The organism is Stenotrophomonas sp. IS26, assembly GCF_054188265.1.
In genome coordinates this window covers 1-51,021 of sequence record NZ_JBSZJV010000024.1, presented here as the reverse complement: position 1 = coordinate 51,021, position 51,021 = coordinate 1, and the positions used below count along the sequence as shown (strand labels likewise).

39 protein-coding genes are annotated in these 51,021 nt (G+C 67.6%); 26 read left to right on the top strand and 13 right to left on the bottom strand.

Translation table 11 applies throughout. From position 1 onward, the window contains the following. Positions 1 to 748, top strand: a 748-nt coding sequence (locus tag ACW6W5_RS16120) for a sulfatase-like hydrolase/transferase (RefSeq protein ID WP_458233661.1), incomplete at its 5' end; no start/stop codon positions are given. 73 nt (positions 749 to 821) lie between these two features. Here the strand turns inward: ACW6W5_RS16120 and ACW6W5_RS16115 are convergent. Next, positions 822 to 1,979, bottom strand: a complete 1,158-nt coding sequence (locus ACW6W5_RS16115; RefSeq protein WP_152151369.1) for an alkene reductase — start codon at positions 1,977 to 1,979, stop codon at positions 822 to 824. Positions 1,980 to 2,126: 147 nt separating this feature from the next. Here ACW6W5_RS16115 and ACW6W5_RS16110 point away from each other — a divergent pair, with 147 nt between their 5' ends. From ACW6W5_RS16110 to ACW6W5_RS16085, 6 genes are all read left to right on the top strand, one after another. After that, positions 2,127 to 3,056, top strand: a complete 930-nt coding sequence (locus ACW6W5_RS16110) for a LysR family transcriptional regulator (RefSeq protein WP_152151371.1) — start codon at positions 2,127 to 2,129, stop codon at positions 3,054 to 3,056. A gap of 70 nt (positions 3,057 to 3,126) precedes the next feature. Next, the gene (locus ACW6W5_RS16105; protein WP_152151373.1) at positions 3,127 to 3,543 is read left to right on the top strand and encodes a DUF2231 domain-containing protein; all 417 of its coding nucleotides are present in this window, start codon (positions 3,127 to 3,129) and stop codon (positions 3,541 to 3,543) included. Next, a complete protein-coding gene (locus tag ACW6W5_RS16100) occupies positions 3,540 to 4,856 on the top strand; it encodes a PQQ-dependent sugar dehydrogenase (RefSeq protein ID WP_152151375.1) in 1,317 nt (438 codons plus the stop codon). The genes ACW6W5_RS16105 and ACW6W5_RS16100 overlap by 4 nt, the downstream gene beginning before the upstream one ends. 117 nt (positions 4,857 to 4,973) lie before the next feature. Then, positions 4,974 to 7,514 carry a heavy metal translocating P-type ATPase gene (locus ACW6W5_RS16095; RefSeq protein WP_152151377.1) on the top strand — a complete coding sequence of 847 codons (2,541 nt, stop codon included), beginning with the start codon at positions 4,974 to 4,976 and terminating at the stop codon, positions 7,512 to 7,514. Continuing rightward, positions 7,511 to 8,011: a Cu(I)-responsive transcriptional regulator gene (cueR, locus tag ACW6W5_RS16090; protein ID WP_152151379.1), complete on the top strand. Its 501-nt coding sequence runs from the start codon at positions 7,511 to 7,513 to the stop codon at positions 8,009 to 8,011. Before ACW6W5_RS16095 ends, cueR begins: the two co-directional genes overlap by 4 nt. 114 nt (positions 8,012 to 8,125) lie before the next feature. After that, on the top strand, positions 8,126 to 8,320 hold the full coding sequence (locus ACW6W5_RS16085) for a heavy-metal-associated domain-containing protein (RefSeq protein WP_152151381.1): 195 nt from the start codon (positions 8,126 to 8,128) through the stop codon (positions 8,318 to 8,320). 114 nt (positions 8,321 to 8,434) lie between these two features. On the opposite strand, the gene ACW6W5_RS16080 is transcribed toward ACW6W5_RS16085, so the two are convergent. Both ACW6W5_RS16080 and ACW6W5_RS16075 read right to left on the bottom strand, forming a co-directional pair. Then, positions 8,435 to 9,127: a type 1 glutamine amidotransferase domain-containing protein gene (locus ACW6W5_RS16080; RefSeq protein ID WP_152151383.1), complete on the bottom strand. Its 693-nt coding sequence runs from the start codon at positions 9,125 to 9,127 to the stop codon at positions 8,435 to 8,437. 95 nt (positions 9,128 to 9,222) lie between these two features. After that, positions 9,223 to 9,822 (bottom strand): TetR/AcrR family transcriptional regulator, encoded by a 600-nt coding sequence (locus tag ACW6W5_RS16075; RefSeq protein WP_152151385.1) that lies wholly within the window; start codon positions 9,820 to 9,822, stop codon positions 9,223 to 9,225. Between the two features lie 173 nt (positions 9,823 to 9,995). Between ACW6W5_RS16075 and ACW6W5_RS16070 the strand changes: the two genes are divergently transcribed. Then, complete coding sequence (locus tag ACW6W5_RS16070; protein ID WP_121036968.1) at positions 9,996 to 10,265, top strand: hypothetical protein; 270 nt, start codon at positions 9,996 to 9,998, stop codon at positions 10,263 to 10,265. A 19-nt stretch (positions 10,266 to 10,284) separates the two neighbouring features. Here the strand turns inward: ACW6W5_RS16070 and ACW6W5_RS16065 are convergent, their stop codons facing one another. Next, complete coding sequence (locus ACW6W5_RS16065; protein WP_152151386.1) at positions 10,285 to 11,649, bottom strand: aminotransferase-like domain-containing protein; 1,365 nt, start codon at positions 11,647 to 11,649, stop codon at positions 10,285 to 10,287. Between the two features lie 190 nt (positions 11,650 to 11,839). Between ACW6W5_RS16065 and cyoA the strand changes: the two genes are divergently transcribed. Genes cyoA through ACW6W5_RS16030 form a run of 7 tightly spaced genes read left to right on the top strand, consistent with a single transcriptional unit; the run spans position 11,840 to position 18,292 of the window. Next, the gene (gene cyoA, locus ACW6W5_RS16060; RefSeq protein ID WP_121036966.1) at positions 11,840 to 12,814 is read left to right on the top strand and encodes a ubiquinol oxidase subunit II; all 975 of its coding nucleotides are present in this window, start codon (positions 11,840 to 11,842) and stop codon (positions 12,812 to 12,814) included. A 2-nt stretch (positions 12,815 to 12,816) separates the two neighbouring features. After that, on the top strand, positions 12,817 to 14,796 hold the full coding sequence (cyoB, locus tag ACW6W5_RS16055) for a cytochrome o ubiquinol oxidase subunit I (RefSeq protein ID WP_152151388.1): 1,980 nt from the start codon (positions 12,817 to 12,819) through the stop codon (positions 14,794 to 14,796). Further along, positions 14,793 to 15,431: a cytochrome o ubiquinol oxidase subunit III gene (gene cyoC / locus ACW6W5_RS16050; protein WP_152151390.1), complete on the top strand. Its 639-nt coding sequence runs from the start codon at positions 14,793 to 14,795 to the stop codon at positions 15,429 to 15,431. The genes cyoB and cyoC overlap by 4 nt, the downstream gene beginning before the upstream one ends. After that, entirely contained in the window at positions 15,428 to 15,751 is a 324-nt protein-coding gene (gene cyoD, locus ACW6W5_RS16045; protein ID WP_121036963.1) for a cytochrome o ubiquinol oxidase subunit IV, read from the top strand. The genes cyoC and cyoD overlap by 4 nt, the downstream gene beginning before the upstream one ends. Beyond that, positions 15,748 to 16,230: a copper chaperone PCu(A)C gene (locus ACW6W5_RS16040; protein WP_152151392.1), complete on the top strand. Its 483-nt coding sequence runs from the start codon at positions 15,748 to 15,750 to the stop codon at positions 16,228 to 16,230. The genes cyoD and ACW6W5_RS16040 overlap by 4 nt, the downstream gene beginning before the upstream one ends. Beyond that, on the top strand, positions 16,227 to 16,808 hold the full coding sequence (locus tag ACW6W5_RS16035; RefSeq protein ID WP_152151394.1) for an SCO family protein: 582 nt from the start codon (positions 16,227 to 16,229) through the stop codon (positions 16,806 to 16,808). Before ACW6W5_RS16040 ends, ACW6W5_RS16035 begins: the two co-directional genes overlap by 4 nt. Continuing rightward, complete coding sequence (locus ACW6W5_RS16030) at positions 16,805 to 18,292, top strand: MFS transporter (RefSeq protein ID WP_152151396.1); 1,488 nt, start codon at positions 16,805 to 16,807, stop codon at positions 18,290 to 18,292. The genes ACW6W5_RS16035 and ACW6W5_RS16030 overlap by 4 nt, the downstream gene beginning before the upstream one ends. A gap of 46 nt (positions 18,293 to 18,338) precedes the next feature. Here ACW6W5_RS16030 and ACW6W5_RS16025 read toward each other — a convergent pair whose 3' ends face one another. Together ACW6W5_RS16025 and ACW6W5_RS16020 are read right to left on the bottom strand one after the other, a co-directional pair. Next, complete coding sequence (locus ACW6W5_RS16025; protein ID WP_152151398.1) at positions 18,339 to 19,172, bottom strand: class I SAM-dependent methyltransferase; 834 nt, start codon at positions 19,170 to 19,172, stop codon at positions 18,339 to 18,341. Positions 19,173 to 19,257: 85 nt separating this feature from the next. Beyond that, positions 19,258 to 20,604, bottom strand: a complete 1,347-nt coding sequence (locus ACW6W5_RS16020) for an Nramp family divalent metal transporter (protein WP_152151400.1) — start codon at positions 20,602 to 20,604, stop codon at positions 19,258 to 19,260. Between the two features lie 110 nt (positions 20,605 to 20,714). Here ACW6W5_RS16020 and ACW6W5_RS16015 point away from each other — a divergent pair, with 110 nt between their 5' ends. Further along, positions 20,715 to 21,485, top strand: coding sequence for a hypothetical protein (locus tag ACW6W5_RS16015; protein WP_152151402.1), 771 nt, complete (start codon positions 20,715 to 20,717; stop codon positions 21,483 to 21,485). A gap of 52 nt (positions 21,486 to 21,537) precedes the next feature. Beyond that, on the top strand, positions 21,538 to 22,515 hold the full coding sequence (locus ACW6W5_RS16010) for a zinc-binding dehydrogenase (protein WP_152151404.1): 978 nt from the start codon (positions 21,538 to 21,540) through the stop codon (positions 22,513 to 22,515). A 15-nt stretch (positions 22,516 to 22,530) separates the two neighbouring features. Here the strand turns inward: ACW6W5_RS16010 and ACW6W5_RS16005 are convergent, their stop codons facing one another. Next, on the bottom strand, positions 22,531 to 23,424 hold the full coding sequence (locus tag ACW6W5_RS16005) for a LysR family transcriptional regulator (RefSeq protein ID WP_152151451.1): 894 nt from the start codon (positions 23,422 to 23,424) through the stop codon (positions 22,531 to 22,533). 202 nt (positions 23,425 to 23,626) lie between these two features. On the opposite strand from ACW6W5_RS16005, the gene ACW6W5_RS16000 reads away from it, so the two are divergent. The 3 genes from ACW6W5_RS16000 (at position 23,627) to ACW6W5_RS15990 (ending at position 25,839) form a co-directional block, all read left to right on the top strand. After that, positions 23,627 to 24,091: a (R)-mandelonitrile lyase gene (locus ACW6W5_RS16000; RefSeq protein ID WP_121036954.1), complete on the top strand. Its 465-nt coding sequence runs from the start codon at positions 23,627 to 23,629 to the stop codon at positions 24,089 to 24,091. Between the two features lie 78 nt (positions 24,092 to 24,169). Next, positions 24,170 to 24,826 (top strand): SDR family oxidoreductase, encoded by a 657-nt coding sequence (locus tag ACW6W5_RS15995; protein ID WP_152151406.1) that lies wholly within the window; start codon positions 24,170 to 24,172, stop codon positions 24,824 to 24,826. 86 nt (positions 24,827 to 24,912) lie between these two features. Then, positions 24,913 to 25,839 (top strand): M14 family metallopeptidase, encoded by a 927-nt coding sequence (locus ACW6W5_RS15990; RefSeq protein ID WP_152151408.1) that lies wholly within the window; start codon positions 24,913 to 24,915, stop codon positions 25,837 to 25,839. Here ACW6W5_RS15990 and ACW6W5_RS15985 read toward each other — a convergent pair. After that, positions 25,812 to 26,678, bottom strand: a complete 867-nt coding sequence (locus tag ACW6W5_RS15985) for a LysR family transcriptional regulator (protein ID WP_121036951.1) — start codon at positions 26,676 to 26,678, stop codon at positions 25,812 to 25,814. The two genes, ACW6W5_RS15990 and ACW6W5_RS15985, sit on opposite strands and share 28 nt — an antisense overlap. A 109-nt stretch (positions 26,679 to 26,787) precedes the next feature. Between ACW6W5_RS15985 and ACW6W5_RS15980 the strand changes: the two genes are divergently transcribed. Continuing rightward, entirely contained in the window at positions 26,788 to 27,159 is a 372-nt protein-coding gene (locus ACW6W5_RS15980) for a DMT family transporter (RefSeq protein WP_121041074.1), read from the top strand. Further along, positions 27,156 to 27,476, top strand: coding sequence for a DMT family transporter (locus ACW6W5_RS15975; protein WP_152151411.1), 321 nt, complete (start codon positions 27,156 to 27,158; stop codon positions 27,474 to 27,476). Before ACW6W5_RS15980 ends, ACW6W5_RS15975 begins: the two co-directional genes overlap by 4 nt. Positions 27,477 to 27,482: 6 nt before the next feature. On the opposite strand, the gene ACW6W5_RS15970 is transcribed toward ACW6W5_RS15975, so the two are convergent. After that, positions 27,483 to 28,307: an isocitrate lyase/PEP mutase family protein gene (locus ACW6W5_RS15970; protein WP_428999813.1), complete on the bottom strand. Its 825-nt coding sequence runs from the start codon at positions 28,305 to 28,307 to the stop codon at positions 27,483 to 27,485. Between the two features lie 99 nt (positions 28,308 to 28,406). After that, a complete protein-coding gene (locus ACW6W5_RS15965; RefSeq protein ID WP_152151415.1) occupies positions 28,407 to 30,584 on the bottom strand; it encodes a TonB-dependent receptor family protein in 2,178 nt (725 codons plus the stop codon). 174 nt (positions 30,585 to 30,758) lie between these two features. On the opposite strand from ACW6W5_RS15965, the gene ACW6W5_RS15960 reads away from it, so the two are divergent. Continuing rightward, complete coding sequence (locus tag ACW6W5_RS15960) at positions 30,759 to 30,959, top strand: hypothetical protein (protein ID WP_152151417.1); 201 nt, start codon at positions 30,759 to 30,761, stop codon at positions 30,957 to 30,959. Positions 30,960 to 30,981: 22 nt separating this feature from the next. Here ACW6W5_RS15960 and ACW6W5_RS15955 read toward each other — a convergent pair whose 3' ends face one another. The 3 genes from ACW6W5_RS15955 to ACW6W5_RS15945 form a co-directional block, all read right to left on the bottom strand. Beyond that, entirely contained in the window at positions 30,982 to 32,130 is a 1,149-nt protein-coding gene (locus tag ACW6W5_RS15955; protein WP_152151419.1) for an MFS transporter, read from the bottom strand. A gap of 11 nt (positions 32,131 to 32,141) precedes the next feature. Further along, positions 32,142 to 32,921, bottom strand: a complete 780-nt coding sequence (locus tag ACW6W5_RS15950; RefSeq protein WP_121036945.1) for a DeoR/GlpR family DNA-binding transcription regulator — start codon at positions 32,919 to 32,921, stop codon at positions 32,142 to 32,144. Between the two features lie 177 nt (positions 32,922 to 33,098). Further along, positions 33,099 to 34,007, bottom strand: coding sequence for a LysR family transcriptional regulator (locus tag ACW6W5_RS15945; RefSeq protein ID WP_152151421.1), 909 nt, complete (start codon positions 34,005 to 34,007; stop codon positions 33,099 to 33,101). 103 nt (positions 34,008 to 34,110) lie between these two features. Between ACW6W5_RS15945 and ACW6W5_RS15940 the strand changes: the two genes are divergently transcribed. From ACW6W5_RS15940 to ACW6W5_RS15930, 3 genes are all read left to right on the top strand, one after another. Then, positions 34,111 to 34,872 (top strand): SDR family NAD(P)-dependent oxidoreductase, encoded by a 762-nt coding sequence (locus tag ACW6W5_RS15940; RefSeq protein ID WP_152151422.1) that lies wholly within the window; start codon positions 34,111 to 34,113, stop codon positions 34,870 to 34,872. Between the two features lie 284 nt (positions 34,873 to 35,156). Continuing rightward, entirely contained in the window at positions 35,157 to 35,912 is a 756-nt protein-coding gene (locus ACW6W5_RS15935; protein WP_152151424.1) for a SapC family protein, read from the top strand. A 99-nt stretch (positions 35,913 to 36,011) separates the two neighbouring features. Continuing rightward, positions 36,012 to 51,021 (top strand): leukotoxin LktA family filamentous adhesin (locus ACW6W5_RS15930; protein WP_152151426.1); only part of this gene is annotated, 15,010 nt, incomplete at its 3' end.

Here is a 51,021-nt window from a genome sequence, read left to right as displayed (position 1 = left end):
CGTGGGCTCGCTGCTCGATTACCTCGACGAACTGGGCATCGCCGAAGACACCCTCGTGGTGTACTCCACCGACAACGGGCCGCACCGCAATTCGTGGCCGGATGGCGGCATGACGCCGTTCCGCAGTGAGAAGGACACCAACTGGGAAGGCGCGTTCCGGATTCCACTGGTGGTGCGTTACCCGGGCAGGATCAAGCCGGGTTCGGTGTCCAACGAGATCGTCCAGCACCATGACTGGCTGCCGACCTTCCTGGAACTGGCGGGCAACAAGGGCGTGGTCAACGACCTCAAGAAAGGGGTCAAGGCGATCGGGCGCACCTACAAGAACCACATCGACGGCGTCAGCCTGCTGCCGTATCTCACCGGCAAGGAGGAAAAGTCGCCGCGCAAGCTGTTCGTCTACATCTCCGATGATGGCGACATGCTCGGCATCCGCTACGACAACTGGAAGGTGACCTTCATCGAGCAGCGCTGCAAGGGCACCATGCAGCTGTGGGGCGAACCGTTCACGGTCATGCGCATTCCCAAGATCTACAACCTGCGCACCGATCCGTACGAGTTCGCGGATGTGACCTCCAATACCTATTGGGACTGGTACATCAACCACGTCTACATCGTGTACGGGGCGATCGCGCTGCTCACGAAATTCAACGAGACGTTCGTGGACTTCCCCAAGATCCAGAAGCCGAACACGTTCACGGCCGACCAGGCCGTCGAGAAGCTGCAGGAAGCAGTGACGGGCAAGTAGCGGCTGCGGCCATCGCGTGGAAGGATCGACGAACGGGGGGACGAAATGTCCCCCCGTTCGCGTGCCCGTTCCGTCAGGCGGCCTCGGAGGCTGCCTGTTCGTGGGCCGGGGCGTACGCCGGGTAATCGACGTAGCCGGCCGCGCCGCCGCCATAGAACGTTTCGCGATCGGCAGGGGCCAACGGCCAGCCATGCTGCAGGCGTGCCACCAGGTCCGGGTTGCTGATGAAGGCAGTGCCGAAGGCCGCCAGGTCGATCAGGCCCGCATCGATCAGCTGCTCGGCGCGCTCGCGGGTCATGCCACCGGCGAGGATGAGCGCGGTGCCGGGCAGATGCGGCTTCAGCGTGCGCAACAGGCCACTGAAGCCCGAGTCACCGGCACCATCGACCGACTTCTGGCCGACCTTGAAGCCGGACTGGTCCATCAGGTGCACATACGCCAGGCCGCGCTGCCCGATGGCCTGGATCAGCGCGGTGTAGGTCGCATCGATTTCCGGGTAGTGCGGCATGTCGAACAACTGGCCATACGGCGAGAGCCGGATGGCCGTACGCGATGCGCCGATCCGCGCGACCACGGCGTCGATCACTTCCAGCGTGAAGCGCAGGCGGTTGTCCAGCGACTGCGGGCCGTATTGGTCGGTGCGGTCATTCACCTGTGGATTGATGAACTGCTCATGCAGATAGCCGTTGGCGCCGTGGATTTCCACGCCGTCAAAGCCCGCTTCGATGGCATTGGCGGCCGCCTGCGCGAACTCCGCCACGATGCGCGGAATCTCGTCGGTCTCCAGCTGGCGCGGCGCCGGGGCGGCGACCAGCGCCGGTTGGCCCTGCTCGTTGTAGCCGAATGCCTGCGCGCCGACCGGCAGTTTCGAGCTGGCACTGACCGGGCGCGCATCGTTGGCCTGGATGGTGGGGTGCGAGACGCGACCGACATGCCAGAGCTGGGCGAACATCCGGCTGCCCAGCGCATGGACCGAATCGGTGGTCAGGCGCCAGCCGGCGATCTGCTCGGCCGTGAAGATGCCGGGATTGAACAGATAGCCTTGGCCCTCGCGGGAAATGGGGGTGCCCTCGCTGACGATCAGGCCGGCGGTGGCACGCTGGGCGTAGTACAGCGCCGTTCGTTCATCGGCGGCATCCTGCGGGGCGCGTGCACGGGTCAGCGGGGCCATGACCACGCGGTTGCGCAGCGGGATGCCCGCGAGGTCGAACGTATTGAAAAGGGAGCTCATGGGGGTTCCTGAGGGTGCGAGGGGGAGGGGCGTGGCGGGTCCGCCATGCGTTCCCCCCATCGTATGGGCGTGCGATATCGGCCACAATGCGATGATTCGGCAAATGACTATTGCTGAAACAGCAATCAGGTTCCCAAGGCGCCCACCATGCAGCTCAAAGCCCTCCGCTATTTCCTCACCGTCGCCGCCACCGGCAGCTTCCTGGCCACGGCGCGCCAGTACCGGGTGCCAGCCTCATCGGTGTCGCGCTTCATCGCGGCGCTTGAACAGGACGTGGGGCACCAGCTGTTCTACCGGAGCACCCGGGCGGTGCGGTTGACCGAGGCGGGCGAGCAGTTCCACCAGCAGGTGCGCGACGCCGTGGATCTGCTCGATGACGCGGTCGGGCAGCTGGAAGGCCGCGACGCCGCGCTGCGCGGCCTGATCCGCATCAACGCCCCCGAGTCGCTGGGGCGGCTGCACATCGCGCACATCGTCAACACGTTGCAGGCGCGGTATCCCGAGCTGATCGTCGAGCTGACCCTGACCGACACGCTGATCGATCCCGTCCAGGAAGGCGTGGATATCATCATCCGGGTCGGGCTGCTGATGGATTCGGGGCTGATCGGCAAGGTCATCGCGCCCCACCGCAACATCCTCGCCGCCAGCCCGGCCTACCTTGCCGCGCATGGCACGCCGGTGGTGCCGGAGGATCTGCTGCAGCATCAATGCCTGGTCTACAAAGGGCAGCTCGGCATCCAGAAGTGGTATTTCCGTTCCTCGCCGGAGGTACCGTTCAAAGCGGTGAACGTGACCGGCCCCTTGCGCAGCAACAATGCCGAAGCGCTGCTGGCGGCAGCCATTGCAGGGCGTGGCGTGGTGCTGTTCCCCACCTGGCTGTTCAACGCGGAAATGCTGCGTGGCGGCAGCATGGTCACGCTGCTCGGCGACTGGGAGTTTTCCCCGCAATCCGAACGGGTGTATCTGCAGCTGCTCTCGCCGGAAAACAGACTGCGCTCACGCAAGGTCCGCGAAGTGTCGGCCTTCCTCACCGAGGCGATCGGATCGCCGCCCTACTGGGATCGTGCTGATCCGTGAGCCATGGGCACCCCCATCACACCGGGGGTGGCAGGATCGGGAGAGATTCGCCCCTCACCAGGAGACCACCATGGCTTCGACCGTTGTCCTGACCCGATCGTGGGTCATCCATCCCTTCCACGCCGCTGTATTGGGCGGCGTGCTGCCGCTGTTCCTCGGCGCACTGCTGGCGGACTACGCATACTGGAGTTCGTACGAGATCCAGTGGGCCAACTTTGCGTCCTGGCTGCTGATCGGTGCGATGGTGATGACCACGCTGGCCCTGCTGTGCGGGATCGTTGGTCTGGTCCGTGGCAGTCGCAACCTCGCTTACGTGGTGATTCTGGCGGTGATATGGGGCGTGGGCTTCATCAACTGCCTGCACCATGCGCGCGACGCTTGGGCAGTGATGCCGGCGGGGCTGGTGCTCTCGGTGATCCTGACGGTGCTGGCGCTGGTCGCCACCTGGGTGGGCCTGTCCAGCCTGCGCGTGGGAGGTGTGCGATGAGCCGCCAGACGACGTTCCGCCTTCTTTCGGTGTCCGCGCTTGCGGTCGCACTCGCTGCCTGCAGCGGCAAGGCGCCCGAGCTGGAGCAGTATGGCGGCAACCCGGAGATGCCCAAGCCGCATCGCGGGTTGATGCCGGACATGACCATCGCCAAGCCGGCGCAGTGGGGCGACACGCTTCCCACCGTGCCCAAGGGCTACCGCATCTCGGCGATCGCCACTGATCTGGGCATTCCGCGGCAGACCCTGGTGCTGCCCAACGGCGACATTCTCGTGGCCGAAGGCCGCGGCGGCAGTGCGCCGAATCTCAAGCCGAAGGATGTCATCGCCGGCAAGATCAAGGCCAAGGGCAATACCGCGGTCAAGAGCGGCAACCGCCTGACCCTGCTGCGTGACGCCGATGGCGACGGCGTCTACGAACTGAAGACGGTGTTCGCCGACAAGCTCAACGCGCCGTACGGCCTGGCGATGATCGGCAATGCGATCTTCGTGGCCAACCAGGACGCGGTGGTGCGCTTTGACTACCAGGAAGGCCAGACCAAGGCGAGCGGGGCACCGGTGAAGCTGACCGACCTGCCTGCGGCGATCAACCATCACTGGACCAAGGCGATGACCGCCAGCGCCGATGGCCGCTATCTCTATGTGGGCATCGGCTCCAACAGCAATATCACCGAACGTGGCATGGCGGTGGAGATCGACCGCGCGCGGATCTGGCAGATCGATGCGGTCACCGGCGCGCACAAGGATTACGCCACCGGCATCCGCAATCCCACCGCGCTGGCGATCCAGCCGAGCACCGGCACGCTGTGGGCGGTGGTCAACGAGCGCGATGAGATCGGCCCCAACCTGGTGCCCGATTACCTCACCTCGGTGAAGGAGGGCGGCTTCTATGGCTGGCCCTACAGCTACTGGGGCAAGAATGTGGATCGCCGGGTGATGCCGCAGAATCCGGAAAAGGTCGCCTCGGCCATCGCACCGGATTACGCGCTGGGCTCGCATGTGGCCGCACTGGGCGTGGCCTTCTCGTCCGAGGTGATGGGTACGCAGTTTGCCGATGGCGTGTTTGTGGGCGAGCACGGCAGCTGGAATCGCAATCCCCCGGTCGGCTACAAAGTCGTGTTCGTGCCCTTCAGCAATGGCCGCCCGGCCGGCGAGCCGATCGATTTCGTGAGCGGTTTCTTCGGCGAGGACGGCAAGACGCGCGGCCGCCCGGTAGGTGTCACGGTCGACCCGCGTGGTGCACTGATCGTTGCCGATGACCTCTCCAACACGATCTGGCGGGTCACCCACGACGGGACGCCCGCCCAGCCATAATCCTTAACGGGGACGGAGGGGATTAATAATTACCTCCGTCCCCGTTAAGAGGGGGCTTGACCTTCCCATGATGGGAATCTTTAGGGTGGCAGGTAACCTCACCCCAAGGACTGCCCCATGTCTTCTGTTGCTTCCCGGTCCGGCGCGCCGCTCAGCCGCCTGAGCCTGCCCATCGAGGGCATGACCTGCGCCTCCTGCGTGGGCCGGGTGGAGCGCGCGCTGACCGCCGTCCCCGGCGTGCAGACGGCGTCGGTCAACCTGGCCACCGAGCGGGCCGATCTCAGCTTCATCGGGGCGCCCGATCCTCAGGCGGCGGTCCGTGCCATCGAACGCGCCGGCTACACCGTGCGCGAAGCCACCACCGAACTGAGCATCGAAGGGATGACCTGCGCGTCCTGCGTTGGTCGCGTGGAGCGCGGCCTTGCGCAGCTGCCGGGCGTGATCGCGGCCAGCGTCAACCTGGCGACCGAACGGGCGCAGGTGCGTCATCTGGCCGGTACGGTCTCCGTCGCCGATCTGCTGGCTGCCGTGGAAAACGCCGGCTACACCGCGCGCGTTGCAGGCGTGAGCACGGCTGCGGCCGGTGATCAGGAGGAGGAACGCCGCGAAGGTGACGCCCGCGCGCTGCGCCGCTCCCTGTTGCTGGCGGCGCTGCTGACCCTGCCGGTGTTCATCCTGGAAATGGGCTCGCACCTTGTCCCGGCCATGCACCACTGGGTGATGCATACCGTTGGCCTGCAGACCAGCTGGTACCTGCAGTTCGCGCTGGCCACGCTGGTGCTGTTCGGGCCGGGCCTGCGCTTCTTCCGCAAAGGCGTGCCGGCACTGCTGCGCGGCGCCCCGGACATGAACTCGCTGGTCTCGCTCGGCACCGCGGCGGCCTATGGCTACTCGGTGGTCGCCACCTTCGCCCCGGGCGTGCTGCCGCCGGGCACCGCCAACGTTTACTTTGAAGCGGCGGTCGTCATCGTGACCCTGATCCTGCTCGGGCGAACGCTCGAGGCGCGGGCGAAGGGCCGTACCTCGCAGGCGATCAAGCGCCTGGTCGGGCTGCAGGCGCGGACTGCACGCGTGCAACGTGGCGGTGAGAACGTCGAGGTGCCGCTGGACGAGGTCACGCTCGGCGATGTCGTACTGGTCCGCCCGGGCGAGAAGGTGCCGGTGGACGGCGCGGTGGTGGAGGGGGCGTCCTATGTGGATGAGAGCATGATCACCGGCGAGCCGGTACCGGTGGCCAAGGCCGTGGGCGCCGAGGTGGTCGGGGGCACCCTCAACACCACCGGTGCCTTCAGCTTCCGTGTCACCAAGGTGGGCGGGGATACCGTGCTGGCCCAGATCATCCGTCTGGTCGAGCAGGCACAGGGCTCCAAGCTGCCGATCCAGGCGCTGGTCGACCGGGTCACCATGTGGTTCGTGCCGGCGGTGATGGCTGCAGCCGCGCTGACCTTCCTGGTGTGGCTGGTGTTCGGTCCGGCACCGGCGCTGACCTTTGCGCTGGTCAATGCGGTGGCGGTGCTGATCATTGCCTGCCCTTGTGCGATGGGCCTGGCCACGCCGACCTCGATCATGGTCGGCACCGGCCGCGCGGCGGAGCTGGGCGTGCTGTTCCGCAAGGGCGAGGCGCTGCAGGCACTGCGCGATGTGAGTGTGATCGCGCTGGACAAGACCGGTACGCTGACCAAGGGCCGTCCCGAACTGACCGACCTGGAGCCGGCCGATGGTTTCCAGGCCGATGAGGTGCTGGCGCTGGTCGCTGCGGTGGAAACCCGCTCGGAGCATCCCATCGCCGAGGCCATCGTGGCTGCCGCCAAAACGCGTGGGCTGGCACTGGCGCCCCTCGAGCGCTTCGAGGCGGTGCCCGGCTTCGGTGTGTCCGCGCAGGTCGGTGGCCGCACCGTGGCCGTCGGCGCGGACCGCTACATGACCCGGCTGGGTCTGGATGTGACCGCCTTCCGGCCGACCGCGCAGCGGCTCGGCGAGCAGGGCAGGAGCCCGCTGTATGCCGCCATCGATGGGCGCCTGGCGGCGGTGATCGCCGTGGCCGACCCGATCAAGGAAAGCACCCCCGCGGCGATCCAGGCCCTGCACGCGCTGGGCCTGAAGGTGGCGATGATCACCGGTGACAACGCGGCCACGGCGGCAGCCATCGCGCGCCAGCTGGGCATCGATGAAGTGGCCGCCGAGGTGCTGCCCGATGGCAAGGTCGCCGCGCTCAAGCGTTTCCGTGCGGGTGGCGCCAAGGTGGCCTTCGTCGGTGACGGGATCAATGACGCACCGGCGCTGGCCGAGGCCGATGTCGGCCTGGCCATCGGTACCGGCACCGATGTGGCGATCGAGGCGGCCGACGTGGTGCTGATGTCCGGCGACCTGCGCGGCGTGCCCAACGCGATTGCCCTGAGCCAGGCAACGATCCGCAACATCAAGCAGAACCTGTTCTGGGCCTTCGCCTACAACGCGGTGCTGATCCCGGTGGCCGCTGGCCTGCTGTACCCGTTCAACGGCACGCTGCTCTCGCCGATCTTCGCCGCGGCGGCGATGGCATTGTCCAGTGTGTTCGTGCTCGGCAACGCGCTGCGGCTCAAGCGCTTCCATGCACCGATGCAGGCCGATACGCTGAGCACCGGCATGGTGGAAAGTGAGATGAGGAGCGGACGATGAATATCGGTGAAGCCGCGACGTTTTCGGGCGTGTCGGCGAAGATGATCCGCTATTACGAGCAGATCGGCCTGATCCCACCGCCGGCGCGCTCGGAGGCGGGCTACCGGCACTACAGCCTGCAGGACGCGCACAGCCTGCGCTTCATCCGCCGCGCGCGCGATCTCGGTTTTTCAGTCGAACAGATCGGCGAACTGCTGGTGCTGTGGCAGGACCGCGAGCGTGCCAGTGCCGACGTCAAGGCGGTGGCGCTGTCGCACGTGGGTGGGCTGAAGGCGAAGATCGCCGAGCTGCAGGCGATGGTGCAGACGCTGGAGCATCTGGCCGCGCACTGCCACGGCAATGACCGGCCGGATTGCCCGATCATCGCCGGCCTGGCCCAGCCCGTTTCCGCGCCGGCGGAGACCGCATCAGCCGGCAAGCCTCGCAAAACGCCGTTGTTCGGCGCGGATACGCCGGTGTCCTCGCGCGGGCGCGCGGCCCGCAAGCCACGGTCCTGATCGACCCGGTTGCGTTCATGCCCTGCACAAAGGGCGCGGACGCGTTAAGGCCTTGACCTTGCCACGTTGTCATCCCGGACAGTGGGCTGACACCCACCACGGCGAGGTCGCCCGATGCATCGTTTCACTCTTCCCACCATGACCTGCGGCGGCTGCGCCCGCTCCGTCACCAAGGCCCTGCAGGGCGTTGATCCACACGCACGCATCGAGACCGATCCGCCCGCGCGCGAAGTACGCGTGGAGAGCGACCGCGAGCGGGCCGCCTTCCTGGCCGCGCTGGCCGAGGCTGGATTCCCTGCCACGCCATGAGTTGGCGGTCCCACGCCATCCCGGAGGACAACGCATGTGCATGAAACATCTTCTGCCGCTGCTGCCGTCCCTGGCGGCGTGGGGCACCGTGAAATCCGATGCCGTCGCGGCGGCTCAGGCTTTGGTGGCGGACGCGAGTCGCTTCACCAGCACCTCAGCCGCTTCGGCCGACGAGGCCGGGTTCTGGCCGGTGATCAGCAAGCCATCGCTGACCACATACGAGCCCCAGTCCGGTCCCTTTGAGTAGTGGCCGCCCGCCGCCTTGAGCATGTCCTCGACCAGGAACGGCACCACCTCGGTCAGGCCGACGGCGTCTTCTTCGGTGTTGGTGAAGCCGGTGACCTTCTTGCCCTGCACCAGCGGGGCACCCTCGGCAGTCGTGACGTGACGCAGCACGCCCGGCGCATGGCAGACCAGCGCGACCGGCTTGTCGGCGGCGATGAAGGCTTCGATCAGCGCGATGGAGTGGGTGTCTTCGGCGAGGTCCCACAGCGGGCCGTGGCCGCCAGGATAGAACACTGTATCGAACTCGGCCTGCGAAACGCTGTCCAGCCGCACGGTGTTGGCCAGCTGCGCGTTGGCATCCACGTCTGCTTCGAAACGGCGGGTGGCGTCGGTCTTGAAGTCCGGTTCGTTGCTTTTGGGATCCAGCGGCGGCCGCCCACCCTTGGGCGAGGCCAGCACGATCTCGGCGCCCGCATCCTTGAAGGTGTAGTAGGGCGCGGCCAGCTCTTCCAGCCAGAAGCCGGTCTTCTTGCCGGTGGCGCCGAGTTCGTCGTGCGAGGTCAGAACGATGAGGACTTTCATGGATGATGCTCCTGTGGGTTATTGATTAGACTGGTCGTCTAGTGATGGGGCCGAGAAAAACACGCCGATGCCGGCGTGCGTGAGACCTGCCTTTGTCAGGGGGCGGTATGCAGAAGGCGGGCGGTCAACGCCACGGTGTCGTCGAACGGGCCGGTGGTGCGGGCGATCTTGACCATGATGCTGGTCCCCAGCCACAGCTGATACAGGCTTCGGGCGACCGCCTCGGGCGGCTCCCGGGTCGCCACCGATCCGTCGGCCAGACCCGCTGCAATCGCACGCGCCAGCCGATCGGTGATCCCCGTGGTACCCCGCTGGAGTGCGGCCCGCATGGGTTCGGAAAGGTCCGCCACTTCGGCACCGAGCTTGACGGCCAGGCACTTGCCCTGGCAGTCCTCGAAGGACTGGCTGTCCTGCCAGGCGCGGAAGTACGCCGCCAGTTGCTCGGCCTTGGTCTGGCCCGGCTGGCGGAAGATGCGGTCCATATCGGCGAGATAGGCGCTGAAGTAGTCCTCCAGCAATGCCTCGCCGAAGGCTTCCTTCGAGGCGAAGTAGTGGTAGAACGAGCCCTTGGGAACCCCTGCCGCGGAAAGGACCTCGTTGAGGCCGACGGCGGAAAAGCCTTTGGCGCCCATGATCCGCTGGCCGGTGGCGAGGATCGTGTCACGGGCAGCGGAGGAGGTGGTGGGCGAGTTCATGGACGCCACTGTACGCATGATTAGACCGGTCGTCTAGTGCATGCTTGCGTGGTCTACGGGAAGCAGGCCAGCGGCCGGCACTATCCCGTTCCCGCGCGGCGAACGCCGACTGGGAACGGCCGGATCAGGGTATATTCCCCGGCCCCATTTTCATTGCCAGATAGCGCCCCGCCATGAGCACGCCCCGCAAGCACTACAAACACCCCGCAGAATCCGAGATCGGCAACGGCACGATCTACCTCGAGGCGCAGGGCGATGTGATCGTGCGGCAGGTGGAGAGCTACCGCAGTGTGCTGGTCTGGGCCGACAAAACCGGGCAGGCCGATGAGCGCTTCCCGCTGTCCGATCAGCCGCTGTCCTGGCTGGACCTGGATTCGGATGACGCCATCACCGCCAGCCAGTTTGAAGCCGTCTGGAAGCAGGCCAAAGCCGTTTCCGGCTGAGCGGGCCGAAAGGCTGGCGTCACACCGTCCAGCCGGGCCTTTCCGCCGCCACATGCATCAGCTGATCCAGCTGGCGCAGCGCCCGGTGCAGTTCCTGCCGGTTGGCGGCGGCACCCAATGAGATCCGCACCGCATCGTTGATCGCCACCCCTTCGGGCGTGAACGCCGATGACGGTGCGATGCCCAGCCCCTGCAGGCGCGCGGCGTGGGTGAGGCTGGCATCGGTCCAGTGCGCGGGAAGACGGCACCAGGCGTGCACGCCCGCGCAATGCTGCAGGAACCGCGGCGACAACGCCGACCGCGCCAGATAGCGTCGTTCGGCCGCTTCGTCCTGCACCAGTGTCAGCATGGCCTGGGCGGAGCCGTCCAGGATCAGCTGCGTCACCAGGGCGTTCATCAGTGGCGGTGCCATCAGGTTCACCGCGCGCAGCGCATCCAGCATCGGCTGCCGGTCCATGCCTTCGGGAAGGCGCACGAAGCCGGTGTGCAGGCCTGGACTGAGGCACTTGGAGAGCGTGGAGATGTAGCAGGCGTGCCGTGGTGCCAGCAGCGCGAGCGGGGCAGGGGCGTCCTCCAGCAGCAGCCAGTAGGGGTCGTCTTCGATCAGCTGCAGGTGCTGCGCGCGGATCACCTCCGCCAACGCTTCGCGGCGTGCCTGCGGCATCGTGTGGGCGGTGGGGTTCTGCGCGGTCGGGTTGAGATAGACCACGCGCGCACCCCGTTCTTTCGCGGTACGGGCCAGCGCATCCGGGCGCATCCCGTGCTCGTCGCACTCGACCACCTGAAGGTGCCGCTGCAGCACCCGCGCGGCATGCAGCAGCCCGGGATAGACCAGCGGCTCGCACAGAATCGTGTCACCGGCGTCGGTCAGCGCCAGCAACAGGGCGGACAGCGCAGCCTGCGCGCCTTCCGTGACGATCAAGGTGTCGGCATCCAGCTTGCCGAGGATCGGCTTGAGCCACTGTTGTGCAGCCCGATGATCCGCCCGGCTTCCGCCGCCCACGTGATAGGTCATCAGGTTGCCGACGTCGCTGCGGGTCAGCACCGATGACAGGCCACGCTGCAGCATGTCCGCGACCTGGCCGCCGCCGGGGCTGGGCGGCAGGTTCATGCTCAGGTCCACCAGCTGGGCAAGTTCCACCTGCGGCGGCGCGACGAACGACCCCAGCGGGCCACGCGCATCGATCAGCCCGCGCTTGCGTGCCTCGGTGAACGCACGGGTGATGGTGGTGAGGTCCACCTTCAGCTCGGTGGCCAGCGCACGCTGTGCGGGCAGGCGCTGGCCGGGACGTAACGCACCGGACCACACCGCACGTTCCAGCGCCTGCACGATGCGCAGGTACACCGGCCCGTGGCCATCGGCGATGAGGGGGCTCCATTCCATGCGCGCATGGTACGCGCGCCAAGGCGAGCGGCTGCGACAGTGTGTCGCATCATGTATGGATCATGTCGTTGCCTAACGTACGCGGCTGCGGCGGGCACCCCCCATGCATATCGGTCATGCAGGGGGGTGTTCGCCACTTTTCATGATCCGGGCCGCCCGGCCCGGCACTGCGTTGGAAGGGCCGTCACGCATGAACCCCGCTACACACTCCGCTCGCCGCGCCACGCTGGCCGGTCGAGCCCGCGCCGGACGCTGGTTCGGCCTGGCAGCGCTGCTGCCGCTGCTCACAGGCTGCAAGAACCTGGAGCTGTTCAATCCCATGGGCAGCATCGCCGAGCAGGAAATGCAGCTGATCCTGGTCTGCACCGGCCTGATGCTGCTGGTGGTGATCCCGGTGATCATCCTCACGCTGTACTTCGCGTGGCACTACCGCGAGTCGAACAAAAAGGCCACCTACGCACCCAACTGGTCGCACTCCACCGCGATCGAAGTGGTGGTGTGGACGATTCCGTGCCTGATCGTGGTCGTTCTGGGTGTATTGATCTGGAAGAGCACCCACGCGCTGGATCCCTACCGCCCGATCGAATCGGACACGCCCGCGCTGCGCGTGGAAGTGGTCTCGCTCAACTGGAAGTGGTTGTTCATCTATCCGGACCACAACGTGGCCACGGTCAATGAGCTCGTGATGCCGGTCGATACGCCGGTCGCCTTCAAGCTGACCTCCGAGTCGATGATGAATGCCTTCTTCGTGCCGCAGCTGGGCAGCATGGTCTACACCATGCCGGCGATGCAGACCCGCCTGCACCTGATCGGGCACACGCCGGGCACCTATGCCGGGATGTCATCGGCCTACAGCGGCTCGGGTTTCTCGGACATGAAGTTCGATGCGCGGGTGGTGACGGCGGCGGACTTCGACCAGTGGCTGGCGCAGTCGCGCGGCACCGCCGTCCATCTGAACCAGGCCCGCCTGGCCGAGCTGGAGAAGCCGACCCACGGCGCGCCGATGCAGCGCTTCGCCAGCGTGGATACCGGCCTGTTCGACAGCATCCTGCGCCGCTATGGCGGCATGCCCGACGACGAAATCTGCCTGCCCGGCGAAGAACCCGGCGCGACATCCCAACTCGTAAGCCTGGCCGCGTCTGCCAGCCGTACCGCGGAGAACTGATTGTGCTTGGAAAGTTGAACCTCGAAGCGATTCCCTACCACGACCCGATCATCATGTCGGCGCTGGTGGGCTCGCTGCTGCTGGGTGTGGCGATCATCGCGGCCATCACGTATTACAAGAAGTGGGGCTACCTCTGGACCGAGTGGATCACCTCGGTGGACCATAAGAAAATCGGCGTGATGTACATCATCCTGGCCCTGGTCATGCTGGTGCGCGGCTTCGCCGATGCGCTGATGATGCGTGCCCAGCAGGCCATCGCCGCCAATGACAGCGCCGGCTACCTGCCGCCGGAACACTACGACCAGATCTTCACCGCGCACGGCGTGATCATGATCTTCTTCGTGGCCACGCCGCTCATCGTGGGCCTGATGAACATCGTGGTGCCGCTGCAGATCGGCGCGCGCGACGTGGCATTCCCGTTCGTCAACTCGCTCAGCTTCTGGCTGTCGGCGGTGGGCGCGGTGCTGGTGATGCTGTCGATGTTCGTCGGCGATTTCGCCGCGACCGGCTGGGTGGCGTATCCGCCGCTGTCCGGCATCGAGTACAGCCCCACGGTGGGCGTGGACTACTACATCTGGTCATTGCAGGTCTCCGGCATCGGCACCACGCTGACCGGCCTGAACTTCATCGTCACCATCCTCAAGATGCGTGCGCCGGGCATGGACCTGATGAAGATGCCGGTGTTCACCTGGACCGCATTGATCACCAACATCCTGATCGTGGCGATCTTCCCGGTGCTGACCGCGACCCTGGCGCTGCTGACGATGGATCGCTATTTCGGGATGCATTTCTTCACCAATGACGCCGGCGGCAACGCCATGATGTACGTCAACCTGATCTGGATCTGGGGCCACCCGGAAGTCTACGTGTTGATCCTGCCGTGCTTCGGCGCCTTCTCGGAGATCATCGCCACGTTCTCGGGCAAGCCGCTGTTCGGCTACCGCTCGATGGTCTATGCCACCTCGTCGATCGGCATCCTGTCGTTCTTCGTGTGGCTGCACCACTTCTTCACCATGGGCTCGGGTGCGAACGTCAATGCCTTCTTCGGCATCATGACCTCCATCATCTCGATCCCCACCGGGGTGAAGCTGTTCAACTGGCTGTTCACCATGTACCGCGGCAGGATCCGTTACCACTCCTCGACGATGTGGACCATCGGCTTCATGGTCACCTTCGCGCTGGGTGGCATGACCGGCGTGATGCTGGCGATCCCGGGTGCGGATTTCGTGCTGCACAACAGCCTGTTCCTGATCGCGCACTTCCATAACGTGATCATCGGCGGCGTGGTGTTCGGCTGCCTGGCCGGCATCAGCTTCTGGTTCCCGAAGGCCTTTGGCTTCACCCTCAACGAGCGCTGGGGCAAGATTTCGTTCTGGTGCTGGCTGGTCGGCTTCTATCTGGCCTTCATGCCGCTGTACGTGCTGGGCTTCAAGGGCATGACCCGCCGCATGAACCACTACGGGGTGGAGGGTTACCAGCCGTGGCTGATCGTGGCCGCCATCGGTGCGCTGGTGATCGCCGCCGGTATCGCCGCGATGTTCATCCAGTTCTATGTCAGCGTGCGTGACCGCAAGGCCAACATGGACCTCACCGGCGACCCGTGGAATGCGCGCAGCCTGGAGTGGGCCACGTCCTCGCCACCGCCGTTCTACAACTTCGCCAAGCTCCCGGCGATCACCTCGCTGGAGCAGCATTGGGACGACAAGCAGCACGGCCGGGCCTGGCAACGCCAGGACACCTACGAGGACATCCACATGCCGCGCAATACCGCGTCGGGTGTGGTGATCTCGGTGTTCAGCCTGGTGCTGTGCTTCGCCCTGGTCTGGCACATGTGGGCGCTGGCCGGCATCGGCCTGATCGGTGTGATCGCGACCTTCGTGCTGCGCTCGTATGACCGTGATGTGGACTATTACGTGCCCGCCGCCGAGGTGAAGCGCATCGAAGAGGCGCACTTCGCGCAGATGGAAGGAGCCAAGGCATGAGCGGCGATACCCTGACCGCTGCCACGCAGCACGGGCAGCTCGCGGCCGGTCATCACGACCACGCCCACGAGCACCACGACGACGGCAACAAGACCGTCGTCGGGTTCTGGATGTACCTGATGGGCGACTGCCTGATCTTCGCGGTGCTGTTCGCCACCTTCGGCGTGCTGCTCAACGGAACGGCCGATGGCCCCAGCGGCAAGGACCTGTTCAAGCTCGGCTTCGTGCTCTCCGAAACGGTGGTGCTGCTGCTGAGCAGCTTCACCTTCGGCCTGGCGATGCTCGGCATGCAGGCCGGCAAACGCAACCAGGTGGTGGGCTGGCTGGCCGTGACCGGCGTGCTCGGTGCGGTCTTCATCGGCATGGAGCTGTATGAGTTCGCCGAGCTGATCCATGAAGGCGCCACCCCGGATGTGAGTGCCTACCTCTCGGCGTACTTCACGCTGGTGGCCACCCACGGCCTGCACGTCACCTTCGGCCTGCTGTGGCTGGCGATCATGATCCACCAGGTGCTGACGTTCGGCCTGGACGGCATCGTGCGGCGCCGCCTGGCCTGCCTGAGCCTGTTCTGGCACTTCCTGGATCTGATCTGGATCTGTGTGTTCACCTTCGTCTACCTGAGGGAGTTTGTATGAGCGGCCACGCCACTCTGAAGGGCTACATCCTCGGCCTGCTGCTTTGCCTGGTGCTCACCGGCGCCTCGTTCGGCGTGGTCATGACCGATCTGGTGCCGCAGCCGCTGCGGCTGACCGCCATCGTGGTGCTGTGCGTGGTGCAGCTGGTCGCCCAGTTGGTGCTGTTCCTGCATATCGGGGCAGGGCGCAGCCAGCGCGAGAACACCGGCATCTTCCTGTGCACCGCGTTCCTGATCGCCATCGTGGTGGCCGGTTCGCTGTGGGTGATGCACAACGCCAACCTCAACATGATGCCGATGCAGATGTCGGCCGCGCCATGAGCTGGTCACGCTCGGGTGTCCTGGCTGCCGGGCTGCTGTTGACGTGTTCCGTGATGCCGGTGGTGGCTGCGGCCGCGCAGGCCCACACCGCGGCAACGGTGTCGGTCAGCGATGCGTGGGTGCGCCTGCCACCGCCGGCGGCGAACGTGGCGGCCGGGTATGTGCAGCTGCATAACGGCGGCGGCGAGGACCGGCTGCTGTCGGCCGCGTCCCCGGCGTTTGCCGAGGTGCAGATCCATGCCATGCGCATGGACGGGGAAGTGATGCGCATGGAAGCGCTGCCCGATGGCCTGGCCTTGCCGGAGGGCCAGACCGTCGCGCTGCAGCCCGGTGGCTACCACCTGATGCTGCTCAACCCGAAGCGGCCGGTGTCGGCCGGCCAGACGGTGCGGGTGACGCTGCAGTTTGCCCGCAGCGCAGCGCAGGTGGTGGAGTTCAGTGTGCGCGATGGCCTGGTGCCGCACGGGGCGGTGAAGTGACGCGCTGGGCAGCCGCGGGCCTGCTCACGCTGGCGCTGCTGGGCGGCTGCGCCGACCGCCAGGCGCCGGTGATGGGCCAGGCGGCACTGGGGGCGGTCAAGTTTGAGAGCAGCGACGGGCGCACGCTCGCCATCCGCGATCTGCAGGGCAAGCCGACCCTGCTGTTCTTCGGCTTCACCCATTGCCCCGAAGTGTGCCCGCTGAGCCTGGTCAAGGCGGTTCAGATCAAGCAGCTGCTGGGCCCGGCGGCAGCGCAGCTGCAGGTGGCCTTCGTCACCGTCGATCCGCAGCGCGATACGCCGGCGCACCTGCGCGAGTATCTGGCGGCCTTCGATACCACGTTCCTGGGCCTGGCCGCTGACGAACCCGGTACCCGCGCCATTGCCGAAAGCCTGGGCGTGAGCTACCGGCGCGTGGGTGAGGGCGACATGGCCACCTTCGAGCACACCGCCTCGTGGTTCCTGCTCGGCGCTGACGGGCAGCTGCAGGATGTCTACGGCTATGCAATGAACGAACGGGACATCGTCGAGAAGCTGCGCGTGCGGCTGGCGGTGGCGGGAGGGATCGCGCGGCCATGAGCCGGGCCGGCGCGGACCGCGCGGACTTCGTCCTGCTGCTCGGCTCGGCCGGCTGCGCGCTCACCGTGCTCGATACCAACGTGGTCGGCGTGGTCCTGCCGACCATCGCCCGCGATCTGTCGGCCTCGTTCGCAGACATCGAATGGGTGGTCAGTGCCTATGTGCTGTGCTTCGCCTCGCTGCTGCTGCCCGCCGGCACCCTGGCCGACCGGATCGGGCGTCGCCGCCTGTTCCTGATCGGCCTGAGCCTGTTCGCGCTGACCTCGGTCGCGTGCGGTATCGCCGGCAGCGCCACGGCCTTGTACCTGGCACGGGCCGGGCAGGGGGCGGCCGCAGCGTTCATGCTGGCGCCGGCGCTGTCGCTGATCGGCCATGCGCACCATACCCCGACATCACGCGCGCGCGCGTGGGCGATCTGGGGCGCGATCATGGGCCTGACCATGGTGCTCGCGCCACTGATCGGCGGCGCTATCGCCACCTGGTTTGGCTGGCGCTGGGCCTTCCATATCAATCTTCCGCTGTGCCTGCTGCTGGCGAGCCTGAGCTGGGCCTTCGTGCCCGAGTCGCGCGATCCGGTCAGCCGCCGCATCGATGTGCCGGGCGTGCTGCTGTTCGCCGGCAGCATGCTGTCCTGGACCTGGGCGCTGATCCGTGGCCCGGTGGAGGGCTGGGGCAGTGCCGCGGTGTTGCCGTGGCTGCTGGCCGGCACCGCGTTGGGCGCGGGCTTCATCGTGGTCGAGCAGCGCCGCGCCCAGCCAATGCTGGATCTGCGCCTGTTCCGCGCGCCCGCGCTGGTAGGCGCGGTGCTGGCGATGTTCGCCTACGCCGCCTGCGTGCAGGTGATGGCCTCGTTGCTGCCGTTGTTGCTGCAGAACGCCCGCGGTGACAGCGTGCTGCAGGCCGGCATGCACATGCTGCCGTTCGCGCTGGCGATGCTGCTGCTCCCGTTCGCGGGGCGCCGGCTGGGGACGCGGTGGGCGCCCGGTCGGATCCTGGCGCTGGGCCTGGGCGTTGCCGTGATCGGCAACCTGGGCATCGCGTTGGCGCTGTGGCAACACAGCGATTCCGGTCTGCTGCTGGCGATGGCCGTGCTCGGCAGTGGCGGTGGCCTGCTCAACGGCGAAACACAGAAGGCGATCATGAGCGTGATCCCGCCGGACCGCGCCGGCATGGCCTCCGGCATCAGCACCACCGCGCGCTTCTCCGGCATCCTGATCGGGTTCGCCACGCTGGGCGCGGTGTTGTCCAGCCACGTACGCGACGCCGCCCGCGGGGCGCTGAGCGAGGCAGGGCAGACAGGGTCGCCGGCGCTGATCGAGCGCGTGGTGGTCGGCGAGCTGTCCGTGTCCGGAGCGGCACACGACACCCTGACACTGCTGGCGCGCCAGGCGTATGCCGATGGCGCCGCGTATGCATTCGTGACCGCAGCGGCGATGGCGCTGGTAGCGATGCTGCTGACCAGCACGCTGATGGCCAGGCGCTAGACAGTCCGAAGCTGGCGTCCGCGCAGGGCGTGGATCCGGCCGGCCGTCACCACGCGCGGGCGCGCACGTCCCAGCAGGCAGCAGTGAACGTCACTGAATCGGCGTCGACGAACGGCTCGAACGCACGCAGCACCGCGTCGATCACCTGCGTTCGGACGTCCGCAGCAAGGTCGTCATTGCGCAGCGCGCTCCCGACCGGTCCGAGCAGCGAGACGTAGGTCGCCAGATCCGAACGGTCGATGCGGCACACCACATCCAGCGGCAGCAGCTCGATATCCTCCCAGCCGCCGTCCCTCAGGATCTGCTCGACCCGGGCCTGGTCGGCAAACGCAAACTGACCCGGTGCCCCGGGCTGGCGAGGTGGCAAGCTCAGCCAGGGTGCCGCGGCGCGCTCGGCGGTGGTCATGAACGCGTTCTCGTCCGGACCGCGCCAGGCCAGCGCCTGCAGCACGCCGCCGCGTTTGGCGGCGCGCTGCAACTGACCGAAGGCCTGCACCGGGTCATCGAAGAACATCACGCCAAAGCGCGACACGATCCGGTCCAGACTCCCGGGTGCGAACGCATGCTGCTGCGCATCGGCGACGATGAAGTCCACTGCCAGCCCGGCGCGCTGCGCGCGTTCACGCGCCAAGGCGAGCATCGGGGCCGAGATGTCGACCCCGGTGACGTGTGCCTCCGGACCCAGCCGCCCGGCAATGGCCAGCGCCACCGCGCCGGTCCCGCAGCCCACATCCAGCACCTGGGCATCGGTACCCGGCGCGATGGCATCGAGCAGGTGAGTGGCCAGCGGTGCGAACATCTGATCGAGGATGCGCTGCGCCTCCACCCAGGCCTCACCGGCCGGGCCATTCCATAACGCGTGCTGCGAGGTGTCGGTCATTGCAGGGCTCGATCTGGCATTGCCAGTGGAATAAGGAGGCTGCACTGTGCCACCTCAACCAACGTTGAGGTCAAGTGGCCAGGCCTCAACCCCGCCACACATCCACGAGAAGTTTCACGTTCAACACGATGATCAACCCGCCGATCAGCCACGACAGCACGATCAGCCAGCGTGGCGCCACCAGCGCCCCCATCTTGGCCTTGTCCGAGACGAACCGCACCAGCGGCACCACCGCGAACGGCAGCTGCATCGAGAGCAGTACCTGGCTCAGCACCAGCAATCGCGCGGTGCCTTGCTCCCCATAGATCGCGGTGACCACCACCACCGGCACGATCGCGATCCCGCGGGTGATCAAGCGCCGTGCCCACGGGGCGATCCGCAGGCGCAGGAAACCCTCCATCACGATCTGGCCGGCCAGCGTCGCCGTCACGGTGGAGTTGATGCCCGAGGCGAGCAGGGCGACCGCGAACAGGGTCGAGGCCAGCCCGACGCCGAGCATCGGCGCCAGCAGCTCATACGCCTGCTCGATCTCCTGCACGTCGGTACGGCCCTGCGCATGGAACACGGCGGCGGCCAGGATCAGGATCGAGGCATTGATGAACAGCGCGAGCATCAACGCGATGGTGCTGTCCGCCACCGCCCATCGCAGCGCACTGCGGCGTCCGGCATCGGTGCGCGGATAAGCGCGGGTCTGCACGATGGAGGAGTGCAGGTACAGATTGTGCGGCATCACGGTGGCACCGATGATGCCGATCGCCAGGTACAGCGCCTTGGGGTCGGTCACCACCTGCGCGTGCGGAATGAACCCGGCGAGCACCGCCTGCAGCGGCGGCGCAGCGATGACCATCTGGATCGCAAAGCAACCGAAAATCACCAGCAGCAGCGCGATCACGAACGCCTCCAGGGCGCGGAAGCCGCGGTTCATCAGCAGCAGCACCAGCACCACGTCTACCGCCGTGATGATCGCGCCGGCCAGCAGCGGGATGCCGAACAGCAGCTTCAAGGCGATCGCGGTGCCGATCACCTCGGCCAGGTCGCAGGCGATGATCGCGATCTCGCACAGCAGCCACAGGCCGAGGTTCACCGGGCGTGAGTAGTGGTCGCGGCAGGCCTGCGCCAGATCACGCCCGGTTGCGATGCCCAGGCGTGCCGACAGCCCCTGCAGCACGATCGCCATCAGGTTGGAGAGCAGGATCACCGAGAGCAGCAGATAGCCGAACTGCGCACCGCCCGCGATATCGGTGGCCCAGTTGCCGGGGTCCATGTAGCCGACCGAAATCATGTAGCCCGGGCCGAGGAAGGCCAGCAGGCGGAACCACCAATGTCCGCCCGTAGGCACCGCGACGCTTGCGTTCATCTCGCCCAGGCTGGGCGTATGCCCGGCCGACGACGGCCAGGCGGGGGAGCTCTCGGGGCGGCGTTGACTGTCCACGGCCGCAATATAGCAGAGGCTATGTTAGTAAGGCTTTGCAATCTGAGGCATCCCAACGCCTTAACCCTGAACCGCGTATCGTCACCGCTCTTTTCAGCTGGAGTGGGTGCATGCGTTGGATCGTGTTGTTGGCCGCCTTGGCCATGCCCGTGGTGGCGTGGTTCTCACAGACCGGCATGTTCGGCCCGACCAACGGTGCAGTCTCCGACCAGTACCCCACGTTGCTGGTCGCTGCCGGGTACGCCTTCGCGATCTGGGGCCTGATCTTCCTGTGGGATGTGCTGTTCGGGTTCTGGCAGTTGCGCCTGCGCAAGCCGGACATCATCGGGGTCCGCCCCTGGGCCGCGGCCGGCTTCGCGCTGACCGCCGCCTGGATGCCGGTGTTCTCCAACCAGTGGTTCCTGCCGGCGCTGGCCATCATCTGGGCTGCCTTGCTCTGCCTGATCGTGGCCGCCTACCGGGCCTCGCCGATCACCGCCCCGGGCGGTCAGCGTGCCTGGGCGGCGTACCCGCTCGGGCTGCACGCCGGCTGGCTGTCGTTGGCGGCCTACCTCAATACCGCCCAGGTGATCGTCGCCTACGGCTGGCTGCCGACCGACAACATGCTCGGCTGGAGCCTGGTGCTGCTGGTCCTGGCCACGCTGCTGGTGCTGGTGGTCAACCAGCTGCTGCGCGGGCATTTCGCCTATCCAGCCGCCGTCATCTGGGCGCTGGCCGGCATGTACGTCAAACAGTCCGGCTGGGACCTACCGGGCGCGGCCAACATCGCCACCCTGGCGCTGGTGCTGATCATCATCGTGGTGATCCAGACGGTCTGGCTGCGCGTACGCGCATACCGCCAGCCGCGCGCGATCGCCGCCGCCCACCGTCATCGCCGTTGATTCCTTCTGCAGGAGACACCCCCATGAACATCGTGATGAAGGAGCGCTGCTGATGCGCGCTGCCATCCATACCGCCTTTGGCGATCCGACCCAGATCCTGCACGGCGGCGATGTGCCGCAGCCGACCCCCGCGGCCGGTGAGGTGCGGATCCGCACCGTGCTGGCGCCCATCCACAACCACGACCTGTGGACCGTGCGTGGCCAGTACGGCTACAAGCCCGAGCTGCCTGCGGTCGGCGGCAGCGAAGGCACCGGCGTGATCGAGGCGCTGGGCGAGGGCGTCGAGGGCCTGAAGATCGGCCAGCGGGTCAGCGCCGCCTCGGTGCATGGCACCTGGGCCGAGTACTTCATCGCGCCGGCGCGCATGGTCATCCCCATGCCGGACAGCATCGATGACAACACCGCCGCGCAGCTGATCGCCATGCCGCTCAGTGCCCTGATGCTGCTGGAATTCCTGCAGGTGAAGGAGGGCCAGTGGATCCTCCAGAACGCCGCCAATGGCGCGGTCGGCAAGGCCTTGGCGATGCTGGCCAAGGCGCGTGGGGTGCACTGCATCAACCTGGTGCGGCGCGATGCCGGCGTGGCAGAAATGGCTGAGCTCGGCATCGACCACACCATCTCCACCGCGCAGTCGGACTGGATGGCGCAGGTGCAGGCCAAGGTCGGCAAGGCCTCGATCGCCGCCGCCGTGGATTCGGTCGGCGGACGCGCCAGCAGCGAGCTGATGACGCTGCTGGGCGATGGCGGCACGCTGGTCTCGTTCGGCTCGATGACCGGCGAGCCGATGCAGCTCAGTTCGGGCGATGTGATCTTCAAGCAGGCCACGGTGAAGGGCTTCTGGGGCAGCAGGGTCAGCCAGGCCATGGCGCCGGAGGACAAGCGTCGCCTCGTTGGCGAACTGCTGCAGCTGGCCGCGCGCGGTGGATTGAGCCTGCCGGTGGACGGCGTGTTCGGGCTGGACGAGGTGGCCGCTGCCGCCAAGGCCAGCCTGGAGCCGGGCCGCAACGGCAAGGTGCTGCTGCGTCCCTGATGTACACGGTCGGTTCTACCGGCCTGCGCGCAACGCCTCGATCACGACCTTCATCGCGCTCGAGGATTGCCGGCGGCTGGGATAGTAGGCGTAGTACCCGTCGAAGGGATCGCACCAGTCCTCCATGACACGCCGCAAGGTGCCGGCGGCGATGTCATCGCGCACCATGTCCTCGGGCAGATAGGCCAGGCCCGCACCAACGAGTGCGGCACGATGGATCGCGCTGCTGCCGTTGAAGGTCCACTGACCATCCACGCGCACGTTCACTTCCTCGCCGTCCTTCTCCAGATCCCACACCATCAGCCCGCCGTGGGTGGGCAGGCGCAGCCCGATGCAGTTGTGCGCGGCCAGGTCGGCCGGCAGCTGCGGCGCGGCATGCGTGGCGAAGTAGGCCGGGCTGGCCACGATCGCCATGCGCAGCGGCGGGCTGATCGGCACGGCAATCATGTCCTTGGCCACGCGGCCTCCCAGGCGGATGCCGATGTCGTAGCGCTGGGCGACGATGTCGGCCAGGCCATAGTCGATGGTCAGTTCCACATGCAGGTCGGGGTAGGCGGGCAGCACGGCGGACAGCCGGGGCCACACAAGCGTGTTGGCGGCATGCTCGGCCGTGGTGATGCGGATCGTGCCAGCGGGCCGGTCACGGTACTCGCTGATCGCGGCGACCTCGGCCTCGATCTCCTGCATGCGCGGTGCGACGGTCTCGTACAGCCGCTCGCCGGCCTCGGTCATGGAGACGCTGCGGGTGGTGCGGGTCAGCAGGCGCACCCCGAGGCGCTCTTCCAGCCCGCGCACCGTGTGGCTGAGTGCGGACTGCGAGACACCCAACTGCGCGGCCGCACGGGTGAAGCTGCGCTCGCGCGCGACGGTGACGAACACCTGCAGATCGTTGAAGTTCTCGCGGGCCATGAGGCGGGGCCAAGAGCGCATGGCAGTCATGCGCGCCCATGATGAGGGCGGCGGACTGATGAACTCAAGCGGCTTTGTTTCGTGATTGATGAGCTGTAGTTATGGCTGCATGCCGATCGGGGCGGCTAGTGCCCGCGCGGGGGCAGGCCTACAGTGACCCTCCCGGCGGCGCGAACCGCCGCTCCCCACAGGAGATCGCTCCATGGACCTGTTCACCGCAGCACTGTCGCTTTCCATGGTGGCCACCGTACCCGCCGAGACCGCGCCCATCCGCATCACCAGTGCCGGTACCGCCCCTTCGGCGGCCGGCCCGGCGGACTACTTCACCGGCCGTGTGCGCATCGATGCACCGTTCCAGACCGATGCGCCTGCGCGCGTCGGCGGGGCCACGGTCACCTTCGAGCCCGGCGCACGCACCGCGTGGCATACCCATCCACTGGGTCAGACCCTGATCGTCACCGCAGGGGTGGGCAGCGTGCAGGAATGGGGCAAACCCGTGCGGGAGATCCGCCCGGGCGACATCGTCTGGATCCCGCCGGGCGTCAAGCATTGGCATGGCGCGAAAGCGGCCACCGCAATGACCCATATCGCGATCGCCGAAGCAGTCGATGGCTCACCGGTGACGTGGATGGAGCAGGTCAGCGACGCGCAGTACAGCGGCAACTGAACCACGCCCCGCGATGGGGACGGCCGTGTCACATCCACCTGCGTACCCTGACAGGCGGATTGAAACAGGAGAACCGTCTTGAGCACTGTCTTCATCGTTGGCGCGGCCGGCAAGGTCGGCCGTCACCTGGTCAAGCAGTTGGCCGACAAGCAGCATGACGTACGTGCGCTGCATCGCCGCGCCGAGCAGGCCGCTGAACTGAGCGACCTGGGCGCAACGCCGGTCACCGGTGATCTCACCGCCACCGACGTGGACACGCTGGCCGGCCAGATGCGCGGCAGTGACGTGGTTGTTTTCACGGCCGGTGCCGGTGGCGCAGGGGTGGAAGTGACCAACGCCATCGATGGCCGCGGCCTTGAACTTGCCGTCGATGCCGCCCGGCAGGCGGGCGTGCGCCGCTTCCTGCTGGTCTCGGCATTCCCGGAAGCGGGCCGCAACAAGGGCATGGGCGAGGGCTTCGAGAATTACATGACGGTCAAGAAGCGCGCCGATGTGTATCTGGCCGCGACCGATCTGGACTGGGTGATCCTGCGCCCGGGCACCTTGAAAGATGCAGCAGGCACGGGCCGCGTCACGGCCGGCCCGGCGATCGTCTATGGCGATATCCCGCGCGCGGATGTGGCTGCCGCGTTGGTGGCGCTGGTGGAACATCCGAAGCTGCGGCACACGATCATCGAGTTGACCGACGGCGATCAGCCGGTCGATGAGGCGATCGCGCAGCTTGGCCGAGGGTAAGCGGTAAGCGGGAGGTGGGAGGTGGGAGTCCGTGTGGGCGGCAATGGTAAAATCACCTTTCCACCCGCAACACAGACGAGCACGCCATGACCAATGCCCCCTTCTATCCCATCGGCACCCCCGGCCAGCCCTGGGGCGCAGCGGAGAAGGCGCAGTGGCGTGCCCGCCAGCTGCCGCAACGGCGTTATGCCGATGATGTCCTGCCAACGGTGGACGCGCTGCGCGATGCGTTCGATGTGAGCCAGTACGGCACGCTGGATTACGCGCCGGACCAGTACCCGCTGTTCGCGGTGCGCAGCCGCGACTGGAATCCGGCGTTGCCGACGATGCTGGTCACCGGTGGCATCCACGGTTACGAAACCAGCGGCGTGCAGGGCGCACTGCAGTTCCTGCAGACCCGCGCAGCGGAGTATGCCGGGCGCGCCAATCTGCTGGTGGTGCCCTGCGTCAGCCCGTGGAGTTACGAGCGCATCCAGCGCTGGAACGCCGATGCGATCGATCCGAACCGCTCGTTCATGGCCAACAGCCCGGCGGCCGAGTCCGCGGCGCTGATGGCCCTCGTCGCGCCGCTGCGCGGCAGCATCGCGATGCATATCGACCTGCACGAAACGACCGACACGGATGAAACCGAGTTCCGCCCGGCCCTGGCCGCACGCGACGGCAAGCCGTTCGAACCGGGGCTGATTCCCGATGGTTTCTATCTTGTCGATGACAGCGAGAACCCGCAGCCTGCGTTCCAGACCGCAGTGAACGCAGCGGTCGAGCAGGTCACCCACATCGCCCCGGCGGATGAGAAGGGCGAGATCATCGGTTCCCCGGTGGTCGCCCCCGGTGTGATCGAGTACCCGCTGGAAAAGCTGGGCCTGTGCGCCAGCGTCAGCGGCGCCAGATACACGACCACCACCGAGGTGTATCCGGACAGCCCGCGCGCCACCCCGCAGCAGTGCAATGACGCCCAGGTGGCGGCGATCTGCGCGGCGATCGATTACGCGTTGGCTGCCCCCAGAAACTGATCCAGCAACCACAGCGCCGCTGGCCCCAGCGGCGCGCCTTTGCGCCATACCGCATCGGTGGAGACCAGCCGCGGCCAGCCGGGCAGGGGCAGCTCCACCAGCAGGCCCCTGCCGTACCGCGCCACCAGGGCGCGCGGCAGTTCGGCCCAGCCGAAGCCGTCTTCGGCCATCTCCAGCACCATCAGATAGTCCGAGGCCGACCACGTGCGCCCGCGTGCATGGCCCTCGCGCGCCGCGTCGCCGCTCAGGCAGATCTGACGGTGGCTGGCCAGGTGGGATTCGTCCGGCGCGTGCAGCGTGGCAAGCGGGTGACCGGTCGCAACGAACACCGCCATCTCCGCGCGCAGGGGCAGGGCGCGCACCGCCAGTTCGGACGGGTAGGCCGGCTGATGCGGCATCAGCCCGAGATGGGCACGCCCGCGCTGCACGACATCGAGCACGTCACTGCCTTCGGCATCCAGCCATTCCAATTCGATATCCGGAAAACGCTGCTCGAACCGACGCAGCAGATGCTGGTCCGGGTTGAGTTGATAGATGTCCGAAAACACCAGGCTCAGGCGCGGCTCGACCTCGTCGGCAAGGCGGATGCTCAGCTGTTCGAGGCGGTCGGCGGCAGCGAGGATTTCCTGCGCATGGCCGAGCACCTTGCGGCCGTCTTCGGTCAGGACGGGGTAGCGGCCGCTGCGGTCGAAGAGGGTCAGGCCCAGGTCGGCCTCGAGGGTGGCGATCGCGGTGCTGATGGTCGACTGGGTCTTTTTCAGGCGCCGCGCGGCGGCGGAGAACGAGCCAAGGGCGGCCGCTTCCACGAAGGCGTGTAGGGATTCGGGGCCGTAGCGCATGGATGTATCGCCTTTATCGATGGATTCCATCTTTGGCCTGATGGAAATGCCGATGATACTGGCCGCGTCGCTTGGGTGTCATGCCCCGGCCGCAATCAAGGAGTTTTCCATGCACACACAGGTGCATCCACAACCGCGTGCCCGTGGCGGTCTGATCGCCTGGGCCTGCCTGACCGTGGCGATCGTCGCTGAAGTGGTCGGCACCTCATTCATGGCCGATGCCGCCCGTCATGGCGGCTATCTGGGCTATGTCGTGATGGCCGTCGCCCTGGCCATTTCGTATTACTTCCTGGCGCTGTCCGTGCGTGGCATTGCGGTCGGCGTGGCCTACGCCGTGTGGGAAGGCCTGGGCCTGACGCTGCTGACAGTGGTCGGCATTGTCGTGTTCAAGGACAGTCTGTCCGTGCAGCAGATGATCGGACTGGTGATGGCGGCGGTCGGCATCGTCTGCGTCACCCTCGGCGAGGCGCACACGCCATGAACCTCACTGCCTTCCTTTTCGTGCTGTGCTCGGCACTGATCGATATCGCGGCCAACATGATGGTGGCCAAGTCCGATGGCTTCCGTAAGCCCGCCTGGGGTTTGGCCGCGATCGTGCTGGTCTGGATCGCCTTCGCGCTGCTCGGCCAGGCGGTCAAAACCATGGATCTGGCCACGGCCTATGCGATGTGGGGTGCCATCGGCGTGATCGGCACGGCCCTCTGCGGGCGCGCGCTGTTCGGCAACCGCCTGCGCCCGATCGGCTGGGTGGGGATCGCGCTGGTCACCGGTGCGGTGGTGGTGCTGTCCAGTCACTGAGCCCGATCAACGGAACAACTGGTTCAGCACTGCCCCGGAGGCCGCATCGGCGAACCCGTCGAAGCGGCCCTCGTCCATCAGCAGCTGCGAGGCCCGCATCATCCCGCCCCAGGCGGTGCGCGCCATCGCACCTCCGACACTGACCCGGCGCACGCCCATACCGGCGATGTCCTGCAGGGTGAACGGCAGCGCGCTGCCAACCAGCAGGTTGACCGGTCGCGGCGCCACCGCGGCCACCACCGCTTCGATCTGCTCGCGGGTGGTGATGCCCGGCGCATACAGGCAATCCGCACCGGCTTCTGCATAGGCACGCAGACGGGTGATCGCATCGTCCAGGTCGGGGCGGCCGACGAAGAAGTTCTCGGCGCGGCCGATCAGCAGCACGTCCTGGCCAGACGCGTCGATCGCACGGCGCGCGGCACGGACCCGTGCTACCGCATCGTCCAGCGGGCGCAGCGGATGCGCAGGATCCAGGCTGGCGTCTTCAATGGAGATGCCGGCCACGCCGGTGGCGATGGCGCGGATGACATTGCCGCCCACCGCGTCCAGCGTGCCGAAGCCATCGCCGAAATCGGCGTTCAACGGCAGCGGGGTCGCAGCGGCGAGGGAATGGAGATGGGCGAGTGTTTCATCCAGCGTCAGCGAGCCATCGGCCTGGGCCTGGGTCCACGCATAGCCGGAACTGGTCGACGCCAGCGCCTGGAAGCCGAGACTGTGCAGGTAACGTGCGCTGCCCGCATCCCACGGATTGGGCAGCACGAAGCAGCCCGTGTCATGCAGTGCACGGAAGGCCGCGCGGCGCGGGCGGGGATCGAAGGACAGGTCCGTCATGGTGCGCATCCGGTAAGCAGTCACCCGATGGTAACGCCAGCGGCCGCCGCGCCCTTGTTGCGCTGCGCGACCACGTGGGCCGCGCAGTGTGCAGGCACCTCAGAACGCGATCGTGCCCTGCAGGTACAGCGTGCGCGGCTGGCCGACGAACTTGCCACCGTTGTTGTCGGTGGAGCGCGTGTAGTAGCGGCGGTCGGACAGGTTCTTGACCCCGATCGCCAGCTTCAGATCGTGCAGCTCCGGCCCGAAGTCGTAGCCGGCGCGCACGGCCACGGTAGCGTAGCCGGGAATGTTGCCGATGCGGCCGGTCGGGTCTTCCTCGGTCACATAGGTGGCGCCCGGGTTCGGGGTGCCCGGCGAGCGCTGGCCGGACTGGGCGAACACATCGGCGTTGAAGGTCCAGCGGTCGATCGCATACCGCGCGCCGAACGAGCCCACATTCCGTGAGTACAACGGCAGGTCCTTGCCGGCGAACGCACCGGCGCGGGCGGTGGCCTCGGTCCAGGTGTAGGTCATCGAGAGCTGCAGGCCGGCCAGTGCGTCGTTGAACTGGCCCATCTCGTAGCGCAGCGCCGATTCCGCGCCGCGGTGACGGGTCGCGCCCAGGTCGGTCCACATGCCTTCGCCGACGATCGAGCGGGCCAGCTGCAGTTCCTTGTCGAAGTCGACGTTGAACAGGGTGAACTCACCGCTCAGGCCGTTGCCGGTGTAGTGCGTGCCCAGCTCATAGGTGGTCGCCGATTCCGGGTGCAGGCCTTCGGTGGTCGAGGCCAGCTGGCTGTACTGCTGCGGGCCGAACGACTTGCCGCCATTGGCGAACAGCGACCAGTGATCGGTCAGGCGGTACAGCACCGACAGCGTCGGCAGGGTCTCGCGCGAGTCGATGCTTGGGGTCAGCACGCTGGTGACCGCGCCACTGGTGGCCAGGTTGGTGACGGTGTTGAAGGTGCGGATGTCTTCCACGCGCACGCCCGGGGTGATGGTCCAGTTGCCGATGTCGATGCGGTCATCGATGTAGAACGCGTTGGCGGTCGTGCCGCCGCGGCTGGTCTGGTAGGGCAGCAGCGGCAGATCGACGCCGGCCACCGCAGCGTTCGGGCGGTAGTAGCTGGTGCGCGAGGCCACCTCGCTGCTGGCTTCCTTCAGGTAGCGGTAGCCCACGCTCACTTCCTGCACCACGGTGCCGGTAGTGAACAGGCGCGAATAGCGCGGCTCCACGCCCAGATAGTGGTAGCTGCGCGGGGCAGCGGTGAGCCGGCGCTGGCCGTTGCTGGCACCGCTACCGTCCTGCTCGATGTAGCTGCCGCGGAAGGAATCCACGTAGTAACCCAGCACCTCGACGTTGTTGCTGCCGTCGCTGTAGCTGTATTTCAGCGAGCCATCGCTGCGGCGCCCGTTGAACACGTCATACGGGCGGGTGGACTGGAACGGATCGGCCGCGTACTCGGCGGTGGTCAGGCCTCCGGGCATGCGCCCGCTGCCTTCGAAGTGATGCAACGACATCGCCAGGTCGCCCGCGTTGCCCAGCGCATAGGACGCCTTGAGCAGGACATCGTCGATGTCGGTCTTGTCGTTGCTGCTGCGCCAGCCGTCGCCATGGGTGCCGGAGTACAGCAGCGCCGCGCCGAGGCCACCGTCGGTGGTGCCGCCCAGAAACACGCTGGGGACGGTCTTCAGGTTGCCACCCTGGCCGTACATCTCCGACGCGAAGCCCAGCGAGCCGGCGAAGTCCTTCGGAATCGCGCGCGTCACGAAGTTGATGATGCCGCCCACGTTCTGTGGCCCGTAGCGGACCGAGCCGGCGCCGCGCACCACGTCCACCGATTCCAGATTGCCCAGCGCGACCGGGGCCAGCGACAGCTGCGGCTGGCCATAGGGCGCGTAGGACATCGGCACGCCGTCCATCAGCACGTAGGAGCGCGGCGACAGGCGCGAGGTCAGGCCGCGCACGCCCACATTGAGCGACACATCGCTGCCGCCGGTGCCGTTGCTTTCCTGCACCTGCACGCCCGGGATCTGGCGCAGCACGTCACGCACGCTGGTCGAGCCACTCTCGGCGATGCGCTGCGCTTCGACGATGCTGCGCGCACCCGGGTGGTCGAGCAGCTTGGCTTCGGTGGGGTTGTCCAGCCAGTTGCCGGTGACCTTGACCGTGTCCAGGTCCGTGGCGGTGGGCGGGGTGACCTGGGCTGCTGCCAAGTGCGGCGCGCTGGCCAGCGCCAAACCGACGGCGGCCGCGATCGCGGCGAGAGAGGGGCGTGCGGGAAGGGTGTGCATGCGTACGGCGGTCCGGAGCGGGCAGGGGCAGGTCGCGCGTGCGCGCCTGGGAAAAAGCCGGCGGATCGTACAGCAAATGGGAATCATGTGCGTTATCGCGGCCGGGGCATTGCCCGGGCCCGCGCCACATGCAACGCTGGCGCAGCGCCCGCAGCCCGGGCCAAGGAGGCAGGCATGCTCGAGGTGATCGATCTGCTGTTGGCGCCGCTGTTCAGGGTCAGCCCCATCCGTTATCTGCGTGACCCGGCCTACCGCCAGCGCCTGCGCCGCGAACAGGGCAAGGCCGCGCGCTGGCGCATGATCTTCCTGATGGTGCTGGTACTGAGCGCGATCATGCTGCTGGCGCTGGTGATCCTCGCGCGTTACGGGCGCTAGCGTCTGAGCGGCGTGGGCAGCCTCAGGCGCGCACCCACCGCGCGCACAGCCCCACCAGCACCAGGGTCACCGCCACCGCGCTGAACGCGAACACCAGGCTGCTGGCCTGCGCGACGAAGCCGATCAGTGCCGGGCCGGCCAACACACCGGCATAGCCGAGCGTGGTGATCGCCGGGATGGCCAGGCTCTCTGGCATGACCTTCTGGTTGCCGGCCATCGAGAACAGCGCCGGAACGATGTTGGCGCAGCCCAGGCCGACCAGCGCATAGCCGCACAGTGCCAGTGGCATCCAGGTGGCGAACGTTGCCAGGGCGAAGCCGGATGCCGCCACCAGGCTGCCGATCAGGATCGAACGATGGCGGCCGAGCTTGGCCACCACGCCATCGCCGACCAGCCGGGTGATCGTCATCGCGATGGCAAAGGCCAGATAACCGAGGCCGGCGCGGGAGGGATCTACGTGCTGCACTTCATGCAGGAACACCGCGCTCCAGTCCAGCACCGAGCCTTCGGCCAGGAACGCCACGAAACACAGCACGCCGATCGCCAGCACCACGCCGTGCGGCACCGCGAACATCGGCGCATCGCTGGGTGCCTTGTCGGTCCGCCAGTACGGCAGCGAGATGGCCAGCAGCCCGGCCATCACCGCCGAGGCCAGCAGGCACACCAGCCACGGCGGCAGGTGAAGCGCCAGCAGGGCGGTCATCGCACCGGCGCCGACCGCACCGCCGATGCTGTAGAAGGCATGGAAGCCGGACATCATCGGCCGGCCGCTGTCGCGCTCCACCATGATCGCCTGCATGTTCATCACGCAGTCGCAGGCGCCCACGCCGGCACCGAACACGAACAGCACCAGGCCCAGGGTCACTGCCGAGGGCGCGATGGCCAGCAGGGGCAGGGTGGCGATCACCATCACCAGCGTGGCGATCATGACGGCGCGGCAGCCGTGGCGTGCGGCGAGCATGCCCGCGATCGGCATCGCCAGCAGCGAACCGGCGCCCAGGCACAGCAGCACCAGGCCGAGTGAGCCTTCATCCAGACCGGTGCGGTTCTTGGCGAACGGGACCAGCGGCGCCCAGGCGGCGGTGGCGAAGCCGGGCAGGAAGAAGGCGGCGCGGGTGGCGTGCTGCTGGCCGCGGGCGAGGAGGGACGAGGGCGCGGAAAGTGTCGACATGGGTCCGGACCTCAGTGCTGCGCGGCGCGCTGGAGAGCAACGCCACGACGCTCGAACGCGGCGACCTGTGCAGGCGGCGCGTCGGCCTCGACGACCAGCAGATCGATCTGGTCCACATCACCGATCCGGTGCGAGGCCTGCGCACCCAGCTTGTCGTTCGTGGCCACCACCACGCAGCGGCTGCTCGCGGCGAGCAGGGCGCGCTTGAGCGTTGCTTCCTCGCCATCCACCGCCCAGATGCCAGCGTCGGCATCCACCGCGCAGGTGCCGACAAAGCACACGTCCACGCGCAGCGCGGCGACCGCTTCCAGCGCCTGCGCGCCCACCGTCGCGCCGATGCGCGGGTCCATGCGGCCGCCGACCAGGCTGACCTCGATGCCCGGACGCGCCATCAAGGCCAGCGCGATATCCGGGGCGTTGGTCACCACGCGCACGCCCTGATCCGCGGGCAGGCAACTGGCAATCACGCTGTTGGTCGAACCGGCGTCGAGAAACACCAGCTCACCGGGCAGCACCTGCGCGGCGGCGATCCGGGCCAACGCGAGCTTGCGGTCATGGTTCTTTTCGTGGCGCTCGGCCAGCGCCGGAAACGCCGGGGCCGCAGGCAGTGCGCCGCCATGCACCTTGCGGCACAGACCCTGCGCGGCCAGCTCACGCAGGTCACGGCGGATCGAATCCTCCGAGACCTGCAGTTCGACGGCCAGCTGGGCCGACATCACGCGGCCGTGTTCGCGCAGCAGGCGCAGGATGGTCTGTTGGCGCTCGCCCGGCAGGGCGTCCTGGGTAGTCATGGGTAACCTCGGTTCAGGGCGGAGGCGCGGCGGCGGCTTGCCTGAACATGCACGAACGTGCACGTATGCGCCTGTATCTGGAGCGAACCTTAGCACGAAACGACGATTCGCGTGCGCATGTGTGCGGAAATTTGCGAGAAGGTGCGGTTTCATTCAGATCGGGCGCGCACCACGCTCTCACGCCTGCGGCAGCAGCTCCGGCCGGATCACTGTGGCCGCCCATTCCATGAACGCCGCGACCCGGCGCGGCAGATGGCGGCGCTGGGCGTACAGAAGGGAGACCGGCATCGGCTCGGCCAGACAGTCCGGCAGGATCTCCACCAGCGTGCCGTCCGCCAGCGCGCGTCGGACGCCCAGCCGGGGGACCTGGATGATCCCCAGCCCGGCCAGCGCCGCAGCGGTATATCCGTCGCCACTGTTGACCGTTACCGCGCCGCGCATCGGCAGGCTGCGATAGCCCTCGCCATCGTGGTACTCGAAGCCGGGCGAGCGCTGGCCTAGTGTGCCCACGTAGTGCACCAGGGCATGGCCGGCCAGATCATCCAGCGTGACCGGTATACCGCGCGCGGCCAGGTACGCGGGACTGGCGCAGTTGACGATCAGCAGCCGTCCCAGCGGGCGGGCCACCAGCGTGTTGTCATCCAGCGGCCCGACCCGCAGCACACAGTCGAACCCCTCGCGGATCAGATCGACCCGGCGGTCGGTACCGCTCAGCTCGATCTCCACCCCCGGATGCTGCGCGAGGAAGCCCGGCAGCTGTGGGATCACCAGCTGCCGGGCCAGCCCACTGGACATGTCCACCCGCAGGCGGCCCTTCAACTGGCTGGTATCGACCCGGAACATGCCCTGCAGGTCGTCCATGTCATGCAGCAGATCGTGGGCGCGGGTCTGGAACTGGGCACCATCGGCGGTGAGCTGCACCCGGCGCGTGGTCCGGTGCAGCAGCTGTACGCCGACCTCCGCCTCCAGACGTTGCACCGCCAGCGATACGCTGGCCTTGGGCAGGCCGAGGCTGTCGGCCGCGCCGGTGAACGAGCCCAGTTCGGCGACCCGCAGGAAGCAGCGCAGTTGATCGAGGCGATCCATTGATTGTTCGTGATGTATGGACAGTCAAATCAGCATCTGCCGATTTATGCAGCCCTGCAACACCAATACGCTGGTCTCCCATTCCCCAGGCAGGTGCACTGACATGAGCAAGACAACCCGAGTCGTTCTGATCACCGGCGGCAGCCGTGGCCTCGGCCGCAACGCCGCCCTCGCACTGGCGGCCGATGGCGCCGACATCATCCTCACCTACCGCAGCCAGGCCGAGGCCGCTCAGGAGGCGGTCGCCCGCATCAACGCGTTGGGGCGCCGTGCCGCCGCGATTCCGTTGGACATGGCCGACAGCGCCGGCTTCGGTGCCTTCGCCGGCCAGGTTCGCAGCGTGCTGGAGGGCTGGGGCGAGTCCCATCTGCAGGGGCTGCTCAACAACGCCGGCGAAGGCCTGCACGCGATGATCGCCGACACCACGGTCGACCAGTTCGATGCACTGGTCGCCGTGCATCTGAAGGGGCCCTACTTCCTGACCCAGGCGGTGCTGCCGCTGATCGCCGACGGCGGTCGCATCCTCAACGTGTCCAGCGGGCTGGCGCGGTTCTCGCTGCCGGGCAGTTCGGCCTACGCGATGATGAAAGGCGGCATCGAAGTGTTTACCCGTTACCTGGCCAAGGAGCTGGGCGCACGTGGCATCAGTGCCAACACGCTGGCCCCGGGCGCGATCGAGACCGACTTCGGCGGCGGCCGCGTGCGCGACGATGCGCAGGTCAACGCGATGGTGTCCTCGGTGACCGCAATGGGCCGTCCTGGCAAGCCCGATGACATCGGCCCGGTGGCGGTGGCGCTGCTGTCGCCGCAGACGGCATGGATCAATGCGCAGCGGGTGGAGGCGTCGGGCGGCATGTTCGTCTGAGGGCGCATCACCAGGATGACGCGCAATGGCCGTGCCGGCAGCGGTGGGCCGGAAGAAGGCGCGCGCCACGACGGCGCGCGCTGCGATGGATGGGGATGGGGATGGGGATGGGGATGGGTTTCATGGAGCGGGAAGGCGTACAGGTCCGATGGCGCGTGGCGCCGGGGGTTTGTGAACGCGTTCATTAAAAAAGTGTGATGAGTTGCCTATTGACTGATGGGGCTGGGCTGCTTTCCACGGTTGTTAGGCAAAGGGGCACTTTTTGCACTCCAGGGGGAACCACCATGAAGCAGCTGCTCATCTACGAACGTCCGATCCAGCTCAACCGCGTTGCCCATCGCAACCACCGCGTGGTGGCCACCCCAGGCGATTTCGCCTTCGCCACCGCGCTCAATTCCGTGCCGCTGGCCTGCGTGGAATTCGCGCCGGTCGCCCGCGAATACCCGATCCTGTTCGCCGGCAACAGCGCCGACGCGGTGGTACCTGCCGCACTGCTGGGCCTGCGCGCCGGCCAGAACCTGATGGTCGATGCGCAGGGCAGCTGGGCCGAAGGGGCCTATGTCCCGGCGTTCCTGCGCCGCTATCCCTTCGTGCTTGCCGAACGCGATGAGAAGGGCAGCGACTTCACCGTGTGCCTGGATGAGGCCTATGCGGGTATCCGCGAAGGTGGTGAGGAAGGTGCGCCGCTGTTCGATGACGAGGGCAAGGACAGCCCGCTGCTGAGCAACGCACTGCAGTTCCTGCAGGAATACCAGGTACACCTGGCGCGTACGCGTGCCTTCAGTGCGGCGCTGGCCAGCCATGGGCTGCTGGTGCCGCGGCAGGTGAACGTGCAGACCGCGCTGGGCGAGGGCTTCTCGCTGGATGGCTTCTTTGTGGTCGATGAGCAGAAGCTGCGCGAATTGAAGGGCAAGGCGCTCCAGGATCTGGCGCGTTCGGGCGATCTTGGGCTGATCTACGCCCATCTGCTTTCGCTGGGCAATGTCGAGCTGCTCAGCCGCGCGCTGGACAGCCGTCCAGCCGCTGCCGCAACGCACTGATCCCTTCCCAGTAACGCCACCGAGCGGCAAGGCACGCATGCCTTGCCGCGACCCTTGCTGGCCCGCGGTTGCCCCGCCAGCCACTGCCCGGAGCCTGCCATGAACCATCGCGACCCTTCGTCCTGCCTGTCCTCCGCCGTGCGTAACGCGCAGCTGGGTCCCCATCGCCTGCGCCCTGCCGGACTGGCCGTGGCCATCGGCTCCGTGCTGGGGCTGGCGTTGCCAGGCAGCGTGATCGCCGGCGATGACGGCAGTGCGATGGTCACCGATGGTCGCACCGACACCCACGTGACGCGGCAGGGCAACGATCCGCACTGGAAGGTGACCACCGGCACAGTGAAGGGCGCGGCCGGCAACCAGGTCGCCTTCAACTCCTTCCGGCAGTTCGGCGTGGAACTCGGCCAGACCGTTGATCTTGTGCTACCCACCCAGGGTCAGCAACAGGTGCACAACCTGGTCAACCTGGTCACCGACGCGCGTGCGTACATCAACGGCAACCTCAACAGCGTGCTGGAATCGACCAATGCGGTGGGCGGCAAAGTGTTCTTCGTCGCCCCGGATGGCCTGGTGGTCGGCAACGGTGGCGTGCTCAATGTCGGCTCGCTGTCGGTGGCCACGGCCAACCGCGCCACGGCCAGCGACATCCTCGGCGCCGGAGAGAGCCTGGATGCCTTGATGTACGGCACGCTGACGCCGGGACAGCTCACCGACAAGACGGTGGAGCTGCACGGGACGGTGAACGCACGCAACGGCATCCGCGTACAGGCCAGGGCCATTGATGTCACCGGCACGCTGTTCGTGCCGGCCGGCGCGCGCGATGCCAATGGCGATCTGCAGGGCATCGGGGCGGCCGTCAATACCGGCGCCTCGCAGCCGCTGGTACTGGTCAACGAGGGCGGCCGGATCCAACTTCGCGCGGCGGCGATCTCCGATACCGGGCTGGGCGTGCGCAGTGCCGATGCATCGGTGACGGTGGGCGGCAACGCACGTCTGGAGGCGGACGATATCGAGTTGACCGCGCTTGCGGTCATTGATTCCGGCTACGACAAGGACGGTGCGGTATTCGACGAGCTCAAGGCCGATCTCGTCAACAGCGTCACCGATTCCAGCAACCTCACGGACCTCGGCGACGCGCTGGTGAACCTGGGGGCGGACAAGCTGCTGGGGGAACAGATCTCGTTCCTGCATGGCGCCACCACGGCACGGGTAGAGGTGAAGGACAGCGCGGCGCTTACCGCGCGCGGTGACATCACGCTGCACGCCAGCACCCGGCAGGCCATCGACAATTCGGCCGCCGGAAAGACGTACGAGAAGGGCGATGTGGTGACCGATGCCAACGGCGACCCGGTGAAGGATGCCAATGGCAACCCCATTCCGAAAAAGCACCTGCTCAGCCTGGGCGCGGCATACGCGCAGATCAACGCCACCACGGAAGCCATCGTGCGCTCGGGCGCAACGCTGGTGGCGGGCGGCGATGTGGCGGTGAAGGCCGATGCCGATACGACGCTGAAGCTTGCGGCCGAATCGTTCGCGGTGAACAACACGACCGCTGCGTTCACTGCGGCGATCAGCAACGTCAACGTTGACACCCGCGCGGTGATTGAAGCCGGTGGGCCACTGCTGCAGGCCGGCAGGGTCAACGTTTCGGCGGTCAACGCAGTCTCTCTGGACACCTCCGCCACGGCGCGCGCCGACAAGAATGGCGCGGTCGGCCTGGCCGGCGCGATCAGCCTGCAGGATATCGCGGCCGAAGCACGCCTGGACCGTGATACCCGCACCACGGCGGGCGACGTCACCGTGCAGGCGGCCAGCATCACCCGCCTCAACAAGACCAGCACGCTGATTACCGGCCCGAAGAGCGAGCCGTTGCCCGGCCAGGAACAGGTGGAAGCGATCAGCAGCGGCAGCGATGGGCTGATGAGTGTGGCGCAGTCGCTGGCCGGCGCCGGCATTGGCGGCGCCATCGCCAAGCTGAGCGGCAGCGAGGACGGTGGCAGCACGCCGCCGGCGACGACCCCGACCACGGCGTCGCCCTTCCGCCTCGGCGGGGCGATCAGCGTCGTCGACGGCGAACATGCGGCCACCGCCAGCATCGGCGCGGGCACCAAGGTCGACAGCGCCGGCGCGATCGTGGTCGACAGCCAGGTAACCGACGCACAGATCGGCAACCATGCGATGAGCAACGTTCTGGCCAAGGGCAAGAGCGCGGACGGTTCAGCGTTCGCGTTGTCCGGGGCGGTCAATATCGCCAACCTCACCCATGAGGCACGGACCCTGGTGGGCAGTTCGGCCGAGCTCTCGGCGCAACGCATCGGGTTGTCGTCGGATGTGCGCCTGCCGCGTGACTTCAGCGCGCTCACCGGGGCGGTCCCGGATTTCAGCAGCTTCGACGCGTTCAAGGCCTCGATCTCCGCCGCCAAGGACCTGATCACCGACCCATCGGAGCTGTTCGCCTCGTACGCGGCGGCGCGGGGCTCGGCCGAGGAAGTGGCCATCGGGGGCGCGGTGAGCTGGTTCAAGGCCACCAACAGCGCACGTACCGATGTCGCCGCCGGTGCCTCGCTCACCACCCGCGACACCAGCACCGCGGCGTGGAGCGCCGCGCTGGAGGGTGAGGACCATGCCGGCGCTGCGCGCAGCCGGACGTTTGACGCCACCACCACCGTGCGCGCCAACACCGACGTCACCGGGCTGCACGCGGCCGGTGATCTTGCCCTGAAGAACCTCAAGGACAGCAACGTCGGCAAGGGTGGAACTGCCCTGGGCGGCAGCGTCGGCTATATCGACTACCAGAACACGGCGGCGGCGATCATCCATGATGGCGTCCGCGTCGATGCCGGTGCAGGCAGCCTGGCAGTGCAGGCCGACAACAAGGAAACCGTGGTGGCGCTGGCGCTGCAGTCAGGCCAGGGCGGCAGCATCGGTGTCAGCGGAACCGCCACCGCGCTCGACCTGGACAGCACCACGCTGGCCGGTATCAGCAACCGTGCCGACATCCGTGCCGCCACGGTTGGCGTGCGTGCCGATGAAGACCTGTTCGTGTGGTCCGTGGCCGGCGCGGTTGCGATGAGCGACAGTGTGTCGGTGGGGGCCAGCGTTGCCTACCAGCAGCTGGACACCGATACCCGCGCCTTCATCGGTGCGGTGCCTGCAGCCTTCGCCACCGGCAGCAGCACGGGGCCGGTAGGCGCGGTCACCACGGGTGAGCTGGCGGTCAACGCCACCAGCGGCGGGCTGGCCGGTGCAGTGGCCGCAGCCGGCGCAGTCGCCAAGAGCTCGTCAGAGCAGCTGCAGAAGGCCCAGGATGAGCTGGCGGCGAAGCAGAATGCGGAGAATCCTGGCTTCCTGGATTCACTCAAGACCCGGGCGCTCGGCAAGGTCACCGCGCTGGAAGGCATGGCCAACAAGGCAGACAGCAACGGCAGCGCCGGGCTGACCGCGTACTTCGACAAGGCCAAGGGCCTGCTGGGTAGCGGGAATGGGGCACCGGGGCAGGGGCAGGGCGCGCAGACGCCACAACCCAAGTTCGGCATCGCCCTGTCCGGCAGTGCGACGGTGAATCGTGCCCGGCAGAACACCAAGGCGGACATCAGCTCGGCCGTGATCAAGGACAACAGCGGCAAGGGCCTGAAGCTGGATCTTGCCGCGACCAACCAGACGCTGCTGGTCAGCGTCAGCGGCGCGTTGTCGGTGGCCGCGGCCGGGTCGGACAACACCCAGGGCAGCGCATCGCTGGCGGGTGGCGTGGCCTACGGTGACATCCAGAACACGACCACCGCGCAATTGCGTGACAGTAACGTGGAGGATGCCGGCACCGTCACGGTGACCGCACGCAACGAAAGCGAACAGGTCAACGTCGGGCTGAGCGTGGGCGTGAATGCCTCCTCCAACCAGAGCTCGGCCGGTGCCGGCGCGATCTCGGCGACCGTGGCGATGTCCCACAACGACACGGCCGCCAGCATCGTCGGGGGCACCATCCGCGGCATGAGCGGCGCGGCCGCCGATGTCGATGTCAAGGCCGTGAACGCCTCGAAGATCGCCAACGGGGGTGGCGCACTGTATGCGGGTGGCAAGGCCGGCCTGGGGGCGGCCGTGACGTACGCCGAAGTGGGCGACAGCACCCGCGCGTCAGTCAGTGGTGCCGACATCGAGGGCGTACAGGACGTTCGCGTGCGTGCGGCCGATGCATCGCGGATCGTGGCGGCGGCTGCCAGTGGGGGCGCGTCCACGCGCAGCGACGGCGTGGCGATCGCCGGTTCGGTGCTGGTCAACCAGATCGCCAGCCAGACCGCCGCCAGCATTGACGGCGGCAGCCGCATCACTGCCAGTGATGACATCGAAGCCTTCGCCGGGACGGCGACCATCGACGACGTGCGTGGCACCAGCGACGGCTGCGGCTCGGGCTTTGCGGTCGATTACTGTGGCGCCGGGATCGGCAGCATCGAGGTGGATGCCAATGCCGATACCGCGAGCACTGACGATACGCGGGTGGATGCGGCGGGTCGCAACAATGCCCGCAGCTCGATCATCGCCGTTGCCGGCATGGTCCAGGTGGGTGGCAACAATGCCGGTGTGGCCTTCGCCTACAACACCATCAACAACACGCATACCGTCTCGGTCAACGATGCCACGCTCAATGCCGGGCGCATTGCGCTCACGGCCACCGACCAGTCCGACATCCTGGCAGTGAGTGCCGGTATCGGCGGCAGCACCGGCAACTTCACCGGGGTGGGCAGTGCGTCCTACAACGCCATCGGCAACACCACCTCGGTGCTGGTCGGCCGTGGCCTGGCGGACGCGCAGGGCCAGGCCCCGCGCGATGGCGCACAACTCAACGCAGGCAGCATCCAGTTGCAGGCGCGCGATGAATCCTTCATCGGCTCGTTGGCGGGGGCGGCAACGCTGGGCTCCAAGGTGGCCGTGGGTGCGGCGCTGACCATCAATGACATCGGCAACACCACGCTGGCGCTGGTCGATGATGCGCAGCTGACCGCCGGCACTGGCCGGGTCGATGTCGAGGCCGCCAATGCCGCCAGGATCCTGTCCGGTGCGGTTGCCGCAGGCGCAGCCAACAATGTCGCCATTCAAGGCTCGGTGGGCTGGAGCATGATCGACAACCATGCCGAGGCCGCATTGCGGGAAGGCAGCGTGCAGGCAGGCATCGTGCAGGTGGCCGCCAGCAACCAATCGCGTATCCACACATTGGCCGGTGCGGTCGCCGGCAGCGGCACCGCCGCCATCGGCGCGGCGATCAACGTGGCCACCATCGGCGATACCACGCTGGGCGAGGTGGATGGAACCGCGCTGGAGGTGAGTACTGCGCTGGATGTCAGTGCGGCGTCGGCCGCCACCACCAAGACACTGGCCATTGCCGGTGCGCTGGGGGGCACCGCGTCCATTGCCGGCAGCAACACCACCAACCTGATCGACACCCTCACCGAGGCCCGCCTGCGGGGTGTCACCGGGCAGGGAAGTGGCATCACCGGTGCGGTGTCCGTCAGCGCCGACACCTCGGGTGCGGCCTATTCGTTGGGGGGCGCGCTGTCGGCCGGGGGGACGGCAGGCATCGGCGCAGCCAGCAGCGTCAACGACATCGGCGGCCGTACCCGTGCCGTGGTGGACAATGCCACGCTGGGCGGCGCCAGTGCGCTGAGCATCGATGCGGCCAACCGCAGCCTGGTGCGTACCGCGGCCGTGTCCGGTGCGGGGGCGGGCACGGCCGCGGTGGCCGGCAGTGTCACCACCAACCTGATCCATTCCGATACCCAGGCCAGCCTTACTGACAGCAGCCTGCACAACGCGTTGGCCGATGTGAAGGTGAGCGCCCGTGACGAGCGCAGCATCGATTCGCTGGCGGGTGGCGCAGCGGTCGGCGGCAGCGTGGGCGTGGGCGCGGCAGTGGCCTACAACGATATCGGCGGCACTACCTCGGCGGTGGTGTCCGGTAGCGCGCTGGAGCTGGATGTCCGCAATCTACTGGTGCAGGCAGATGCGTCCGGTGCGGCCGGCGGACAGGGCAACCGCATCCGCACCGTGGCCGCTGGCCTGGGCGGCGGCGGCGCGGTCGGTGGCGCAGCCTCGGTGGCGGTCAACCGGATGAAGGGCGCCGTCTCGGCACGGATTGAAGCAGGCGCCAATGTCCTCGCACAGGACAACGTCGGCGTGCTCGCCGCGCAGGCGCAGCAGATTGACGTGTACGCCGGCAGCGTCGGCGGGGGCGTCAACGCGGGCATCGGCCTGGGGACCGTCGTCAACCTGGTGGATGGCAGCACCGAGGCGGCGATCACCGGTGCCGGAACTGCCGTGACCGCGCTGGGCCTGGGAGATGCGCTGGCAGGCGTGGACAGTGGCCGGCGCACGGCGGGCAATACCCACAGCACCCGTACCGACGCCGCCGGCATGGCCTTCGACACCGTGGACCTGGGCACCGGCCATATCGACGTGCATGGCATCGCGGTCAATGCGGCCACGCGCCAGCAGGTCAGGACCATCGGCGTCAGTGGCGCGCTGGGTACCACCCCGATCGCCAGTGGTGCGGTGGCGGTGATGGCGGCCGTCAACGACATCGCCGGCAGTACCACCGCGATCATCAAGGACGCACGGATCAACCAGCATGGGCTGGGCACCAGCAGCGACCCCGACCAGGACAGCGCAGGTCTCGCCGCAGCGGAGCAGAGCGTGGATGTGCGCGCCAGCCATCACGTGGCCTCGGCCAATTATGTGGCCGGCATCGCTGCCAGCGCGGGCGTCTTCTCGGGGGCGGGCGCGCTCTCGACCAACCTGTTCGACAGCCATGCCAGCGCCAGCATCGAGGGCGCCACCCTGTCGGCCGCCGACGCGGTGACCGTGGAGGCCAATGCAAGCCAGAACGCGCTGGCGATCGTGGTCGGCGCGGCCGCAGGCCTGACCGGCGGCGCCGCCACCGGCGTGGTCAACAGTTTCACCACCGATACCCGCGCAAGCGTGCTGGGCGGCACCCTGCGGGCGGGCTCCCTGGCGGTCAACGCCAACAGCGACAACGCCGCCTCGCTGGTGGGCGGCGCAGGCGCCGTCGGGGGTGGCGCGGCGGTGGCCGGCACCGCGCTGGTCAACATGGGCACCGCAACCACGCTGGCGCAGGTGGGCGAACGTGGGCGCGCGACCAACATTTTCGTGTCACGCGACCTCGACGTGAACGCGCGCAGCCGCTCCGATTTCAACGGCGTGGCGGTGAGCGGCGCGGGTGCCGGCGCCGCCGGCATCGCCGGCATGGCACAGGTGCACCTGCTGCAGAACGACACCCGTGCGCTGGTCACCCAGGCCTCGGTGGATGCCACCGATATGGCGGTGGTGGCCGAGGATATCCTGCGGCTGTCCGCGTACTCCGGTGCGGTGGGCGTGGGCATCGCCGGCAGCGGTGTAGGTGCGGGCGCCTCGGTGGCCATTCTTGGCAGCACCGTCAAGGCCACCGTGGAAGACAGCACGCTGTCGACCACGGGCAGCATCGATGTGAATGCCGTCTCCGATCGCGCGGTGGACATGGTCACCGTGACGGCTGGCGTCGGCGCCACCACCGGCATCGGCGGCGCTGCCGGGCTGCTGCTGGCCGGCATTGGCGACCGCGGTGACAGTGATACGGAACTGGGGGGCACCTTTGCCAGCCTGAAGCAGCTGGGCAATGGCCAGAAGATCGACGCCGCCGCGCTGGACGGCACCCTGGGGGCGCAGGGCGCCGGCGCGCTGAACAGCCGCGCCCAGGTGGACATCGGCAGTCTGCAGGGGCGTGGAGACCTGGTGAGCGCCAGCATCCGCGGCGGCAGCGTGCAGGCACGCGCGCTTGAGGTGAGCGCGCAGACCCTGATGAGCAGCCGCAACACGGTCGGTGGCCTCGGCGCCGGTGGCCTCGGCGTGGGCGGCGCATTCGGCATGACCGGCCTGTATGGCAGCACCGAGGCGGTGCTGGCGGCGAACAGCACGCGGGCCGGTTCCATCGCGGTGCTCGCCAACGCTGGCGACGGCAGCGCAGGCAAGGCCGCAGGTCTGGATGTCTATGCCGGCGGTGCCGGCCTGGTGGGCGTCGGTGCGGCCATCGGCTTGGCGCGCCTGGAACAGACGGTATCGGCCACGGTGGCCGGTGACCTGCAGGCAGGCAGCCAGGGCCAGGGTCTTGCGGTCCGTGCCAGCGATGCCAGCACGCTGGATGTGACAGCCACCGGCATGGCGGCCGGTGCACTCGCGGCCGGTGCGGTCGTCGCAACCGCGGCACGCAACGCCAACGTCCAGGCGTGGTTGCACAACGACAGTACCTTGGCCGGCTTTGGCAACGTGACGTTCGCCGCCAGCTCGCTGGGCGGCGCGCATGCGGGCGCGTGGGGTGCGGCCGGTGGCGTGTTGGCCGGCGTCAGCGCTGCCGTCGCACTGGCCGACGATGGCTCCGACGTGCGCGCCTGGCTGGGCGAGCGGACACGCGTATCCGGGGTGGGCGGCAGCATTGAGGTGCATGCCGAGGCCACCCCGCAGGTCTCGGCCGAGGCCTTCGGTGCTGCACTGGCCGGCGGGCTGGCGGTCGGTGCGGCGGTCGCTGATGCCACCTCCCGTGCCAAGGTGGACGCCCATGTGGGCGATGGTGCGGTGCTGTCCAACCGCGGCGGGCTGGATGTCCTGGCCAGCGTCCACGGCGGGAGCGTGGATGCACGCGCGGTCGCCGGTTCCGGTGGCCTGTATCTGGCCGGCGCCGGCGCCTTCGCCACCGCTGCCAGTACCAACGCGGTGCAGGCAGCGCTTGGGTCCAACGTGGTGGTGCAGGGTGAGGCCTATTCCACAAACAACATTATCGACTATGCGCGCGGCGGCACGATCGCGGTGCGCGCAGTCAACAACAGCAACCAGCATGCCGATGCCACCGGGCTGAGCGTGGCGGGCCTGCTGGCCGCTGGCGTCGTCGATGCCAACGCGCGTTCCGCGGCGACCACCGGCGTCACCGTGGGGGCCGGGAGCCTGCTGTACGCAGGCAACACCACGCTCGCCGCCAGCGGCAAGGACGAGAATCGCGCCAACGCCACGGCGGGCACCGGCGGGCTCATTGCGGGCAACGCGGCGCTGGCAGCGACGCACACCGGCAGCACCACGCAATTGTCCATCGGCCGCAACGCCGTGCTGGATGTCAGCCGCCTTGACGCCCGGGCGCTGCACGACAGCCACTACGCGGGCAGCGCGAACAGCACCAGCGCAGGCGTACTCAACGCCAGTGGCGCCAACGTGAGCAACCGTGCGGACGCGACCGTCGGGCTGCTGGTGGACGAGGATGCCCAGATTGTCTCGGCCGGATCGCTGGTGCTGCGCACCGACAACAACTACACCGGCACGCTGGGCAGCGAGCTTGCCGCCAGCGCGGCCGGCGGCGGTGTCCTCAGTGGCAGTGCCGCACAGGTGGTCACCCGGCTGGATGGCAGCAGCACCATCGATATCGGCAAGGGCGCCCTGCTGCGTGCCGGTGTCGCACCGACGCCGGGCGATGGTGGCGCGCTGGACATCGTGGCAAACACCCGTGCGAACACCGATGACCGGGCGGGGCTGACCACCGGCGGGGCGATCAATGCCGCCGTGGTCAAAGCACGCACCAATGCGGTGCTCGGCAACCGCGTGAACATCGGCGATGACGCGCGCCTGCAGAGCAGCTACATGCTCAACGTCGGCACCTACGCCGCGACTGACATCGGCGCCACCGCGCTGGTGAACACCTGGGGTGTGCTTGCCGCGGTCGGCATCTCCGACGCGGACGTGGCGCTGGCAATGGACCAGCAAGTCAATGTCGGCCGCGGCGCGAAGCTGGAATCGTTGCACAACGCTTTCGTCTCCGCCGGTCAGGACGGCATGAATGGCTGGACCTCACGCCTGGCCGCCAATGCGGTCTCGCAGGGGTACAGCCGCGGGCTGATCGCGGTGCCGGATTCCTCGGCGTCCTCCACGGTGGACAGCAACGCGAGCACCGCTCTGGCCGCGGGCAGTGAGCTGCTCAGCGGCGCATTCGTGTCGCTCGGTGCCTACGGTGAAAATGTTTTCCGCAACGCCGATGGCGCCGCTACCGGCTACCAGTTGGGGTTCATTCCGGTCACCGTGCGCGACAGCCGCAGTGGTGGCAGCACCCGCGGTGATGTGCTGATCGATGGCCGCGTCGTTGCCGGGCGCTACAACGTGCTGGATATCCTGATCGATGCCAATGGCAAGCTGACCAGCAGCGGCGCGGGCGGCGATGTGCTGCCGTTCGATACCCAGCGCGAGCTCAGCAGCGCGCTGAAGGCGCGACTGAACGCGTCGGGCATCCACGATTTCGATGCCATCGCCGGCAATGCGCTCTACACCCACACCATCGGCGACCTGTATGCGGCCGGCGGCGATGTGATCCTGTATGGCCGCAACATCCGCGGTGGCGGCTCGCTCACCGCCAAGGGCGCGCCGAAGATCACCATCACCAACCGCAGTACCGACAACCTGCTGCTGGCCGGCGACATCCTGGTACCGGAGTACAGCGGCGGCAACGTGCTGTTCACCGGCAACAGCAACCAGGCCTTGGGCATCGGCGTCAGCCAGAACCCGGGCCAGAGCAATGCGCTGGTGAGCATCCGCAACGAGGCGACCACCGGCACTGCTGCGATCGGTGCGGGCGGGCTGATCTCGGTCACGGGCGGCGAGCTGGACATGTACAACGCGCTCGGCAACATCCAGAGCTGGGGCGAGCAGCTCGCCGAGAGCGTGACGATCAATGCGCCCAACGGTGAGGTCGGCTACAACCGGGGCTCGGAAAACTGGTACGGCAGTGTGGTGAGCGCGCTGTGGGCACGCCACAGCGTGGCATCGGGCATCACCAATGCCGACGACGCCGCGGCGTACATCGCCAACGCGAAGTACGGCGCAGCGGCCGCCGCGGCCGGCATGAGCTTGACCGACTATCTGCTGTATGGCACCGGCAACGACGTCAACAACCCCAGCATCCTGGTGTTTGGTGCATGCCGCTATCGCATCGGCGACAAGGACTGCACCGCGTCAGCGCTGGGTGGGCAGTACTACGACGGTGGCGTGGTATCGCGGTACAGCCACAAGGACACCAATTACCTGCCAAAGGTGAATGCCCGGAATCTGCGCACCCTTCTCACCACGCAGCCCGACGACGTCAGCAACGCCAGCCTTGGCCAGGTGCCCAGCACGGGCAGCGGTGTGAACGCCGGCAGTGGCATCAAGATCACGGCCAACTACATCGACGTCAACGTCGCGCTGAAGGCGGGGCGGCCGGTCGACTATTCGGCGATCCTGGTCGAAAGCAGCGCGTTGCGCGCCTGGATCGACGGCAAGGACAACCAGGCCAGCAAGGGCATCTTCGATGTGCCTGCCATGTTCGTGGCGAAATCCGGCGCAGGTTCTTCCCGCATCGCCCTGAAGTACGATTCGCTCAACCGCCAGTTCATCGTGCCGGACATTTCGGCCAACGGGGGCGGTTCGATCTACCTCGATGGCCGCATCGTCAGCACATCCACCGCCGGCTCGCTCAATGTGGTCAGTGGCAAGGGCTCGGTGATCATCAACAATGGCCTGGCCGATGTGGGCCTGCAGCTTGGCAACATCCTGGTCGGCAACGGGGCGCCCGGGCAGATCACCATCCGCGACCGTGAGCTCAATACTGCGTCGTGGTATCTGCGCGACGGCAACGGCAACGTGAAGGGCTATCAGGGCGGAGTGAATGCCCTGAACTGGGATGCCCCGGGGGTATCGGCCCTCAGCAACACGACCGCGTATGACCCGCGCGCCGGCATGTTTGCGAGTTGGACACAGACGGCCCGCATCGCGCGCAACATCCAGTCCGACAACGGCGTGCTTACTGCTGAGAACTGGCGCTGGGTGGACAGGGACAACAACACCGTCTTCAACGGCCAGCAGTGGGAAACTTCCAGCGTCACGTACGGCAACAAGGCAGGCGGCGTGGCGGTGTTCGAGTCACAGTTGACCGGCGACTTCGGCAGCAACCTCAATTCGCGCGTCAACTACCGCTGCGAAAAGAAGAACGAAAGTGGCTGCCGCTACAACTACGGGTTCCCCGGCAGTAATGAGTTCGATGACGGCGGCACGTGGCGCACGAGCTGGTACCAGCGCGCCCCGCGCAGTGGCACGCTGGTCGTCACCAACACGGCCAAGGCCGACAACCGGATCGGCATCAACTTCAGCGCCAACGATGCAGGCCTGCTCGACGTCGACTCCGGCCAGACCATCCGTATCAATGGTGTTCTGAAGAACACCGATGGCCGGACCTTCCTGACCAGCGAGAACGGCAGCATCGTCAGCGCATCGCGTGACGCCAGGATCATCACGAACCAGCTTACCCTCGACGCGGCCGGCAGCATCGGCAGCATTGTCGGCGCACAGGCCGGCGAAGCCGCCAACCCGCTGGATGTCCAGATGGTGTCTTACACCAATGCCAACGGCGCTACCGTGGCTGCCGGCAACCTGGTGGCCCGTGCGGGCGGTGACATTGCACTGGACGTGGATTCGGCAGCCAAGGTGCTGATCAGCGCCGGCAGTGGCACCGGCCGTGGCGATGTGTGGCTGCGCGCCAAGTACGACATCGAAGGTGCGGCCACCGGCAATGCTGCGTCGATCATCGGTGCCGACATCACCCTGGACAGCGTCTACGGCGCCATCGGCTCGCTCTCCCGGCCCTTGGTGGTCGATGCCGGCGAGCGTACCCGCAGCGACGGCGCGCTGGAGGGTGGGCTCATCTCGGCGCGGGCGACCGGTGACATCGCGCTGCGCGACCTCGGCGGCGACTTCTGGGTACAGCGCATCGAATCGCTGGCCGGTGACGTGCTGATCGAGGCCCCCTCGGGCTCGATCTACAGCGGTGCCCAGCGCGCCTCGTCCAGCTTCCTCAACGAAGCACAGCTGGCCAGCCTGCGCGACAACCTCAAGCTGTTCCAGGGCGGTGGCCAGCAGTCGATCGTCAGCTACCAGAGCCAGGTCGACGCCAGCTACGCCGAGTACTTCCAGCTCCACGCGCTGGGCAGTGTCGTCGATGGGCGCTACCTGGCCGGTGGCACTGCCATCAACCTGTTCCGCTCCATGGCAGAAGCCGCGCGGGGCGGCAGCCTGGACGATGCAGGGGTAAGTGACTACCTCGCCGAGCGCTTCAACCGTCTGGGGACGGTGTTCACCGACGCCTTCGGCAGCGGCTGGCAGCAGGAAGCGATCTTCGCGTCCTTCAACGCGGGGTACCGCTATGAGCTGGCTGCCAGCGGTGGCGACAGCGCGATGGTCGCGGCACGCAAGGCGGCACTTCTTGATGGCATGACGGCTGACTCTCAGTGGAGCCAGGACCAGCTGCGCTACGTGTTCAACGCCAATGCGCTGGAACCCTCCACCGGTTCAGCCCTGAATGCCGAACCGGTGATCATCGGGCGCAATGTCAGCCTGCATGCCCGCGATGACCTGGGCCGCCTGGACAAGGAATACACGGTCAGCCTGGCCGACGTGAACAGCGGCAACCTCAGTGCCGAGGCGATGCTGGCCATGCGGCTTGCGACCACGCCGGGCGATGTGCAGATGCTCGACGCGGCCGGCAATGTGCTCACGCCCGATCAGGTGCGCGGCGGTGCCGTGGTGGTCTCGCTGCGCATCCGCAGCACGGCTCCGGTGGTGCTGGCAGCCACGGGCGGGATCGAGGCCGATGTGGGGGGCGATGCCTACCTGCATGGCAGCACGTCACTGGCGCTGAACAGCTTCGACGCCGGTGGCGATGTACGTATCGGCAGTGACGGCGATATCACCGATAGCGGTGGCAGTGCGGCCGGTGCGACCCTGAGGGTCGGCAAGGACCTCAGCCTGAGCGCCCTGCGCAGCATCATGGGCCACGATGGTCAACCGCTGCGCGTGCAGATCAACGGCCGGCTGCTGCTTGCCAACGCCGGTGAACACGTGCGCTTGGCGCAGCAGAACGGAAACCTGCGTATCGGCCTGGTGAGGGCGAACCAGGACGTTGTACTGGACGTCGGCGGTGGCAGCCTGCTGTCGTACCTGAAGGGCGTGAGCACGCTGACCGGGCGCGACATCCAGCTCGCCGTGCGCGACGACATCCGCGACGAGGACGGCGGTTCGCTGGCCGTGCGCATCGTTGCCGGCGGTCGGCTGGATGGCGCGGCAGGGGGCGAGGTGCGTCTTTCCAGCGACGTGGATATGCCGATCGGCACGCTTACCGCAGGGGGCGACCTGCAGCTTTTGAGCACGGCGGGCAAGCTGAGCGCAGTGCGTTTGCAGGCCGGTGGCGATCTGGGCGCCACCGGGTACAACGGTGCCGACCTGGGTTCGGTGCAGGCGGCGGGCGACGCGATTGTCAGCGCCCCGATGGGGGATGTCCGCATCGGCAACCTGCGCGCTGCCTCCGCCAATGTCGCCGCCGGTGGCGGCCTGCAGTTGGGGGACGCCGCCATTGACCAGGTCCTGCAGCTGCTCTCGCTGCAGGCCACATCGCTGGCGGCAGGCGCGCAGGTCAGCGCCGGCGACAGCGTGCAGATCGACGCGGGCGGCTTCGCGATGGGCGCCGGAAGCCAGTTGAGTGCTGGCCGGGTGGTCGCGGTGCGTTCCAGCGCGGATATCAGCGTGGGCCAGCTGGCCGTGACCGGTAACACGGCCACCGGCAACGTGATGCTCCAGGCGGACGGTCGTATCCACTCCAATGGGGATGCCGCGGTCAATGTCGGTGGCGGCAGTCACGTGCTGGCCAGCCTGCAGGCGGGCGACGGAATCGGCAGTGACGCGCAGGCCCTCACGGTCGATGTCGGCCGGCTTGTCCTGGCACGCAGCGATCACGGTGACATCCACCTGCGCCTCCCCAACGGGGGTGCTGTGGGCGACGTGGTTGCCGCATCGGGTGCGCTGTCGCTGCACAGTGACGCGCACCTGCAGGCGGATCTGCTGGATGCGGCAACCGATGTCCGGCTGGCGACGGCCTCCGCCGACATCGGCCACGGCGTCGCCGGTCACTCGGTGGCGATGCAGGCGCGGGGAGCGCTGGACATCGGCCACCTGGAGGCTGGCGCGGATGCCGTCGTGACCAGCGCCGGCGGACTTACCCTGGGCCAAGGCAGGA

Excerpts from the sequence above, each read along its gene's own strand:
- ACW6W5_RS16115 (WP_152151369.1), bottom strand. The coding sequence starts at position 1,979 with ATGAGCTCCCTTTTCAATACGTTCGACCTCGCGGGCATCCCGCTGCGC.
- cueR (WP_152151379.1), top strand. The coding sequence starts at position 7,511 with ATGAATATCGGTGAAGCCGCGACGTTTTCGGGCGTGTCGGCGAAGATG.
- ACW6W5_RS16105 (WP_152151373.1), top strand. The coding sequence starts at position 3,127 with ATGGCTTCGACCGTTGTCCTGACCCGATCGTGGGTCATCCATCCCTTC.
- ACW6W5_RS15990 (WP_152151408.1), top strand. The coding sequence starts at position 24,913 with ATGACCAATGCCCCCTTCTATCCCATCGGCACCCCCGGCCAGCCCTGG.
- ACW6W5_RS16075 (WP_152151385.1), bottom strand. The coding sequence starts at position 9,822 with ATGAACTCGCCCACCACCTCCTCCGCTGCCCGTGACACGATCCTCGCC.
- ACW6W5_RS16080 (WP_152151383.1), bottom strand. The coding sequence starts at position 9,127 with ATGAAAGTCCTCATCGTTCTGACCTCGCACGACGAACTCGGCGCCACC.
- ACW6W5_RS15985 (WP_121036951.1), bottom strand. The coding sequence starts at position 26,678 with ATGCGCTACGGCCCCGAATCCCTACACGCCTTCGTGGAAGCGGCCGCC.
- cyoC (WP_152151390.1), top strand. The coding sequence starts at position 14,793 with ATGAGCGGCGATACCCTGACCGCTGCCACGCAGCACGGGCAGCTCGCG.
- ACW6W5_RS16010 (WP_152151404.1), top strand. The coding sequence starts at position 21,538 with ATGCGCGCTGCCATCCATACCGCCTTTGGCGATCCGACCCAGATCCTG.
- ACW6W5_RS15955 (WP_152151419.1), bottom strand. The coding sequence starts at position 32,130 with ATGTCGACACTTTCCGCGCCCTCGTCCCTCCTCGCCCGCGGCCAGCAG.
- ACW6W5_RS16040 (WP_152151392.1), top strand. The coding sequence starts at position 15,748 with ATGAGCTGGTCACGCTCGGGTGTCCTGGCTGCCGGGCTGCTGTTGACG.
- ACW6W5_RS15940 (WP_152151422.1), top strand. The coding sequence starts at position 34,111 with ATGAGCAAGACAACCCGAGTCGTTCTGATCACCGGCGGCAGCCGTGGC.
- ACW6W5_RS15965 (WP_152151415.1), bottom strand. The coding sequence starts at position 30,584 with ATGCACACCCTTCCCGCACGCCCCTCTCTCGCCGCGATCGCGGCCGCC.
- ACW6W5_RS15980 (WP_121041074.1), top strand. The coding sequence starts at position 26,788 with ATGCACACACAGGTGCATCCACAACCGCGTGCCCGTGGCGGTCTGATC.
- ACW6W5_RS16070 (WP_121036968.1), top strand. The coding sequence starts at position 9,996 with ATGAGCACGCCCCGCAAGCACTACAAACACCCCGCAGAATCCGAGATC.
- ACW6W5_RS16065 (WP_152151386.1), bottom strand. The coding sequence starts at position 11,649 with ATGGAATGGAGCCCCCTCATCGCCGATGGCCACGGGCCGGTGTACCTG.
- cyoD (WP_121036963.1), top strand. The coding sequence starts at position 15,428 with ATGAGCGGCCACGCCACTCTGAAGGGCTACATCCTCGGCCTGCTGCTT.
- ACW6W5_RS15945 (WP_152151421.1), bottom strand. The coding sequence starts at position 34,007 with ATGGATCGCCTCGATCAACTGCGCTGCTTCCTGCGGGTCGCCGAACTG.
- ACW6W5_RS16110 (WP_152151371.1), top strand. The coding sequence starts at position 2,127 with ATGCAGCTCAAAGCCCTCCGCTATTTCCTCACCGTCGCCGCCACCGGC.
- ACW6W5_RS15970 (WP_428999813.1), bottom strand. The coding sequence starts at position 28,307 with ATGACGGACCTGTCCTTCGATCCCCGCCCGCGCCGCGCGGCCTTCCGT.
- ACW6W5_RS15960 (WP_152151417.1), top strand. The coding sequence starts at position 30,759 with ATGCTCGAGGTGATCGATCTGCTGTTGGCGCCGCTGTTCAGGGTCAGC.
- ACW6W5_RS16005 (WP_152151451.1), bottom strand. The coding sequence starts at position 23,424 with ATGGCCCGCGAGAACTTCAACGATCTGCAGGTGTTCGTCACCGTCGCG.
- ACW6W5_RS16015 (WP_152151402.1), top strand. The coding sequence starts at position 20,715 with ATGCGTTGGATCGTGTTGTTGGCCGCCTTGGCCATGCCCGTGGTGGCG.
- ACW6W5_RS15975 (WP_152151411.1), top strand. The coding sequence starts at position 27,156 with ATGAACCTCACTGCCTTCCTTTTCGTGCTGTGCTCGGCACTGATCGAT.
- ACW6W5_RS15950 (WP_121036945.1), bottom strand. The coding sequence starts at position 32,921 with ATGACTACCCAGGACGCCCTGCCGGGCGAGCGCCAACAGACCATCCTG.
- cyoA (WP_121036966.1), top strand. The coding sequence starts at position 11,840 with ATGAACCCCGCTACACACTCCGCTCGCCGCGCCACGCTGGCCGGTCGA.
- ACW6W5_RS16030 (WP_152151396.1), top strand. The coding sequence starts at position 16,805 with ATGAGCCGGGCCGGCGCGGACCGCGCGGACTTCGTCCTGCTGCTCGGC.
- ACW6W5_RS16025 (WP_152151398.1), bottom strand. The coding sequence starts at position 19,172 with ATGACCGACACCTCGCAGCACGCGTTATGGAATGGCCCGGCCGGTGAG.
- ACW6W5_RS15935 (WP_152151424.1), top strand. The coding sequence starts at position 35,157 with ATGAAGCAGCTGCTCATCTACGAACGTCCGATCCAGCTCAACCGCGTT.
- ACW6W5_RS16085 (WP_152151381.1), top strand. The coding sequence starts at position 8,126 with ATGCATCGTTTCACTCTTCCCACCATGACCTGCGGCGGCTGCGCCCGC.
- ACW6W5_RS16000 (WP_121036954.1), top strand. The coding sequence starts at position 23,627 with ATGGACCTGTTCACCGCAGCACTGTCGCTTTCCATGGTGGCCACCGTA.
- ACW6W5_RS16095 (WP_152151377.1), top strand. The coding sequence starts at position 4,974 with ATGTCTTCTGTTGCTTCCCGGTCCGGCGCGCCGCTCAGCCGCCTGAGC.
- ACW6W5_RS16100 (WP_152151375.1), top strand. The coding sequence starts at position 3,540 with ATGAGCCGCCAGACGACGTTCCGCCTTCTTTCGGTGTCCGCGCTTGCG.